Source organism: Flavobacterium taihuense (genome assembly GCF_019351435.1).
Lineage (GTDB): Bacteria > Bacteroidota > Bacteroidia > Flavobacteriales > Flavobacteriaceae > Flavobacterium > Flavobacterium taihuense.
In genome coordinates, this window is the sequence record NZ_JAHWYN010000010.1 from 57,672 (window position 1) to 115,342 (window position 57,671).

The following is a 57,671-nucleotide window of genomic DNA, read 5'->3' on the forward strand; positions in this document are numbered from 1 at the left end:
GAAGAGCTAGGCTGATAAACAGTATTGGCAAGCGGCAATGCTCCGGATACCATACTGGAGTAACTTTGTTGCTCATAATAAGCAACCCCAGCTATTTTTTGACCAAGTTCATTAATTTTGAAACCTGAACTTACTCCCCATTTTTTATTCAATTTATAATTGGTTTTTATACCGTAGCCACTAGATTGTTTGGATTCGACCGTATTTCCAAGTGCTTTTTGATTGTTATAATTTTGCGAACTCATAACACCAGCAAACACTTGAAGCGACCATTTATCATTTTGTTCTAAAACCACTTCCTTCTTCGTTTTATCTTTATCTCTTTGTGCCAAAGCCTTTTCCAACTGTTCAATTTCGGATTTTATTTTGCTAATTGAATCCTTTGAACTTGTTTTTTCTTTAATCCCTTTATTGCTCATGAATCCAGAAAGATCGTAACTTTGATTACTTACAATAGATTTATTATTGGCATTTGTTTGATTTACGAGAACTGATTTACTAATTATAATCTCTGATTTTGAAATCGTATTTTCTGCAATTCCTTTATGTTTATTTACTTCTGAAATATCCCCGTTTTTTTCACTAACTATTGCATTTTTATTTGAATTTGAATTACCGACTTGGGCAGATTTGTTATTTGGCAATACAGATGTAAGAATAGCTGAAGTAGAATTTTGATTTGAAACTATTGCATTCGATCGTGATCCACTCTTAGCAATTTGAATCTTTCCCTTCCTTCTCCACTGATCCAGATTAGTAATTTTTGCAGAATCATTTGCTTTAGACAAAATTTTCGAAACTGTTGTTGTCGCAACTTGATTGTTATTTAAGTCATTATTTTTAATTCCTATATCATTGAGATTATTATTCTCGTTTTGATCTTTATTCCCATCCTGAGTAGTCTTGCTATTCAAATTCGCATCCTTTTGCAAAACAACTTCATTCACATTATTTCCCACATTGATTTCAAGACCATTTCCTAGATTGGCATTAAAATACAAAATAGCTGGAACAGAAAGTCCAACTACTAAACTAGCAGCAATCGACCACCAAATAATGGCACGTTTTTTCTTTTTAGGTTGATCTAATTGCGCTTCAATTTTATCCCACAATTCGGGAGGTGGAACACTGGAGAAGTTTTCCAATGAAGAAAAAATAGATTTTGCTTTTTTATTTTTCATGCTTTATTACTATTAGCTTTTACGGAACATACTTTCATGCTATCTTACAATTTAAAACAACCAAAATTCTTTTTTTCAAAATACTCTTGGCTCTATTCAAATTCGATTTGGATGTACCTTCACTTATCTGAAGCAACTTTGCAATTTCCTTGTGTTTCATTTTTTCCAAAACAAACAAATTGAAAACCATTCGGTATTGATCAGGTAATTCTTGAATATATTCTAATAATTTTTCTTGGTCAATTGCAACCAATTCTAACTCTTCTTCCTCTATTATATCGGTATCAAAAACATCTAAGAACAATACATCTTTTTTTCTCTTTTTTAGAGTTTCCAATAATTTATTGATAAAAATACGCTTGATCCAACCTTCAAAACTTCCTTCAAATTTATATTGTTCCATTTTTTGAAAAGCAATTACAAAAGCCTCTTGAAAAACATCTTTGGCATCGTCTTCATTCCGCATGTATTTTAGGCATAATCCATATAATACAGGAGAAAACAGCTGATAAATCTTCAGCTGTGCTTCCCGGTCGTTTTCGACACACTTTTTTATATATAGATCTATGTTTTCTTTCAAGAAATAAGTTTTGAAATCGTTATTTTTTTCTTTTGGTTTCAGCAAAATTAGGATTCACTACTCGATCTTTAAATGCAACTTTTACATTGCTAAAAAGCAAAGTATCATCATTATTATAAATCCCAAAAGTATCTTCAACAAAAATAGGTTTAACTATTGCAACATCATCAAAATTCTTTTTGACAGTTTCACTTTGTCTGAACTCTCCTTCACATGTAAAAATAAAAATTCTCCAAGCCCAACTTTCCATTATTTTCATTTTAGAAATTGGGTAAAAACCAACATTACCGGAAGTGCAAGAGCAGAAACCAAGAACTATAAGAATTACAAAAACTAAATTTTTCATTTCATGAGTATTAATTATTGATGCTGCTTTATTCCAAATTGCTAACTACTGACTTCAAATCATAATAAAGCTTAATAGAAACAATCGTTTATGATTTCGTTTTCAGTTCGGTAATTTTGTCTTGAATTACTTTCTTGAAGAGCATAATATTTTGCGTTTGATCTGTTGAATTATCGGTATCCAAATATATTTTGGTCACAGTTCCAGCTTGACTCCATTCAAAATAAACACCTCCCTGATCATGAGAATCAGGTGCTCCAAATGTTTTGGTTTGTCCTTTTAAAGCTTTAATTTCAGTTGGAATTTTTAAAAGAAAAGCAGCAAAATCATCTTTAAAACCTAATGCTTTATAGCTGTACGGATTAAAATCATATGAATTATAATTTACATTTAAGTAATGCAATACTTTTTCATTATCCATTTTAAAGAATTGCTGGCAATCCGTACCTATACATTCGCCAAAATAAGTTCCCATAACTACATAATCATTTATTTCGTAGGCTTTCTTAAAAAAAATGGGCTTATTCGATTTTGGAAGCACAATATAATCTGCAGGATATGTTATTACTTGAGCTACAATATCCTCTTTTTTGGGTTCTTTCTCAAAATACTCCACTATTATTTGGCAATTGTCTTCGACCACCGATTGTATTTTTATGGTATAACCTCCAGTAGGTTTTGGCCCTGCCAAAAGTCCTAATATTCTTTTCTGGGTAAAATCAGGTAATGCAACATCAAAAGTTTGGCAACTTGTAAAAAGCTTTTGCATTTCTTCATTCGAATTTACAATAATAAAAGAAGGTTGTTTTGGATTTTCTTTCAGAACACCACAATAGCTGAAACTTTGATAAGCAACATTGGTAACATTACCACAATCTACTGTGTTAGTATCTGATAAATCGGTACACGAATAAAAGGATAAAGCGGCAAACAAGACTATAATTAAATTCTTCATATTTTATTTTGATTAGGTTTTATAGTCATAAGATGCTTCAGTTATAAAAAGGTTGCGCAACAATTATCAAAAAATAATTGAAATGTTTATTTACTATTAGATTTAGAATAATTCGTGAAATTTCATTTTTTAAAATTAAGTACTACGTATTAATGCGTACTTTTACTTTTTTTAAAAAGAAAATCTATGTTAACAATTCTTCCTTTATTATTGGTTTTTATTATCGCACTTGCAATAGGCATCTTTATTGGCAAACTCATTTTTTCGGCACGATTTCAGTCAGAAAAAGTAAGCCTGGAAGAGAAATTAATTGCACTGAATTCACAATTGAACCAACAAAAAGAGCAGTTTTTATTGGATAAAAACAGTTTCGAAAAGCAACTGGAATTATCCAATTCTGAAAAAGAGAACATCCGAAACGAGAAAGACAGCTTAGCAATTCAACTTTCTAAAAAAGAAGTTGATTTTGAAAATCTTTGGGAACGCAACAAGGAACAAAAAGAAGAAGTCGAAAAACTTCAAGAAAAATTCACCAAAGAATTTGAGAACCTTGCCAATAAAATATTAGAAGAAAAATCGAATAAATTTACCGAGCAAAACAAAGAAAACATGAAAAATATCTTGTCTCCGCTACAAGATAAAATTCAATTGTTCGAGAAAAAAGTCGAAGACACACACAAAGAAAGCATTGATTATCATGCTGCATTACGCCAACAAATATTGGGCTTACGCGAAATGAATATCCAAATGAGCAAGGAAACCATTAACTTAACCAAAGCTTTAAAAGGCGACAGCAAAATGCAAGGAAACTGGGGAGAACTTGTACTGGAACGTGTACTTGAAAAATCAGGTTTGGAAAAAGGACGCGAATACGAAGTGCAACAAAGCCATACCACCGAAGAAGGGAATCGCGTGTTTCCAGACGTTGTCATCAATTTGCCCGATGGCAAAAAAATGGTGGTTGATTCTAAAGTTTCGCTGACAGCTTACGAAAAATACATTAACGAAGATGATGACGAAGCTTCAAAAGCACGTTATTTAAAAGAACACGTCAATTCGATAAAACTTCATGTAGAACAGTTGGGAAACAAAAATTATCAGGATTTGTACCAAATAGAAAGTCCCGATTTTGTTTTGCTTTTTATTCCTATGGAACCAGCCTTTGCAATAGCGCTCAACGAAGACACTTCTTTATACAATAAGGCTTTCGAAAAAAACATAGTAATTGTAACTCCTTCCACCCTATTGGCTACTTTGCGAACAATTGACAGTATGTGGGCCAACCAAAAGCAACAGGAAAATGCATTTGAAATTGCGCGCCAAGCGGGTGCATTGTATGATAAATTCGAAGGTTTTGTTGCCGATTTAATAAAAATTGGCAAAAAAATAGACGAGAGTAAAGTCGAATATCAAGGTGCCATGAATAAATTGGTGGACGGAAAAGGAAACCTTATTACCAGTGTTGAAAAGCTCAAAAAAATGGGTGCCAAAGCCAAAAAAGCACTTCCGGATAGCATTTTAAAAAGAGCCGAAACCGATGAGACTTCGCTTTTAAATTAATCTACTTTTATTAAAACCAAACCAAAAGACCTCTTTAACCCAAAATAAATCTATGGAAAAAATATATAAAACAGTTGCTTCGTCTCATGTCAGTATCTCTGTATTGATGTTACCTTCCCATACCAATTTTAGCGGAAAAATTCATGGTGGTTATATCCTATCATTGCTGGATCAAATCGCCTTTGCCTGTGGTTCCAAATTTTCAGGAAATTATTGTGTAACAGCCTCGGTAGATACGGTAAACTTTTTGAAACCTATAGAAGTGGGTGAACTCGTAACTATGAAAGCTTCGGTAAATTATGTTGGAAAAAGTTCGATGATTGTGGGTATTAGGGTAGAAGCCGAAAACATCCAAACCGGTTATAAAAAACATTGCAACTCTTCTTATTTTACCATGGTTGCCAAAGACAATGAAGGCAATAGCGTAGCAGTTCCAGGATTAATTTTATCCAATTTTGAAGATATAAAACGTTTCTGCAATTCATTAAAACAAATAGCTCTGAAAAAAGAACGCGATCTACATGAAGAAGTTTTTAACTATTCCTCAAAAGAAACATTGGAAGGATTAAAAAAGTATAATGTCCAGATTAATTTAGATTAATTTTTTTAGATATTATTCCAATAACTTTCTTTCCTAAATTCCTAGATTATAATTTTAAAACTTTAAATATATAGAGGGGTTAAGTTTCTTAATTTGCCAATATGAAAAGTTCAAATCTTTTTATATTGGTTTTTTTGGCGCAATTTTAAGACAATCATCACGAAAAAAATTGTAACTTTAAATAGAACCGATTAATAGAAAAAATTATGAAAAAAATTACTCTATTAGCTTTGTTTTTTGTCTTATACCCCATAATTGCTCAAGAAAAATTAAGTACTTCAAAATGCACTATTTTTTTTGAAGCATCCGTGCCTTTATTTGAAGCAGTTGAAGCCAAAAACGACATGGTAAATTGTACTTTAATTCCAGAGAAAAGTCAAATAAACTTTATTGCTATTATCAAAAATTTCCAATTCAAAAGAGATTTGATGAAAGAACACTTCAATAGCAATTATATGGAGAGTGAACACTACCCTAAAGCTACTTTTAAAGGAATCATCGAAAAATTTGATTTGAAAATTATAACCGAAAAAGAAAAAGATTTTCTAATAAAAGGGAAACTAACAATACATGGGCAAACTAGAATGATTACCGTAAATGCAAAAATCAAAAAAATAGATGATGGCATACAAGTGACCTCTCATTTTACATTGAATACTGACGACTTCAATATCGAAATCCCAAACATTGTAATTGCCAAAATTTCAAAAAATGTGAATACACAAATCGATTGTATTTTAAAATAAAGTTTCAAAAAATCCAAATTCTGCATCCAAAATTCTGCAATCTAAAATCTACTTCAAACAGTCTTTCAATGCACTTTTAAGATTTCTAAATTGAAATCTAAATCCTAAACTTTTTATTTTATCCGAAGAAACTCTCCTTCCTGTCAAAACAATGGCAGCCATTTCTCCCATTCCTAATCGAATTAAAAAAGCAGGAACATTGGGTAACCAAATCGAATAACCCAGAGAACTTGCCAATGCCTTAGAAAAAATTAAGTTGGTAGTACTGTCATTGATAGTAGCATTATAAGCTCCTGTCATTTTTTCGTTTTCAATGGCTTCTATATACATCATGCACAAATCTTGTATATGAATCCAAGGCATATATTGTTTGCCTGATCCCAAAGCACTACCCAAGCGACGTTTGAAAATCGGAGTAAGTTTTTTTAATATACCTTCATCTTTACCCAAAACTAAACCGGTTCGAATTTTTACGGTTCGAATACCCAAACCTGCCATCAAATCTGCTGATTTTTCCCATTCTTGACAAGTTGTTCCAATAAAGTCATTCGCAGGCAAAGTATTCTCAGTACATATACCTTCACCATTAATCGCGCCGTAAAAACCTATTCCTGAAGCAGAAACAAAAGCTTCGATTCTTTTATTATACTTTTTCAAAACGCTATAAATCAATTGAGCCGATTGCGTCCTGCTTTCCCTGATTTCAGCTTTTCGCTTTGCAGTCCATTTTTTTTCGGCAATATTCTCTCCTGCCAAATGAATGATATAATCTGCCTTGGCTACAGCAGCTTCCTCAATATTTTGACTTGTTACATCCCAAATATAGTAGGTCACTCCCTCTGTATTTGGTTTACTATTTCGGGTAAGTATTGAAACAGAATAGCCTCTTTCCAACAATATTTTGGTCAATTTTTTACCAATAAATCCAGTACCTCCAGTTATTAAAACATTTTGCTTCATTACTTTATAAATTAGGGGCAATCAATTAAAACTATACAAATATAAGTTAATATTTTGTTTAATGATATTAATGATACGTTAAACATTATTACCTTTATACACAAATAAAACTTAAAAACATGGCAACTAAAAAAATATCATTATCTAAAGACCTCATTGTGTCAATGTATATGAACTATACTTTAGAACATAATGAAAAACCAAAATCTGTATTTCATTTTTCAAAAATAAATGGTTTTACAGAAGCCGAATTCTATACTTTTTTTGGTACACTGGAAAGTATCGAAAAAGAAATATTCGACATCTTTTTTGACAAAACAATTGAACTCTTGCAGAAAGACGATAATTACGAAAGTTACGACATGAAAACCAAACTCTTGAGTTTTTACTTTACTTTCTTCGAATTAATTACCGCCAACAGAAGTTACGTAGTAATGACTTTGAAACAGCATCAAAATCAATTGAAAAACCTAATGATCTTGTCCGAGTTTAGAAATAAATTTAAAGACTACATCTCTGAAATAATCACAGATGATTTCCGAATTAAAATTGAAAAATTACAGCAATACCAGGAAAAAGTATTGACCGAATCGTTTTGGATTCAATTTCTACTAACCTTAAAATTTTGGACGGAAGATTCCTCACCTTCGTTTGAAAAAACGGATATCTACATCGAAAAATCAGTAAAAGTTTCCTTCGAATTAATAGACGTAACACCAATAGACAGCTTAATTGATTTTGGAAAATTCATTTTCAAAGAAAAAATAAACAACAAATAATGAAAACGATAAACTACATACCAACTTCCAAAATCGAAAGAGCTTCAAAACTTGTACAAACCGGTGCCAAAGTGGGCGTAAACTATTTGAAGTATTATGGAGAAAAAATGGTCAATTCTGATTTGACTCGGGACAAACTCAACGAAAATAATGCCGAAGATATTTATGATGGCCTGAAGAGTTTAAAAGGAAGCGCGCTCAAAGTAGCTCAAATGCTGAGCATGGATAAAAGTTTCTTACCACAAGCGTATGTGGAGAAATTTTCGTTGTCTCAATTTTCAGTGCCTCCACTTTCGGCTCCATTGGTTTTAAAAACCTTTAAAAGCAACTTAGGAAAAACACCCTATGAAATTTTTGACGAATTCAATGCTAATTCGGTTAATGCGGCCAGTATTGGTCAAGTACATATTGCCATGAAAAACGGTAAAAAACTAGCCGTAAAAATTCAATATCCCGGCGTTGCCAACAGTATTTCTTCGGATTTGGCCTTGGTAAAACCCATTGCGATCCGAATGTTTAATCTGCAAGGAAAAGACTCCGATAAATATTTCAAGGAAGTCGAAGATAAATTGATTGAAGAAACCAATTATCTATTGGAGCTTGAACAAAGTCAAGAAGTGGTTGCTGCATGCAAAAAAATAGAACATTTAGTTTTTCCTGAATATTACCAAGAGTTCTCTTCCGAGAAAATCATCACTATGGATTGGATGACAGGAATTCATCTTTCTGAATTTACTGCCAAAAACGAAAATCAAGCATTGGGCAATCAACTGGGACAAGCATTATGGGATTTTTATATGTATCAAATTCATATTTTGAGAAAAGTCCATGCCGACCCACATCCCGGCAATTTTTTGGTGAATGATAATCATCAATTGGTCGCTTTGGATTTTGGTTGCATGAAAAAAATACCAAATGATTTTTACATTCCGTATTTTGAATTGGTTGACCCAAAAATACTCAACAACCCAAAATTGTTCAATAAAAAACTTTTTGAATTAGAAATCCTAAGAACGGATGATTCTGCAGAAGAAATTGTCTATTTCACTCAAATGTTTTATGATTTATTGTCTCTTTTCACCCAGCCTTTTCAGGGAGAAACCTTTGATTTTTCGGATCCGGAATTTTTTGGAAATATTGCACAACTCGGAGAACGATTTTCAAAAGACACCAACTTAAAAAAAATGAACGGTAATCGTGGTTCCAAACATTTTATCTATATGAACCGAACCTTTTTTGGCTTGTACAATTTGCTTTTTGATTTGAAAGCCAATATTGTAGTGAATCAATATAAAAAATACGAATAGCAATTTGAAAAAATCTGAGTTACCCTCTAAAATCTGTTTGATTTGTAAACGTCCTTTTAATTGGCGTAAAAAATGGACTGACATTTGGAATGATGTGAAATATTGCAGTGAAAAATGCAGAAGAAATAAAAACCATTAGCAAAAAAAATGAATACTACTAAAAGTCATATCAATATTGTTTGGTTCAAAAGAAATCTACGTTTGCAAGACAACGAAGCCATTTTCAATGCCATACAGTCCAATAAACCAACTTTGTTGTTATATGTTTTTGAGAATTCATTACAAAATGATGGCCATTACAGCGAGAGACATTGGAACTTTATCAAACAATCCATTCAAGACATCAACCAGCAACTTGTTCCTTTCAATACAAAAATTCTAAGCGTTACTGGTGAAGTGATTTCAATAATCAATTCCATTCAAGAAATTTACAAAATAGACACTGTATTTTCTCATCAGGAGACAGGTATCAGAATCACTTACGAAAGAGACAAATCCTTTAAACGCTTTTGCAAAAACAATGTCATCCAATGGAAAGAAAATATCAATAATGGCATCTTTAGAGGATTAGAAAACAGAAAAAATTGGGTGCGTCTTTGGGAAGATTACATGAATTCCAAACAATTTACTTTTGAGCCGACTCCCCAAAATTTCTTAGCTCTTGACAACATTCAACTTTTAGAAAATAGTTTCGAAACTGTTTCAATGGAAACTACCCCAAATGATGTTTTTCAAAAAGGAGGCAGTACAATGGCAAATAAATATTTAGAAAGTTTTTTTTCCAATCGGTATTTGGATTACAGCCGCAATATTTCAAAACCTTTATTAGCCAGAAAAAGTTGCAGCCGTTTATCTCCTTATATCGCTTGGGGGAATTTATCTTCGAGACAAGTATTGCAACAAGCCGCCAATTTTCGATTCATCAGTAATGACAAAAAACAAATTGACTCTTTTGTCTCCAGATTAACATGGCAAGCCCATTTCATTCAGAAATTTGAAATGGAAGAAATCATGGAATTTGAAAGCGTAAACAAAGGATACCATACTTTAAAAAAGAAAATAAACAATTCTTATATCCAAGCTTGGCAAACAGGACAAACAGGATTCCCAATAATAGACGCTTGTATGCGATGTCTGAATGAAACCGGCTATTTGAATTTTAGAATGCGTGCTATGGTCGTTTCCTTTTTTACCCATAATCTCTGGCAACCCTGGCAAGAAGCCACCCAACATCTATCCCAAATGTTTTTGGATTTTGAACCTGGGATTCATTTTCCGCAATTGCAAATGCAGGCAGGAGAAACAGGAATCAACATGTTGCGCATCTACAATCCATTAAAAAATAGTTTAGAACACGATCCCAATGCAGAATTTATAAAAAAATGGGTTCCGGAATTAAGGGATCTGCCTATTCCTTTTGCACACAATCCATCAAAAATGACTTTTTTAGATCAAAAGTTTTGCAATTTTGATTTAGGAGTTGATTATCCAAAACCCATCGTTAATATAGACAGAACTAGAAAACATGCGAGCGATTTTTTGTGGAATATGAAAAAAAATCCGCTGGTGAAAGAAGAAAACAACAGAATCTTAAAACTACACACTATGGCTGATGTTGGAGATAGTGATTGAAATTTATAATTATAATACAATGACATATAATAAATAGTTTTTTATCAAGTTGAGCGCAGTCGAGACTCGGCAGTTAATCTCGACTGCGCTCGATTTGACAACTTTAAATGATTTGGTTATATCGCAATTAAACTACAATAGTAAATTTTTTAATATGAATTCAAAAATCACTCTAACACCAATAGAAATTGACCGAATCATAGAAATGGCTTGGGAAGACCGAACCACTTTTGATGCAATTCATATCCAATTTGGATTAAAAGAACAAGAAGTAATCAACCTCATGCGTACCGAAATGAAACCCTCCAGTTTCAAAATGTGGCGCGAACGCGTGCAAGGCCGAAAAACAAAACACGAGAAATTAAGAAACTTCCAAGAAGGTCGCTTCAAATGTTCGAGACAAAGACAAATCAATAACAATAAAATAGCAAAAAGATAATTTAAGAAAAATATGCGAAACATAGTAATCATTGGCGGCAGCAAAGGAATTGGAAGTGCTATCCTATTGCAACAATTGGAGAACAACAAAGTGTACAACATCAGTCGGACTGCTCCTGACATCACACATCCCAACTTAATACATTATCCCCTTTCGATTCTTGAAGGCGATTTGCCTCAAATTGAAGAAGTAGATGTTCTTATCTATTGCCCAGGTTCGATTACGCTAAAACCTATTTTGAGTTTGAATCTGGACGATTTTCGAAATGATTTTGAAATCAACGTTATTGGTGCTGTAAAAGCGATTCAGAAATATTTACCTGCCTTAAAAAAAGGGAACAATCCTTCGATTGTATTGTTTAGCACCGTTGCCGCCAAACTAGGAATGCCTTTTCACGCCAGTATCGCTACCGCAAAAGCAGGAATAGAAGGCTTGGTAAAATCCCTTGGCGCCGAATTGGCTTCGGTGGTTCGTGTAAATGCCATTGCTCCTACCATTACCGAAACTTCGCTTTCGGCCAATATCCTCAGAAACGATCGCATGAAAGAAAACATGATGGAACGCCACCCAATGAAAAGTTATTTGAAACCCAATGAAGTAGCCGAAATGGCGAATTACTTAATCTCCGAAAATGCCAAATCCATTTCGGGTCAAGTTTTTGAAATGGATTATGGAATCACAAGTTTTAAATTGTAAGTACATGAAAATTCTTTTAACAGGAGCAACAGGATATGTAGGCAAACGACTATTGCCGATTTTGGTAGAACAAGGCCATGATGTTATTTGCTGTGTTCGAGACAAACAACGTTTTTTTTGTCCAAAAGAATTTGAAAAAAACGTGACAATAATCGAAGTTGATTTTTTAAAAAAAGAAACTTTAGAAAATATCCCCAAAGACATCGATGCCGCTTATTATTTAATCCATTCCATGTCCGGTTCGGCCAGTAATTATGATGAATTGGAACATCTTTCGGCTGAAAATTTTGTTGAGAGAGTCAATCAGACAAATGCCAAACAAGTCATCTATTTAAGCGGAATTGTTAACGACCAATCACTTTCCAAACATCTTTCGTCCCGAAAAGCGGTAGAAGAGGTTTTGAATAGGGGAACCTTTGCCACGACCACATTGAGGGCGGGAATTATAGTGGGTTCCGGCAGTGCTTCCTTTGAAATTATTCGGGATTTAGTTCAAAAATTACCGATAATGGTTACCCCAAAATGGCTCAATACCAAATGCCAACCCATAGCCATTGGTGATGTTTTGGATTTTTTGACAAAATCACTTTTGAATCCATTAACTTACAATCAAAGTTTTGATATTGGCGGTCCAGATATTCTCACTTATAAAGAAATGCTTTTGGGTTTTGCAAAAGCCATTCATCTCAAAAGATATATTTACACCATACCCGTAATGACACCCAAATTATCCTCCTATTGGCTGTACTTTGTAACCTCAACCTCTTATAAATTAGCATCTGCATTGGTGAGCAGTATGAAAGTCGAAGTCATTTGTCGAGACAACAGCATCAACACTATTTTGAATAGCACTCCCATGACATATGAAATAGCACTTTCAAAAGCTTTGGTAAAAATAGACAATGACACTATAATTTCGAGTTGGAAAGATTCCATGATAAGTGGTCAATTCATCGGAAATGTTGGAGATTATCTCAAAGTGCCCAAGAAAAACTGTTTTATCGACCGTAGAAAAATGGTTATTCAGAACCGAGCTTTTACCATCAACCAAATTTGGTCCATTGGTGGTGAAACCGGTTGGTATTACGGTGATTGGTTGTGGGATTTACGCGGATTCATCGATAAGCTTTTTGGAGGTGTCGGTTCACGTAGAGGGCGCACCAACAAACACGATATTCATGCTGGCGATGCACTAGATTTTTGGCGGGTTTTGTATGCCAACAAAGACGAAGGTAAACTCATTCTCTATGCCGAAATGAAACTACCCGGCGAAGCTTGGCTCGAGTTCAAAATCATCAACAACACTCTATACCAATCGGCAACATTTAGACCCGAAGGCATTTGGGGAAAATTATATTGGTATTCTGTTTTGCCTTTTCACGGATTTATTTTTAAGGGAATGCTCAATAAGTTGATTCGATAATTATTCATTTGATTCAAAATAAACATTCATCTCTAAAATAATTTGGTGGTGCCACCATCAGGAAAAGGGGCCAACTTATAGCAACGCTTACTTGCCCCCTTTCCCTAATGCTGTCGGGCTATCCATGCTACTTCGGTAGCTTATTTCTATCCCTCACCCAAAATAGCTTTAAGAAAAACGACACTATTATTTTTCATAAAAAATGAGTTGCAATTGTTCCAGTTTTAAATTGCCTCCAGCTTTAGCTGGAGAAATGAAATTGTAATGACAGACATGGCTTTAGCCAAAATATTTTGCTGTTTTGGCTAAAGCTTAATTCTATATTCATTTATTTTCCTCAAGCTAAAGCTGGAGGCAATTAAAAATGTATATAAAAATCACTTCAAAATTCCCGCTTTATAAGTAGCAATAGCTCTATCTCTAGCAAAGGCATGTTCAATCATTGGCTCCCCATAACCCAAATCAAATTCGGGAATCCATTTGCGGATGTACACTCCTTTTTCGTCAAATTTTTTGAGTTGGATATCGGGATTAAAAACCCGGAAATAAGGTGCGGCATCACAACCCGTTCCTGCTGCCCATTGCCAATTGCCAACGTTAGCTGACAAATCATAATCCAATAGTTTTTCGGCAAAATAAGCTTCGCCCCATTGCCAATTAATTAGTAAATGTTTGCATAGAAAACTCGCTACGACCATACGTACCCTATTGTGCATATACCCCGTTGCATTGAGCTGGCGCATTCCTGCATCGACCATAGGATAACCCGTGGTTCCTGAACACCAACGTTTGAAATCTTCCTCATTATTGCGCCACTGAATGCCATCATAAGCCGATTTAAAATTATGGCTGACAACCTTAGGAAAGCTAAACAGGATTTGCATAAAAAATTCCCTCCATATCAATTCGCTCAAAAAAACATCATTTTTCCGAACTGCCCAATTCACTAATTTACGTATGCTAACTGTTCCAAAACGCAAATGAGGTGACAAATACGAAGTACTGTCAACTGCAGGAAAATCTCTGGTTTCATGGTAATTCGCAATTTGTGTAAGGTTGTGCAATTGCACTTTTATGTTGCTTTCCTCAAAACCTATTTGCTCTAAAGTGGGAAAATCAAAATTGCTTTTGTGAAAATTAGAGAAATAACTTTGAGTATCATATTCCGGAAGCGGTGCGATCGATTTGTATTTTTCCAACCATTTATTCTTGTATGGCGTGTAAATAGTATAGGGTAAACCATCCGCTTTGGCAATTTCGAGTTCTTCAAAAATGACTTGGTCTTTGAAAGAAAAACACATCGAGTTGTTTTCTTTTGCTAATGCATTAATCGTCAAATCTCTCCTTATAGCGTAGGGTTCATAATCTTTATTGTAAAAAACTTCCGAAATGTCAAATTCATCTAAAAGAGATTCCCAAACCGCTTTTGTAGTTCCGTTTTTGATTAAAAGAGAACTGCCAATGGCATTGAGTTGTGCATTTATTTTTTGAAGCGAATCATGTATAAAGCCAACGCGAGCATCGTTTATGGGTAAACTATTCAAAATATCGATATCGAAAATAAACAAGGCAATGACAGGATATTTGGATTGTAAAGCATGATACAACGCTACATTATCCTCGAGACGCAAATCGCGTCGGAACCAAAAAATGGATACTTTTTGTTTTGACATTATTTTGAATTAAAAAGCTGATCCACTTTAATACAACGGTAATCAAAGATTTCTTTTAGTTTGTTTTTAACGATTAAGGCATTCATGAGTCGCCCCAGGAATCCTAAAGGCAAGGCATAATGTACGATATCGGTCATTTTGACTCCAGTTGGGGTTGCTTCAAAAAAATGTTTGTGGTGCCAAAAACTATAAGGACCAAAACGCTGTTCGTCTATAAAATAAGATTTGTCTTTTACTTGACTAATTTCAGTAGTCCAACTTATTTTTAGACCCAAAAGTGGAGATACTTTGTATTGAATTATTTGTCCCGCATACATGGATTGATTGTCAAAATCAGTAATTTGAAACCCCATGGTTTCTGGTGTTATCTTTTGCAAATTACTTGGACTGGAAAAAAAAGCCCAACATTCCTCAAGAGTAGCATTTACATGCTGAACAGTTTCTTTTTTATATACTTTCATTTTTTGTGTTAATTTATGGTGGGATGAATTGTACCAAAATATCTTCTTGAAATGCAGTCTGCCTTTTGCATGAGGGATAAAAGTGGAGCTCTTTTGGTATTGGGCATTTTTTTCGCCCAATACCAAAAAGCGGGAACGAATAGCCCGACCTTATTGAGTAAAGGGGCTTCTATGCGTAATTATCGTTTAGCCCCTTTACTCAAGGAGGTCATGCCCTAATTATTTTTATATTTTATAGTATTTAAAAGGCACGAATAGCATTCCGAAACATTCTCCATGTTCCTTTCCAAGGTGTTTATGGTGTACCTTATGGGCTTTTCGAAGGCCTATTAGATACTTATTTTTGGTGTTTTTAAACCATTTGAATCGTTGGTGAATCAATACGTCGTGTATCATAAAATAGGAAAAACCATAGGCCGTGATGCCGAGGGCGATGAAAAACAAATAATTCATTCCGCCCTGCACCCCAAAATAGAACAGAACGATGCTAGGAAGGGCAAAAATCACAAAAAATATGTCGTTACGCTCGAAGGTGTGCGCGTATTTGGGTTGGTGATGATCGGCGTGAAAATACCACATAAGCCCGTGCATGATGTACTTATGTGTGAGCCAAGTAACACATTCCATGACTAAAAAAACGCCTAAAAATATCAAAAAGGAAATCATATTGTTTTTATTAAATTAAAATCATTCTGCTTTTTATACTAATTTTAACTTGTAGGATACAAATGACTGCGCCAATAATCCTGCTTTTGAATAATTGGAAACTCTAATTCGAGTATTTCCTATTTCATGACAAGGGGTATGAGCCAGTTTTTTGAGCAGTTTTTTGTAATACACATAGGCAGTGTACACTCCGAACTTGGCCTCCAAAGGCAGTTTTATTATTCCTTGATAGGCTTCATTAAAATCTTCCTCGATTTCCTCGATGATTATTTTTTTGGATTTTTCATCGAAAGATTTTAAATCAACACCAGGGAAATAGTTACGGTTTAGTACTAAATTATCATCTTTTAAATCCCTCAAGAAATTTACTTTTTGAAAAGCAGAACCCAATCGCATGGCCTGGTCTTTTAACTGATTGTATTTTACATCATCACCTTTGACAAAAACTTTGAGACACATTAATCCCACTACATCGGCGGATCCGTAAATATACTCGTTGTATTCCTCTTTGCTGTGATAATCGGATTTGAATAAATCTAGTTTCATGCTTTTGAGAAATGATTGCACCATGTCATCAGTAATATTGTATTCTTTAACCGTTTGCTGAAAGGAGTTCAGAATCGGATTCAAACTGATGCCTGATTTCATGGCTTTGTAATACTCGGTTTCAAAGTCATTGATTAGATTTTCTTTGTCGTAGCCGTGAAACGAGTCAACAATTTCATCTGCAAAACGTACAAATCCATAGATGCTGTAAATGGCATCGCGTATGCTAGGCGCCAACATATAAACCGCCATAGAAAACGAAGTACTGTAATTTTTGGTGACTAATTTACTGCACTTGAAGGATACATCATCAAATAATTGCTTCATATCTATTGATTTAAAAGTTGTTTATCTATTAACTCCGACACTAATTTCCCCGAAATTAATGCAGGAGGAACTCCAGGTCCAGGAACGGTTAATTGCCCCGTAAAATATAAGTTTTCCACTTTGGAGCTTTTGAGTTTTGGCCTCAAAAAAGCGGTTTGCAAAAGTGTATTCGCCATTCCATAAGCATTCCCTTTGTATGAATTGTATTCAGATACGAAATCATTTTTACAAAATGATTGCTTAAATATAATACTATTTTTAATTTTTTGTTGAGTTAGAAGTTCGAAACGCTCCATTATCTTATCGAAATATTCATTTCTTAAATCCTCTGTATCAACAATTCCAGGAGCAAGTGGCACCAGAAAAAAACCGGATTCCATCCCTTCTGGAGCGGCAGTTTTATCAGTCAACGATGGAAAATTTGCATAAAACAAAGGTTCCTTTGGCCATTGCGGATCATCATAAATATCCTTGGCATGCTGTTCAAAATCGACATCAAAAAACAAAGCATGATGCGAAATATTTTTAATTTTTTTATTGAAACCTACATAAAACAATAAAGAGGAAGGTGCAAAAACCCGACTATCCCAATACGCTTCCGAATACGCTCTGTGCGCTAAATCCAACAAAGTTTCGGTATGATGATAATCGGCACCGCTCAAAATGATATTCGACGGAATCGTTTTTCCATTGACTACAATAGAACGTGCTGTTTTATTCTCAACATTGATTTTTTCAATATTAGCATTGGTTACAAAAGTTACTCCTAGGTCTCTGGCTAAACTCTCCATTGCGCGAACGACATCAAACATTCCTGTTTTCGGATGCCAAGTTCCCAAACCAAAATCGGCATAATTCATGAAACTATAAAACGATGGCGTATCAGATGGTTTTGCTCCGAGAAACAAAACAGGAAATTCTAAAATATGAATTAATCGGTCGTTTTTGAATTTCTTTCTAATGTCTTTACTAATATTACTAAAAAACTGACCTACTTTTTTTGCGGTCTCTAAAGTTACCAATTCTAGAGGAGAAATACCTGGACGATACACCAATTCTTTGATCGCAATATCATAATTGCTTTTGGCCTCAGCCATAAATTCATTTAAGACTTTACCGCTACCTTTTTCGATAGCTTCAAAATCAGCAACGATTTGAGGCAAATTATCTGCTATTGCAATGAAATCATCAATACCGTAATAGACCCGATATGCTGGTGAGAGCTTTATCAGCTCATAATAATCACTAGTTTTTTTGTCAAAATCGGCAAAGAAGCGTTCAAAAACATCAGGCATCCAATACCAACTTGGGCCCATATCAAAAGTAAAACCTTCGGCTTTTAATTGTCGGGCTCTTCCCCCTATAGAAGCATTTTTTTCAAAGACAGTTACTTCATGACCACTTTTTGCCAAATAGCAGGCGGCAGCCATTGCCGAAAACCCAGAACCTATTATTGAGATTGTTTTTTTCATTTGTTTAGCAAATATACAAAAAGATTAAACAAAAAATTAAATCTTTTCGACTAATTGTGAAATTGAATTAAAAACTTTAACATCTGCAGGAATTACATTTTGATCAATGTACTCCGTCATCTTACCAAGCAACCAAATTTCGCTTGTATCACCCAATAGTTCGGAACACATTTCTGCAACATAATCATTTACCAAACTCATTTCTGGCTGTATTGTAAAGTATGAAACATAAACTATGGAATTGCAATGCTTCTTTAATTCTTTCAAATTCTCAATAGGCATACTCTCACCCAAATAAATAACTCGATATCCTTTGGAAACAATTTCGTAATGCAAATACATCAATCCCAATTCATGGATTTCATTCAGCGGAAGTGATAACACATAAACCTTATCAGTATGTATTGGTTTATTAGTCTCCAATTTTTCAATATTCACCAATATTTTCTTTACAATCAAACAACTAATAAAATGCTCGTGAGCAGGAGTAATCGTATCAGTTTGCCACAACAGCCCTACCTCTTCCATCAATGAAATAAAAACCTGATGAAATATTTCTTTAAACGATTTTTCTTCACTTAACCAATTATAAGTGTTTGAAAAAAGTTCCTGGTCAAAATTCATCATAGCCATTTTAAATGCATTAACAGCATGGTTTTTGGCATTTTTACTTGAAATGATACCACGTACCATTTCAGGAATTTTTTCTTCAGGGAATGTTGAAATTTTAGATATTTTATATCCGTAATCATGCAGCAATGTAATATTCAATAATTTTTGAAGACTCGCCAATGAGTACAACCGTATATTAGTATCTGTTCGCATAGGCTGCAAAACATTGTACCTCTTTTCCCAAATTCGAATCGTGTGAGCTTTTATGCCTGAGAGATTTTCAAGATCTTTGATACTGAAAATACTTTTTACATTGTTCATCTATTTTCTATATTTATTAAACAAATGTACATTTTTTTTACATTTTAGATATAAAAATTCGATTTTAATTTTTCAAAAAAACTCAAAAATATTTTCTTCCCATAAAATTTATTAAAATTAACGATTTAAACCCTTTAATATCACTAATTTCTTTATCAAACCTTAAATTTCTTATACCCAAATTCCTAAATTCTCTTTATATTTGTGCCTTTCGAAAAAACAACAAAAAAATGACTACTCTAAACGAATTGAATGCTATATCACCAATCGATGGTCGTTATAGAAACAAGACAATGTCCCTGGCTCCTTTTTTCTCTGAAGAAGCATTAATCAAATACCGCGTATTAATTGAAATCGAATATTTCATTGCTTTATGCGAAATACCTCTACCACAATTAAAAAATGTAAACCCTAATTTATTTGAAAGTTTACGTGCTATTTATAAAAACTTCTCTACCGAAGATGCGCTTTGGATAAAAGAGACTGAAAAAGTAACCAACCACGACGTAAAAGCCGTTGAGTATTTCATCAAAGATGCTTTTGAAAAACTAGGTTTATCCGAATATAAGGAGTTTATTCACTTTGGATTAACTTCTCAAGACATTAACAATACTGCGATTCCGCTTTCTACAAAAGACGCTTTTGAGAAAGTGTACATGCCATCGTTAATCACATTGACATCCAAATTAAAAGAATTAAGCCAAGAATGGAAGGACATTCCAATGCTTGCCCGCACTCACGGACAGCCTGCTTCGCCTACACGTTTGGGTAAAGAGCTTGCTGTTTTTGTAGAGCGTTTGGAAGAGCAAATGCGTTTTTTGTTCAACATTCCGTTTGCAGCCAAATTTGGTGGAGCAACAGGAAATTATAATGCACATCATGTGGCTTATCCGCAAATTGACTGGAAACAATTTGGAAGCAAATTCGTTGAAGAAAATTTAGGATTACACCATTCATTTCCAACAACACAAATTGAACATTACGATCATTTTGCAGCCTTTTTTGATGCTTTAAAAAGAATCAACACTATTGTGATTGATTTAGATCGAGACATTTGGACGTATGTTTCCATGGAATATTTCAAACAAAAAATAAAAGCAGGAGAGATTGGTTCATCGGCTATGCCACACAAGGTAAACCCGATTGATTTTGAAAATTCTGAAGGAAACTTAGGAATAGCCAATGCAATTTTCGAACATTTATCGGCTAAATTACCGGTTTCTAGATTGCAACGTGATTTAACAGACAGTACTGTTTTGAGAAACATCGGTGTGCCTATCGGCCATACTTTAATCGCTTTTGAAGCGACATTAAAAGGATTGAACAAATTATTATTGAATGAATCCAAGTTTCACGAAGATTTAGAGAAAAACTGGGCAGTTGTAGCCGAAGCAATTCAAACTATTTTAAGACGTGAAGCCTATCCAAATCCATACGAAGCTTTGAAAGGATTGACTAGAACCAACGAAGCTATTGACAAAAAAGCCATTCACGGTTTTATCGCAACATTGGATGTCTCAGAAGCAATTAAAGCCGAATTGATGCAAATCACACCAAGCAATTTCTTGGGTATCTAAATAAAATAAAACTCTTAAAAAGTACAAAGCCAATTATGAATAAAAGAAACTTTACATTCATATTGCTTTGTACTTTTTTTATATTGCTCTGTAAAAGCGTAGATACTAACGCAAAAACCAAATATCCTAATTCCGGAGTAGTAATCACATTTGACGACACTAGCGTTAACGAATGGTTTGAAGCTGACAAAACCCTAAGTCAATATTCTTGGAAAGCTACCTTTTGCGTTTCTAAAATAAACACTTTAAGCTTTTCTGAAATAACCAAACTATTGAAATTGCAGAAAGAAGGACATGAAATTGCAGGACATGGCTTCCATCATTTTGATGCTCCCAAATTTGTTTCAAAAAATGGAATTAACAAATACATTAATCAGGAAATAAATCCAATGCTAGCTTTAATGAATTTTTATTCCTTTAAAGTAACTTCTTTTGCCTATCCTTTTGGCTTTAGAAATGCAGAAATCGATGCAGCGCTTTTAAAAAAATTTAAAATTGTGAGAGGGACTACCTATGGAGCGGAAGACCCTTTTTTTCAAAATTGCTATTATAACAACTCAAAATCAGTTTTAGCAATAGGAATTGATACTGACCATCCTAATTTCAGTATTCCATATCTTTTAAAATTATTGGAATACACCAAACGAAAACATCAAATTCTGATATTATTTGGACACAAACCATTACAAAAAATAACTGCAAATTATCAAACCCAAATAGCAACTTTACAACTGATTTGCAATTATGTCAAACAACACCATATGACATTTTATCGTTTGTCTGATTTGGATCACTTAAATTAAAAACAACTTTTGATTTCTTTTCAAACCTGAAATGTGTTATTTTTATAAAATACAACTTCTTGTGGTCATTTAACCCAAACGGTAGTGGAAAGCCTCGAGAGAAAAAGTTATTTTTTTACCGACAGAGCGAACGAAGAATCCCGATAGCTATCGAGACTGAAAGGATATCAGAAAAAACAGTTTTCTTTCGAGCTTTATGCGAATGACTGGAATAGTTCCCAAAAATAATAATCTATGAGTACAGTAACTGAGACAACACAGCATCTTGAACCATTAATAACCGATTTAGGATTAATCTTGATGACGGCGGGAATAGCTGTTTTGATATTTAGAAAACTCAAGCAACCCTTGGTTCTCGGTTATTTGATTGCTGGTTTTTTGGCAGGAAACCATTTTGATTTTTTCCCTTCGGTCAAAGAAATGAAAAGCGTAGAAGTCTGGGCTGAAATTGGCGTTATCTTTTTATTATTTAGTTTGGGATTGGAATTTAGTTTCAAAAAATTAATGAAAGTGGGCGGAACAGCTTCAATCACTGCGGGAATACAAATTGTCAGTATGTGCATTCTGGGTTATGGCGTTGGTCAGTGGTTGGGTTGGCCTAAAATGGACAGTATCTTTTTGGGTGTAATTCTCTCCATATCATCAACCACAATTATATTAAAATCATTTGACGAATTGGGCGTTAAAACGCAGAAATTTGCAGGAATCGTTATTGGTTCTTTGATTGTCCAAGATATTCTTGCCATATTAATGATGGTTTTACTGTCAACAGTTGCGGTGAGCAATCAATTTTCGGGAGGTGCTCTTCTAATGTCAGTATTAAAATTGGTCTTTTTCCTTGTCATTTGGTTTCTGGGAGGGATTTTTATCATTCCTACAATACTCAAAAAAACCAAACATTTACTCACGGATGAAATGTTGCTCATAATTTCGCTTGCACTGTGCCTGATGATGGTTGTTTTAGCTGCAAATGCTGGTTTTTCACCTGCACTTGGTGCTTTTATAATGGGGTCCATCATTGCCGAAACGACACAAGCCGAACATATTGAACATTTGGTAAAACCTGTAAAAGACTTATTTGGCGCCGTATTTTTTGTATCGGTTGGTATGTTAATTAACCCGGATGCTTTGTATCAACATGCCATTCCTGTCATTATTCTTTCTTTTGCAGTAATTTTTGGCCAATCAATCAGCTCTACAGTTGGTGCCATATTATCAGGGCAACCACTTAAAGATTCAATCAGAACAGGGATGAGTTTGTCACAAATTGGGGAGTTCTCTTTTATCATTGCAACTTTAGGAGTGACGCTGAAAGCTACTAATTCTTTTTTATACCCAATAGTTGTTGCAGTTTCGGCGGTAACTGTTTTTACGACTCCGTTTATGATTAAATATTCACTTCCATTTTCAGAATATTTGGCACATAACCTGCCCCGAAAATGGACCAAAAGAATCGAACGCTATTCGGCCAGCACGCAAGCAATTAAGACAGTCAGCTTATGGCAAACAGTCATTAATGCTTTTTTAATTCAGGTGATTGTGCTTGTCGTAATCATCCTCGCCATCATTTTACTTTCTTCTCGTTTTATACTGCCGTTAGTTGAAGATTATCATTTAGGAAATATTATGGGGGCCTTAATCACATTGGGAATCGTATCTCCTTTTTTATGGGCACTTGCTTTCCGAAGAGTCGCGACCAATGAAGTGGAACAATTAATGACAGACCGCAAATCCCGTGGCCCTCTGACAATGCTGTTTTTTATTCGCATTGTGCTGTCTATTTTCTTTATTGGTTTATTGTTAAACATATTCTTCTCGCCAAAAATTGCTTTGATTGCATTCATAATTGCAGTGGTAATTTATTTGATTTTTCAAAGAAAACTCCACACACAATATCATAAAATTGAAAATCATTTCTTGGCCAATTTAAATGGTAGGGAAATTGATAGGGCCAAAAGAAGCCGTAGCGATTTGTCTCCTTGGGATGGTCACATGGCCATATTTGATATTGCGGCAGAATCCAACATAGCGGGAGAATCTCTGAAAAAACTGCAAATCAGAGAAAAATTGGGAGTTAATATCGTTTCCATAAAAAGGGGTGACATAACGATACATATTCCGAATAGGAACGAACGTATTTTTCCAGGAGATGAAATTTGTGTTATTGGAACTGATGCTCAAGTGCAGCAATTTAAAAAATATTTAGACCAACACGAAATGGATGTTTCTCCAGAAATAGTGGAGCCGGATATTGTTTTGCGCCAAATCGAATTGAAAAATCATACATTTATAGGAAAAAGCATCAAAGAATCCAAACTACGCGAGAAAACTCAAGGCTTGATTGTGGGTATCGAAAAAAGGGGAAAACGAGCTCTAAATCCAGAGTCGAATGTGATTCTCGAAAAGGATGATATTCTATGGATAGTTGGGGATAAAAAATTATTGGGAGATTTAGTTCATGATTAAATTTTGCTTTTACAGTTAATGCAAAAACCTAACTCCTGGCTCCCCGCTAGCGCAAGCGGAGAAACGACGGTTTTTTCACAGACAGTCGTTGGCATCAATTATAACAAACATAGCAGTAACAATAAAAATCTTCCAAAATTTATACAGCAATGCAAACCGACAATTTATTAAAACAAGTAAGTTTCATAAAAGAAATTGACAAATTGAAATACATTCAACGTAAAACTAAATTATTCAACAGCGACAGATGTGAAAATGACGCAGAACATAGTTGGCATTTAGCAATGATGACAATTGTATTGGCAGAACATTCGGATAAACCAATTGACGTTCTTAAAGTTTTGAAAATGGTTTTGATTCACGACATCGTAGAAATCGATGCAGGCGATGTTTTTCTTTATGACACTACAAAAAGTCACACAAACACGGACGAAGAACTTATTGCAGCAGAACAAATTTTTGGACTTTTACCAACAGAACAGGCGGAAGAATTCATTGCAATTTGGAAAGAATTTGAGGATGGAATTACCGATGAAGCTAAATTTGCAAAATCGATGGACCGGTTTGAACCTTTGTTGCAAAACACATCCAACAATGGAGGAACGTGGGCAGAATATAATGTACCGCATCAAACAGTTTACGATAAGAAAAAGGTAATTAAAGAGGGTTCGTCAACCATTTGGAACTATGCAGAAAATTTGATTAACGAAAGTGTTGAGAAAGGAATTCTAAAAAAATAATTGATTTATTGGTTCAAAGCTGTTCTGCGTGAGGGATTACTTCACTTAATTTTTATTTCCATAGGAGTTCAGTGAACTTCGTTTGAAGTGGAGCTCTTTTTTTTTCCTTTTTTTAAGGGATAAAAAAAAGCGGGAACGGAAAGCCCGACCCGAAGTTTTTCACGAAGGGTCACGCCCGAAAACATCAATCGTTATAAAAACAAAAAAGGTGCAAGAACTAAATCCTGCACCTTTTCTCTTTTAGACTTACATCCTATTTTATCTCGAATAATTCGGAGCTTCTTTGGTAATGGTCACGTTATGTGGGTGACTTTCGTTGATACCACTTGCGGTAATGCGAACAAAACGACCTGTTTCCTGTAAAGTGGCAATGTCTTTTGAACCGCAATATCCCATTCCGGCACGAAGACCACCAATGAATTGTTGCATACTTTCATTCAACTCTCCTTTATATGGTACACGACCCACGATTCCTTCCGGAACCAGTTTCTTAACATCATCTTCCACGTCTTGGAAATAACGGTCTTTTGAACCTTCTTGCATAGCCTCAACAGAACCCATTCCCCTGTAGGATTTGAATTTTCTTCCTTCAAAAATAATAGTTTCTCCGGGAGATTCCATTGTTCCGGCTAATAATGAACCTAACATTACACAATCAGCTCCTGCAGCAATCGCTTTAGGAATATCACCAGTGTAACGAATTCCACCATCTGCAATCACTGGAACTCCAGTGCCTTTTATAGCAGCAGCTACTTCAAGAACTGCAGAAAACTGAGGAAAACCAACACCTGCAACAATTCTGGTTGTACAAATAGAACCAGGTCCTATTCCAACTTTTACACCATCGGCACCATTTTCAACCAAATACAAAGCTGCTTCTGGAGTGGCAATATTTCCAACAATTACATCGAGTTGTGGGAATTTAGCTTTTACTGCTTTCAATACATCAACCACGCCTTTTGTATGCCCGTGAGCGGTATCGATAATTACGGCATCTACTCCTGCGTTTACCAAAGCAGTTGCTCGTTCAACAGCATCGGCAGTAACACCCAAAGCGGCTGCTACTCGCAAACGACCATATTTATCTTTATTGGCGTTTGGTTTTTGAGTCAATTTGGTAATATCTCTAAATGTGATTAAACCAACCAACTCATTTTTATCATTTACTACAGGTAATTTTTCAATTTTGTGTCCTTGCAATACTACCTCAGCTTGTTCTAATGAAGTTCCTTCGGCAACGGTTACCAAATTTTGACTTGTCATTACCTCAACAATAGGTCTTGAACCATTTTTTTCAAAACGCAAATCCCTATTGGTAACAATTCCTTTTAATATTTTGTTTTCATCCACAATTGGGATACCACCAATACCATATTCTCTCATGGCACTTTTAGCATCGGCAACAGTAGCAGTCATTAATAAAGTAACTGGATCGATAATCATACCAGACTCAGCACGCTTTACTTTACGTACTTTGGCTGCTTGTTGCTCGATTGTCATGTTTTTATGCAAAACACCAATTCCCCCTTCTTGAGCCATAGCGATTGCCATAGAACTTTCGGTTACGGTATCCATAGCCGCGGATACAATAGGAACATTTAGTGTAATATTTCTTGAAAATTTGGATTGGATACTCACTTCGCGCGGAAGAATATTTGAGTAATTGGGAACTAATAATACATCATCGTAGGTTAAACCCTCGCCGACAATCTTAGAGATATGTGCTTTCATGTTGCAATTTGTAGTTGAATTGCGTGCAAATATAGACAATCTTAAGCTAAAAAACACTTTACTCCCCCATTTTATTTTTAAATTGCAGGATAAACAAAAATGATATTTAATTTTTTCTTTGATTTTTTTTCTTCCAAAGAAAAACTACTCTTTACATTTCATGACAACAGCAAACCACTCCATATTAGGCCTTAGCAAAGTTGAAGTTGAACAATCCAGAATCCAAAACGGGTTGAATTCGACTGAACATCAAAAGAAAAACAACTTGCTTTCTTCCATAATTGAGATGATAAAAGAACCTATGTTCTTATTATTACTTACTGCTACCAGTATATATTTTATAACTGCCGATTATGGTAACGGAATATTTATGGCAGTAGCTATTTTATTAGTTTCTACCATTTCACTTTATCAGGAATCCAAAAGCAGGAATGCTATCGAGGCCCTGCATAAATTAACGCAACCCAAAAGTAAAGTCATTCGAGATGGCGAACTGATAGAAATACCTTCTGAAGAAATTGTTTTGGGTGATTGTATGCAATGTGAAGAAGGCACCTTTATTCCAGCCGATGGTAGCATCATCCAATCGAACGATTTTTCGGCAAACGAATCGATAATTACCGGCGAATCGCTAGCTGTTTTCAAAAACGAAAAAAGCGAAAACAATCAGGTTTTTCAGGGAACAATTGTCGCATCTGGATTGGCAATTTGTAAAGTAACCTCAATTGGAAATCAAACGCAATTAGGAAAAATAGGAAAAAGCTTGGATGAAATAGTAGAAGAAAAAACGCCTCTACAAATTCAGGTTGGAAATTTTGTAACCAAAATGTCTCTAATTGGTTTAGTCGTATTTATTCTAGTTTGGGGAATCAATTTTTATAATTCCCGAATTATTTTGGATAGTTTATTAAAAGCATTAACCCTGGCAATGAGTATTATCCCAGAAGAAATTCCGGTAGCATTTGCCACATTTATGGCTTTAGGCGCGTGGCGATTATTGAAGATGGGGATTATTGTCAAACAAACAAAAACTGTAGAAACATTAGGAAGTGCTACTGTAATTTGCACCGACAAAACAGGAACCATTACCGAAAACAAAATGAGTTTGGCGCAATGGTACTTATTAGGAGAAGATTCATTAAAGGATAATTTCAATAGCAATGAGAATAACAATGACAATGGTAATGACAATATCAATAAAAATTGCTTATCTACTAAAGAAGAAGAATTACTCAGCCTTTCCATGTGGTCGAGCGAACCCATTCCTTTTGATGCTATGGAAATTGCTTTGCACGATGCTTATACAAAAACAGGGATTAAAGATGAACGCCCTAATTATAAAATGGTGCACGAATACCCTTTAAGCGGAAAACCACCAATGATGACACATCTTTTTGAAAATAAAAAAGGGGACCGAATCATCGCCAGCAAAGGCGCTCCCGAAGCCCTAATCGCTTGTTCTAATTTATCCGAAAAAGAAACCAATCAAATCCTAAAAGCAATTCAATCAATGTCCGAGAAAGGATATCGCGTTTTGGGAGTTGGAGTTGCTAATTTTTCAGGAAACGACTATCCGAAAACACAACAAGAATTTAAATTTGATTTTAAGGGACTTGTTGCCTTTTATGACCCACCAAAAGCCAATATAAAAGAAGTTTTCGAAACTTTTTACAAAGCGGGAATTCAAGTAAAAATTGTAACAGGTGATAATGCATTGACAACAGCAACCATTGCCAATCAAATTGGCTTTAGAAACTCAGAAAAAATACTAAATGGAGATGAACTCATGACTATGGACGACGCTACTTTGAGAGATAAAGTTATGGAAACCAGTATTTTTACGAGAATGTTTCCGGAGGCCAAATTAAAAATCATCAAAGCTTTAAAAGAAAATAACCAAATTGTTGCGATGACTGGTGATGGTGTAAATGATGGACCAGCATTAAAATCAGCTCATATAGGTATTGCAATGGGAGAAAAAGGAACCGAAATTGCCAAACAAGCGGCCAACTTAATCTTGATAGATGATGATTTCTCCAAAATGACGGATGCCATAGCCATGGGACGAAAAATCTACATCAACCTAAAAAAAGCCATTCAGTACATTATATCCATTCATATCCCCATTATCCTGATTGTGTTTATTCCATTGGTGTTAGGATGGATTTATCCTAACATTTTTTCACCTGTTCACATCATTTTTCTAGAAATTATCATGGGACCAACCTGCTCCATAATCTACGAAAATGAGCCTATGGAACCCAACCTGATGAAACAGAAGCCTCGTCCTTTTACCAATACTTTTTTCAACCTTAAAGAAATTACAATTAGTATTATTCAAGGGCTTGTAATAACGCTTGGTCTTTTATTTATTTATCAATACAGTACACGAAATGGTTTTTCGGAACAACTTACCAGAACGATGATTTTTCTAACATTGATATCAGCCAATATCTTTCTAACACTTTCTAATCGATCTTTCTATTATTCAATATTCGCCACTTTAAAATATAAAAATAATTTGGTTCCACTCATTATAGGATTAACTGTATTGATAACTGGCTCTTTGTTAATCATACCAGTCTTTAGAACATTCTTTCTTTTCGAAAGCATTACTTTTTCACAAATAGGTTTTAGTTGCCTAATTGGATTTGTTTCGGTCTTTTGGATTGAATTTTTTAAATTTTTTAGAAGGAGAAAAGAGAAATCACTATAGCCTATTTTGATTATTTTTTTTTGGAGCAGAAAGATTAGGTATTTTCAGGAGACATAGATCCCGCTATCCGTTGCAATATTGCAAGCCGAACCCCAGCTTACAATGATTTTTACTACTATCGGGGCTAAAGGGAAATATTTTGCTTTTTTGCCATCATCCAAAAAAGATCTAAAAGCCAATAATCAAATTCAAATCTTTATTTACTGCTTCCTCTCGAGATTATATTAAATCCTATTTGAAACGTGAGGGCATTTGCCTTGGAGAGATCGCTATAAGCCAAAAGGTTATTGGCCATTGCATAAAAATTAACTACCCCAATCTTGGTTGTCAATCCTAAACCTATGTTTGAATAGGAATAGGAATCGATTGTGTAAGTAGCTTTCATTTGCAATCCCTGAAGAAGTCTTCTCCTATAATAGGCCGTCAAGGCAAGCATAGGTGCTCTAGGAGTAGACATTGCAAAAAGCTGCGCCCCAACCGCACTTCTATACCAAGAATCTTCATCGGTTGCACAATCACATTCCGTTTGCCTTTCTTCTTCAAATGAATATTGGAATGAAGAATAAAATTTCAAAGGGCGTTGTGTGGTGTACTTATTATATATAGTATCAAAAGGAATTGCATCTTTAAAATCCTGATAGGCATCATCTACCGTTCCTTCTTCATTAAAATTGGTAATAACTCCCTTGAAAGCGTAATCCCCTTTAAATGTATAATCGACGACATCTTTCGTGTGGTTTATAAACCCAATATCAACTAAACTTGCTGTTATCTGAATGTTTTTTTCAGGATAATATGTAAGTCCTAAATCTAAACCCAAACCTAAATTCCCTCCTAAAAAAGCTTTTTTAGGAATATCATCCCTTAAATCAGTTGCTAAATCATCTTCATAATTTTCGTCCAAATACTTGGCAGCTCCTGAAGTATTAAGCTGTAAATTGGATTTTATGACTTGATCATAAATTAAATTAGAACCTTGTACAGTATAAAAATATCCTGAATTATGGGTTGAAGTTGCATTAAAAATACTCGAATAAATTTTCCCCCGAATTCCCAGTATAAGTTTCTCATTAAGCTGTTTATTAAAACCTACATGAAAGACAGAGAGCACTTCAGCTTTTGCGCTCAAATCGCCCAAATCAAAAGACTTACCCATATAATCTTTATTACCGTACAAAGACAAAATCGCCAGATCTTTTGGAACATAAATAAAAGAATCCAATTCTTGATACATTCCAAAAGAAACATACGACTTACTTTCTTCACCCCTTACCCTAAAACCGGCTGTAAATATTTCAAGTTGTTGATTGGCGGTCACATAATCATTTCTGCTGGTTGAGGCCAAAACATTTTTTACTTTGGTAGTAAAGTCCACTCCATCATTTGCAAATAATTTATAAGCGTCAAATCCTGTTGAACCCACATTTGCCGATATTCCAGATAACAATGGAACTCCAACAAACCATTTGTATTTTACATCGGCTCCAGGATTAACCAATAAGCTTTGGGGTTGAGGAGTGAAATTATATAAAACTTCTTTATTTTGGGAAAAACAATAAAAAGTAACTGACAGACATAAAAGGATTGTTATTTTTCTCATTTTACGTCAAAATAAGCAGTTATACTTGAACTCAATTCTATTCTGCCTAGACTATCAGCTGTTAATGGCGGACCCGAAAGCATCGCAATTGAAAAAACCATTTTGGTTGTTCTCTTTAAAATATCCACATTTGCAGCGGTAAATGTTTCTGTTTTCTCTACTAGCACTTCCGTGCCATTGTAAGCAGGCACATTCATAGTTATAGTATAAATAGGTATATTATTTTGATCTAGGAAAGTGACATTATAAAAATAGGCTCTAGCTATTGTATTTTTAATTCTAAAATACAATTCGGTTTTTACCAAATTCTCTTCCACAAAGGAAGTATTCAAAAAATCCACATTAGACACATAAGAAAACAAAGGCTGTTCGGTACCATTTACAACAAAATCTAGAGCTTTTACTTCAAAATAGGCAAGATTTGTAGTAAACACAGGTTGAGAATTAAAGTCATTGACCTGTTCGAAATCCAAATCACTACTGCACGAAAAAAGACAACACCCTAGTGTAGCAATTAAAATATTTTTTTTGAAAAAAGTAAATTTCATATCTCGTTATTTTAATTTTAGAAAGCAATTTTCAAAAGTCTTTGGAACTACACTAAAGTAACAAAAAAACTCAGACGATCTAACTATAAACAACTTAAATACAAAAACAAACAAGTATTAATGAAATTCACCAAATATTTTTGAAGCTTCATTATAGGCACTTTCAAAACTCATTGGACTGCAATTAGTTTTTTCTTTTTGAACGGTAAAATAAGAGAGTAACTTCTCGGTAGGCATATTCCCTGTCAATTTATCTGTAGCCATGGGACAGCCTCCAAAACCTTGAATTGCACCATCAAAACGACGACAACCTCCCTTATAGGCTGCATCAATTTTCTCCAACCATTTATCAGGTGTGGTATGAAGATGGGCCCCAAATTCAATTTCAGGATATTGAGGAATTAAATTAGAAAACAAATAATCAATTACTTGAGGAGTAGAACTTCCTACAGTGTCAGAAAGTGATAAAATTTTTACTCCCATTGCAGCCAATTTTTCGGTCCATTGCGCCACAATTTCGACACTCCAGGGATCTCCATACGGATTTCCAAAACCCATTGAAAGATAAGCAACTACTTCTTTATTGGTTCTATCTGCAAGAGTTAAAATTTCATCTAATGTTACCAAAGATTCAGCTATTGTTTTATGCGTATTTCGCATTTGAAAGTTTTCAGAAATCGAAAAAGGAAAACCTAAATATTGAATAGCTGCATGTTCAGAAGCGAGTGTTGCACCTTGATAATTGGCAACAATAGCCAATAATTTACTCGTTGTTTTGGATAAATCAAGTTGATCTAAAACTTCGGCAGTATCTTGCATTTGAGGAATGGCTTTCGCTGAAACAAAACTCCCAAAATCAATGGTATCAAAACCTACACGCAATAAAGCTTGTAAATAAGCTACCTTTCTTTCGGTAGGAATAAAAGCTTTTATGCCCTGCATAGCGTCTCGTGGACACTCGATAATTTTTATTGACTTCATAACCTTCAAATATATAAAAAAGGTTTTGAGTTACAAAGAAAGAAAAATCGTTATTCTACTATTTTTTTGACAAAATCGCCTTGTTTATTTCTTTTATCAATGCCGGTCCTTCATAGATAAAGCCTGTATATAATTGAATTAGACTGGCGCCAGCTTCTAATTTCTCTAAAGCATCGGCTGCAGAATGTATTCCCCCTACTCCAATAATTGGAAATGCTTTATTGCTTTTTTGAGACAGAAAACGAATCACTTCAGTAGATCGTGATGTCAATGGCTTACCAGACAATCCACCAGTTTCAGTTTGATCACAAGAACGCAATCCGCTTCGGGAAATAGTAGTATTGGTCGCGATTACACCAGCAATTTTAGTTTCTTTTACAATATCAATAATATCCAACAATTGTTCATCAGTAAGATCTGGTGCAATTTTAAGCAACACTGGTTTTTGCTTTGGCTTGGACAAGTTCTTATTCTGTAACGTTTGCAACAATTGAGTAAGCGGCTCTTTTTCTTGCAATGCACGAAGATTGGGTGTGTTTGGCGAACTCACATTCACAACAAAATAATCAACATAATCGTATAAAGCGTCAAAACAAATCTCATAATCCGAGGTAGCATCTTCGTTCAGTGTTACTTTATTCTTTCCGATATTTCCTCCTATCAGAACACCATTATTTTTTTTCAAACGCTCAACAGCTTCCAGAACACCTCCATTGTTAAAACCCATTCTATTGATAATCGCCGAATCTTCTTTTAGACGAAACAAACGCTTTTTTTCATTTCCAGGTTGCGCTTTTGGAGTAAGTGTCCCGATTTCGATAAAACCAAAACCCAAATTTGAAAGTTCATTATACAATGTGGCATCTTTATCAAAACCAGCAGCTAAACCCACAGGATTTTTAAACTTCAAACCAAAGACTTCTGTTTCTAATCTTTTGTCATTTACTTGATATAAAAACCTAAAAAGGGAAGGAAATCCAGGTATTTTTGATACTATTCGAATTAATGAAAAAGTAAAATAATGCACTTTTTCAGGATCAAAACAAAAAAGAATAGGGCGTATAAAAATCTTGTACATAGTTCAAATATTGGTTGGCACAAAAGTAAAGAAATGTTTTTAGTTTTAAGGCATAGAAATGAGTTTAAAGCTGTTCATCTGTTAAATTTCAAATCAAAAAAAACACTTTAAAAAGTAAATATCAATTAGAAACAAAAAACGACACGTAAGCGTCATTTTTTACTTTTACTAACCTATAAACAATTAAATTTTACTTTGGCATAGCTGCGTTTATAACTGATTTATCGATATATTGAACAACTCTATCCACTTTATCATGGGAGTCAAAATGATAATCGGTATGTATCCACTGGATCATTTGTTTTCCTCCTTTATACTTAGCCGTTGTTTTGTACCAAGCCAGCAGCCAAACTCCTTTCGCCTCAACGCTTTGAGGTTTATTCACCATAATAGGCAAAAATATGGCATCATCAAATTTAATAGTTTCAATAACATTGGCTCTTCTTTGTTTCCAATAAGAAGCTATTGCAGGTTTACCTACCAAACTGTCTCCACTGTTCCAAACATAAACTGCACTATCGGCATAGATCTCCATCCAGCTGTCCATGTCGCCTTTTTCCATAGCATCTAGTGTTTTCTTGCCTATTTCAGCATATTTAGGATCGGCAAATTCAGCAGGTTTAGCAACCGTATCATCACCAACAACAGTCTTATCCATTTCTTTGAATTCTTCTTTTTTACAACTCACAATTAGGAAAAAACAACAAACAATCAATAGATTTTTTTTCATAGCTTAAATATTTAAAGTCTCAAAATATTTAGATTAAGCTATCTCTAGAAAGGGTCCGTAAATTTAATTAAAAAACTAATAGGTCTGATTAAAATTTAAAAATAAATTAACTGATTTTCAGTTTTTTACGTTAAAAAATTTAACACTAATAGAAATTATCATTATTCGTATTTTAAAACAAAAATTGAAACTTTTTTTTCAAAAAACTCACAATTTAAAACAGAACAACTTTGATGTGTTTTTGATGGGATTTTTCAAATGTGAAGTGAAGCAGTGTTAAACTATATTTGGAATTCATAGTTTGAACCAAATAAAAAACCCTTTTATGTTTAAAATAATAACCTTTATCATTTTGTGGATTAGCTCCTTGTTTTACAGTTGCATTTTTGCACAAGTAAGTCCCAAAAGAGGAGTTGCTTATGGAAATCATTCCGTATTAGATTTAAACACCTTAAAACCGGGAATTTCCTGGTGGTATAATTGGTCTGCCGAACCCGAATCTGCCGTAAATGCCAGCTACGAGAGTTTGGGAGTAGAATTTGTACCGATGGCTTGGGGAAAAGTCAACAATCCCGATGCTTTTATTGCAACCATAAAACCTGGAGCTAAATATTTATTAGCATTTAACGAACCTAACTTTAATGACGGCTCACGGTTAACGCCACAAGAAGCAGTTAATGCTTGGCCAAATATCGAAAAAATTGCTGCTGCAAAAGGGTTGGAAATCGTGAGTGCATCCCCAGCCTACAATGGTCCTTCAAATTATGGAGGATACCAAAGTCCCATTGCTTGGCACGATGAATTCTTCCGTCTTTGCCCAACTTGCAAAGTAGACTATATTGCTTTTCATACTTACGATGCTACATCTAGTTCGGTAATTGGAGTTACTGATGGATTAAAGAAATACAATATCCCAATTTGGGTGACCGAATTTGCCAACAGAGTAGTACAATCAGCTACAGAGAAAACCAATTTCATGAAAGAGATTGTGACCTCTTTTGAAAATGACCCTGACATTTATCGTTATTCATGGTTTACCTGTAGAGTTCCTTCGGACTGGACGGATATGCTGGAAGGTCAGTTGCTTGCTGCCAATAGTGGAGAAATCAGACCAATAGGAACTGCCTATCTGAATGTTCCTTATACTTCCAAAAAAATGAATGTACCAGGCAGAGTTACAGCCAAAAAGCATTACCGACGTAGAGGAACTGGTTTGCAAAACACCACTGATGGAGGCACGACCCAAAATGTATGCTTTACTGATGCTGGAGACTGGGGAGAATACATGATAAATGTTGCCCAAAGCAGTTCATACAAAATGACTTTTCGAGTAGCTTCTTTAATTCAGGGTAAATTTGACATTAGCGTGAATGGTGTTGTTGTAAAAACGGACGAAACTTTTGAACCTACCGGTGGATTACAAACCTACACAGACAAAATAGTTTCTGGAATCAACTTGCCACAGGGAGAAAATTACATCAAGATTCTCTATAAATCAAAATTCAACTTTAATTATATTGATGTAGTTGACGAAAATAATCTTGGAATTAATGATGAAACCTTAGAGAACAACTCGGATGTTTTTTATCCAAATCCTTTCACAAACGAAGCCACATTCCAAATTAAAAATAAAACTACCGAACCACTTTTTCTTAAGATAATTGACATGAAAGGCACCGTTTGTTTTTCCAGCAATGATTTTCATACCAATCAAAAAATAACAATTGGTAACCATTTAGCAAATGGAATTTACACCGTTATTGCTATTTATGGAGATGCACAAAAAACATTCAAAGTGATTAAGAATTAAAAACAATTCATCATAATTTGGGCATGACCACAAGGGTCAGGCTGTCCATTATATCTTTTCTTTTCCTAAAGAAGGAAAAGAAAAGGATGTCATTTCCATCCTTCATGCGAACCCGTTCCAAAACAATATTTTTCTTTTAAAAACATAATAACCCTATAAAACAGTAAGTAAAACCAGATTACCCTCTTAACGGTATTTAATAGCGTACATTAGCCAAAAAACAATGTCTATAGAACATAAAGTTCAATTGGTTGAAGAATTATTTGACCGCCTGGAGAATGAAATAACTAATTTCAAATCAGAAACAAATTTACATTGTCTTACAGGTTGTGGTCAGTGCTGTTCAAAACCAAATATAGATGCTTCCCCTTTAGAATTTTTACCATGGGCCTTTTATTTATTTTTAAATGGAAAAGCCGAAGCTGTTTTAGAAGAACTGAATACCAAAACCAGTACTTTTTGTCATTTATACCAATCGCTTTCAACTACAGACAACAAAAATGGCAGATGCACGGACTATAAATACCGTGGATTAATTTGTAGACTTTTTGGCTATGCCGCCAGTAGAGATAAATATGGCGAGCTACGATTAAACACCTGTAAAATAATAAAAGAGAACCAACAGGAAAACTACAACAATACCGAAGAATCTATTAGCAAAGGATTGTATGTTCCTATTTTTTCGGACTATTATATGCGGTTAACACAAATTGATCAGAGACTTGGAATTACTTTACTTCCCATCAATGAAGCCTTAAAAATGGCTATTGAAGAGGTCTTGCATTATTACGCCTATAGACCTTTTCCAGGCGGACTTGAAAATATTGCTTAGAATTAAAAATTCACTTATGCGCAATAATCAATATTGCAAAAACAATCGCTTTTTTTTCTAAATTAGTTGGGTCAAATAAAAACCCATGAAAAAACTAACCAAGGAAGATATCAGTCAGGAAATTTTTGATCTATATGATGACTATGCCCATAATAAAATTGAGAGAAGGCAATTTATCGAAAAACTGTCCCTGTTTGCAATAGGGAGCCTAACCGTGCCGTCACTCCTTAGTTTTATGACTCCTAATTATGTGGATTCTATCACAATAAAACCCGATGATCCTAGAATAAAATCGGAATACATAACCTATCAATCTCCAAAAGGCGGTGGAGCAATCAAAGGGCTTTTATCACAACCAACGGAAACCAAAAAAAAATTACCAGGAATCATTGTCGTACACGAGAATCGAGGATTGAATCCCTATATTGAAGATGTAGGAAGAAGAGCCGCTGTGGAAGGTTTCATTACTTTGGCTCCCGATGCATTATCTCCACTGGGAGGCTATCCCGGAAATGATGATGCGGGAAGGGAACTTCAAAAGAAACGCACCCGAGAAGAAATGCTCGAAGACTTTATAGCAGCCTATGAATATCTAAAATCCCATAAAGACTGTAATGGTTATGTTGGCGTTGTTGGATTTTGTTTTGGAGGCTGGATTGCCAATATGATGGCGGTCAAAATCCCAACTTTATCTGCGGCAGTTCCTTATTATGGAGGGCAACCCACAGCGGAAGAAGCCGAAAAAATAACAGCTCCAATTATTCTGCATTATGCTGGTTTAGACACCCGTGTCAATGAAGGTTGGCCTGCTTATGAAGCCATTTTCAAAAAGAACAAAGTCGAAAATACCGCTTATTTCTATCCAGGAGTAAATCACGGTTTTCACAACAATACAACTCCTCGGTATGATGAAGCCGCCGCTACTTTATCTTGGACCCGAACCATTGCTTTTTTTAAGGAGAAACTCAAAAAGAAATAATTACAAAATTTTAATTTTATGCAACTGATAGCCAAAGCAACGATACAGATTCAAAAACCGATTGAAGAAGTTTTTGAAGGAATTGTAAATCCCGAAAAAATGACAAATTATTTCATATCCGAAAGTAATGGACGACTGGAAACCGGAAAAGAATTAATTTGGAAATTTCCCGAATTCCCTATACAAGTTCCCATAAAAGACATCAAGACTGAAATCAATCGTTCGGTTTCATTTGTTTGGGACAAAGAAACTGTCGTGAAAATTATACTAGAAGAACAACCCGACAAAAGCACCGTTATAAAAGTGACTGAAGACGGAAAACTATATAATGAAGCCAACCTGAGATGGGCTCTAGGAAACACAGAAGGTTGGGCAAATTTTCTCGCCTGCATGAAAGCCTATATCGAATACGGAATACAACTTCGCAAGGGAGCATTTGACTTTATGCGTGAAAATTAAAGAAAACAAATTATTTTAAATCCTAATTCCATTAAAAAGTTCCATTTGAAGAGCCTCAAAAAGTTAAATCCTATTTTAAGACTTTTTTCACAACACTACACGAAAGATTATACTTAATAATTTATTGCATTTTATTTTAATAAGATGTTAATTTATTTATTTTTGTATCATAACAATAAGATCATATCAATAAAAATTAAAACGCAATCATTGAAAAAAGCATTAAAAATTACTCTTAAAATATTTTTGACCTTCTTTGGATTTATATTAATATACATAATAGCTGTATTTTCTCTTTCTAAAATTACAGTAAATCAAGAGCCAAACACAAAACCTGAAGTAGAAGTTTACATTTTAACAAATGGTGTTCATACCGATATTGTAATGCCTATAAAAAATGAACAAATTGACTGGAGTAAACAAATAAAATTTGAAAACACAAAAATAGCAGATTCTACATACAAATATTTGGCAATGGGCTGGGGCGACAAAGGTTTTTATTTAGAAACTCCCGAATGGTCAGACTTAAAAGCTTCGGTTGCATTAAAAGCCGCCACCGGTTTAAGCACTACTGCAATTCATGCAACATATTACAAAAAAATGACTGAAGGTGATGATTGCAAAAAAATGATGATAAGCAAGGAGCAATATTATCGTTTAATAAAATACATCGAAGAAAGTTTCCAAAAGGACCCCTCTGGTAATTTCTTAAACATAAAAACAAATGCAAATTACGGAAAAACAGATGCCTTCTATGAAGCTAATGGAAGCTATAGTTTATTTCATACTTGCAATACCTGGGCAAATAGTGGACTAAAGGCCAGTGGTCAAAAATGTTGTTTTTGGACAGCTTTAGATTCAGGGATTTTTTCAAAATATAAATAAAAACAAATTAAACATGGTACAAAAAACATCTAATGCTTTTATAGCGGCATCTTGGGTAGCTCTTGGAGCTGGAACGGTTGGATATATAGCCGGGCTAGCCAGAGCTGAAATGCTTTTAAATGAAAAAGGGTATTATTTTACAGTTTTAATGTTTGGTCTTTTTGCTGTGGTTTCATTGCAAAAAAGCGTTAGAGACAGACTTGAAAATCTTCCAGTAACCGATATTTATTATGGTATTTGTTGGTTTGGAACTATTCTATCAATTGTATTATTAACAGTTGGACTTTGGAATGCGACAATTTTACCAAGTGAAAAAGGCTTTTATGCTTTTGCTTTTTTATTAGCGCTATTTGGTGCTATTTCTGTTCAGAAAAATACCAGAGATAATATGTCATTCACAAATGAGTAATATTTTGAAATTCACGAAATAACTTCCAAATTATCAAACTAAAAAGCTCTAATTATGGAGCTTTTTTTATGATTTTAATAATTATTTATTTTCATTATTTTAAAAGAAATTAACAACTATTTATTTACATTTACCGCTTAATTAAAAACCCAAATAATGAAAACCCCAAAAATCCTTTTCCTTTTTTTACTTCTGGTTTTAAACAGCTGTTCAAGCGACAATGACACTCCAAATGATTCTGAAACACCTACATCGAAATTTGCAATGACTGCAAAAGTTGACGGAACTTTATGGGAAATGCAGAATCCGTTTGGTTCAAATTATGCTACAAAGACATTATTTACTTACTATCCCGAAACAGAATATATTCAGTTGCAAGGCAGAAAAACTAATTTCATAGATGAAATTAGACTTTACATCAAAAGAAGTGATTTAAAAATTGGAACTTATCCAATAACAGCAACAACATTCGATGCATCTAAAACACAAATTGAAATGTCATTTAACAGTAAGACAAATGTTCAATATCCGATTGAAGGCTCATTATCAATAATATCGATAGATTTAAATACTAAAACAGTAGCAGGAACGTTTTCGTTTAATTGTGTTGAAGATGATGAAAAACCAATCAGTACTTCTAATCCTGTTACGACAAAAGTAACTGAAGGTACTTTTAATTACAGATATGATGTCGAAAAATAATCTGTTTTAATTTTACACAAAAAAAGCTCCATAATTATGGAGCTTTTTTATTATCCGGATTTGAAGTTTTACTTACTCAAATACATTTTTCTTCTAGAGTACAATTCGTAGAATTGATCGTCTTTTAAATCATCAATAAACAAGATGCTTTCTCCTGTTGATTTCATCTCTGGCCCTAATGCTTTGTTCACATTTTGGAATTTGCTGAAAGAGAAAACCGGTTGTTTGATAGCATATCCTTTTAATTGTGGATTGAAATCAAAATCAGTTACTTTATTGTGTCCTAACATTACTTTTGTAGCGTAGTTTACATAAGGCTCACCATAAGCTTTTGCAATAAACGGAACTGTTCTCGATGCTCTAGGATTTGCCTCAATAATGTAAACAGTATCGTCTTTTATCGCAAACTGAATATTAATTAAACCTACAGTTTTTAACGCTTTAGCGATTTTAAAAGTATGGTCTTTTATCTGTTGCATTACAAATTCACCCAAGTTGAACGGTGGCAAAGTCGCATTACTATCCCCAGAGTGTACTCCGCAAGGTTCTATATGCTCCATTATACCTATAATATAAACATTACCATCAGCATCACAAATCGCATCCGCTTCGGCTTCGATTGCTCCAGCCAAATAATGGTCTAAAAGCAATTTATTTCCAGGAATTGTTTTTAATAAATTGATCACATGCTCCTCTAACTCTTGCTTGTTAATTACAATTTTCATTCCTTGACCTCCTAAAACATAAGAAGGACGAATCAATAATGGAAAATCTAAAGTATCTGCTAATGCCGAAGCCTCGTCTGCAGTTTCTGCAATTCCAAATTGCGGGAAAGGAATTTTTAATTCGGTCAACAATTCAGAGAAACGTCCTCTATCTTCTGCTAAATCTAAGGCATCAAAACTGGTTCCTATAATTTTTACTCCGTATTTAGACAATTTTTCAGCCAATTTCAAAGCAGTTTGACCTCCTAACTGCACGATAACACCTTCTGGCTTTTCGTGTTGGATGATATCGTAAATATGCTCCCAGAATACCGGTTCGAAATACAATTTATCAGCAGTATCAAAATCTGTAGAAACCGTTTCAGGATTACAGTTGATCATGATGGTTTCATAACCACATTCTTTGGCTGCCAAAACTCCGTGCACACAAGAGTAATCAAACTCAATTCCTTGTCCAATTCGGTTTGGCCCTGAACCCAAAACAATGATTTTCTTTTTATCAGTAACAATACTTTCATTATCTACATAACGTTCTCCGCTAGCTTTTTCAATTTCAGCTTCAAAAGTAGAGTAATAATAAGGTGTTTTAGCTTGAAACTCTGCGGCACAAGTATCAACCAGTTTAAATACACGGTTAATATTCATTGTCATACGCAGAGAATGCACTTCGCTCTCCTTAGCTCCCATCATGTGTGCAATCTGTCTGTCTGCAAAACCTTTTTGTTTCGCTTCAAGCAATAATTCTTTTGGTAAAGATTGTACTGTATAATTAGAAATTTCTTTTTCTAAAACATAAAGCTCTTCGTATTGTTTCAAGAACCACATATCGATTTTGGTGATTTCATGAATACGGCTCAATGGAATTCCCATTGCAATAGCATCATAAATTACGAAAACACGATCCCAGCTTGCAAAAGTCAGTTTCTCGATAATTTGCTCATAGTTTGTATATCCTTTTCCGTCGGCACCAAGACCATTTCTTTTGATTTCTAATGATTGAGTGGCTTTGTGCAAAGCTTCTTGGAACGAACGTCCAATTCCCATTACCTCACCTACCGATTTCATTTGAAGTCCCAATGTTCTGTCAGCTCCTTCAAATTTATCAAAATTCCAACGTGGTATTTTTACAATTACATAATCCAAAGTCGGTTCAAACAGAGCCGAAGTAGATTTTGTAATTTGATTTTGCAATTCATCCAAGTTATATCCTAAAGCCAGTTTAGAAGCAATTTTTGCAATTGGGTAACCTGTCGCTTTAGAAGCCAAAGCAGATGAACGAGATACACGAGGATTGATTTCAATCGCAACGATATCCTCTTTATCATCTGGCGAAACAGCAAACTGCACGTTACATCCTCCCGCAAAGTTTCCAATACTACGCATCATCAAGATAGCGTAATCACGTAATTTTTGGAATGTTGTATCCGATAAAGTCATCGCTGGTGCTACAGTAATCGAATCTCCAGTATGAATTCCCATTGGATCCATATTTTCGATAGAACAGATAATCACAACATTATCGTTTTTATCTCTCAATAACTCCAATTCGTATTCTTTCCATCCTATCAAAGCTTTATCAATCAAAACTTCGTGAATAGGAGACATTTCTAATCCGTAAGTAAGTTTTTCGTCAAATTCTTCTTTAGTATGCACAAATGCTGCTCCAGTTCCTCCAAGAGTAAAAGAAGGACGAATTACCAATGGAAAACCAAATTCCTGTGCAATTTCTTTTCCTTCCAGAAAAGAAGTAGCAGTTTTTGCCGGTGCAGTAGGGACATTTATTTTTTGAAGCAATTGTTTGAACTGCTCTCTATCTTCAGTAATATTGATGGCATTTACATCTACACCAATCATTCGAACTCCGAAATCCTGCCAAATCCCTTTCTCGTCAGCTTCCAAACATAAATTCAAAGCAGTCTGCCCTCCCATTGTTGGCAAAACTGCATCAATTTGAGGGTGAGCTTTTAGAATTTCAATAATCGATTTTGTCGTTAAGGGTTTCAAATAAACATGATCCGCCATTGAAGGATCTGTCATAATTGTAGCTGGATTTGAATTAATTAAAATTACTTCAATTCCTTCTTCACGGATCGAACGGGCAGATTGAGATCCAGCATAATCAAATTCGCATGCTTGACCAATAACTATCGGACCTGAACCTATTATTAAAACTGATTTTATAGATGTATCTTTTGGCATTTTATTTATTATTGTAGTTATATTTTAATCACTGAAAGCCTGAAATTTGTTAGAAAAAACCCTTGTTTCAAACTTAAAAATAGCAGTACCGCTTGGGTATAAAAAAAGGCGATACTAAAAAAAAGTAACGCCTTATTTATGTTTATACAAACATTATTTTTTGTGTCTTGGTTCACAAGAAACAGTCAATTTATGTCTTCCTTTAGCTCTTCTACGCGCTAGAACTTTTCTTCCATTAGCAGAAGCCATTCTATCCATAAATCCGTGCTTATTTCTTCTTTTTCTTTTCGATGGTTGAAACGTTCTTTTGCTCATTGCTTTGTATGTTTAAAAATCTTAATTAAGTATCTATTTATTTTTGAATAACTGTTATTCTAAAACCGAGTGCAAATATACAAAGACTTTTTTTTCTGGCAAGTAGTTTTTAAAAAATATTTTTAAATCCTTTTACTATCTTTGCTACCTTAAATCTTTATACATTATGTTTCATAAAAATATTAAACTTATTATCGCCGGACTTATTATAATTACTGGCATCTGGCAATTCACTGAAAGCAATATTGGTAACGGTATATTCCTTATTATATTGTCTGGAATCCCTGTTTTTTTATATTTCAAAAACGAACTTATCTTACTTGCCTTCTTAAAATTAAGAAAACAAGACTTTGAAGGCGCAAAAAAATGGTTAGCATACATCAAAAATCCCGAAACAGCGCTAGTTAGAAAACAGCAAGGATATTTTAATTACCTACATGGAATTATGCTTTCGCAAACCAATATCAATCAAGCAGAAAAATATTTCAAAAAAGCTATCGAACTAGGTTTGTCCATGGATATGGATTTGGCTGTTGCCAAATTAAACTTGGCTGGTGTTGCAATGACAAGAAGAAGAAAACTAGAAGCAACTGCTTTATTAAATGAAGCAAAAAAATTAGACAAGCAAAACATGCTTAAGGATCAAATTGCCATGATGAAAGAACAGATGAAAAAAATATAATCATAGTAATTTAAAACCCTTATTTTTATCATATTAAAAAGTCATCCTAATTTTAGGATGACTTTTTTTACATTATAAGTATTACATCGGATTAATGTGTTGTTCAACGTTATTATTACGTTATTAAATATAAAGAATTTATTTTTGCTAATAGCTTAAAAACTAATGATTTATGAATAAACTTTTACTTACATTAATTTTATCTTTTTTCTTTACAGCTTCGTACTGTCAAGACACAATTACTTACCTATCTGACGCTATAAAAGAAAACTTAAATACTTATAAAAAAGCAAGTAATAGCGCTTACGAAAAAAGAAATATTGAAGAAGGTAAAAATCTTTTTGACTCCTTAGTCAAAAAAAAACTTATAGGAACAAAATTTGATGATTTCAATTTAAAAGTTTACAAAGAAAAAAACGTAAAAACCAACCGAATCAATAAACCCATTTTTATCATTACATACGCATCTTGGCTTGTTATTCCAAAGGGAGAAATACCTGCATTAAATATTTTAGCAAAAGAGCATCGAGATGATATGCAATTTATTGTGATATTTTGGGACAAAAAAAGTGACTTGAAAAATATCGCCTACAAATTCAGTGATGCCATCAAAGTATGTTATGCTAATGAAAATTACGAAAAAGACGCACATATTGTTGCCTCGATTAAGCATACTTTAGGTTTTCCAACTTCAATATTTATTGATGAAAATAAAAATGTGGTCAATATTAAACATTTTGACAGTAAAGTAAAACTGAGAACCCCAATAAAAGAAGCCATCATTACCAGTTACAATTATTTCAGTAAAGATATTAACGAAAATCTTGTAAACGCAGTATCAAAAAACAAGGGCTTTACCATTAATTAATTATTTTTCACTCCCCTAAATAAAAAAAGCTTACTCTCTTAATCATGAGTCTTTCCGTCGTATTGGTCTAGAATAATAAGAGGCAAATTAGCATTAAGCCATTTGTATTTATTAAGAATCATAATGTGAGTTCCTCCTTTTACAACAATACAATTTTTAATATATTTTATCGGAAAAATATCATCCTCATCTCCATGAATGTGTATCACATTTTGATCCGCAACGGTTCTATCCCACAAAATAATATGTTCAATTGCCCAATCCAAATAGCGCTTATCCCGAACAGAAAGGAATTTCTCATATAGTTTCAGCCTTTCATTCACTTTTTTCCCAAAAGAAAACTTTGCTAAACTTTCTAAATTTTGAACCAAACTTAACGGAATTAATTTATAAGCCTTGGTGTTTTTGGCAATGATTATTCTTCGGGGAAATTCACGATTGCTTTTCACACTCGAAATGATAATCACTTTTCGAACGGCAATAAATCTCGACATTTCCTGAACCAAAATCCCACCAAAAGAAACCCCAATAAGCACCGGTTTTTCATGTTTAATCTTTTCAGTCATCCGTTTTGCATATTCCTGCAAAGTTTCTTTTCCCAATGGTATTTCCCATTCAAGATACATGACATCAAAATCAAGTTCTGAAAGTTTTATTCTTTCAAAAATAGCAACACTAGCCGCTAAACCAGGCATAAAATAAACTGGAATTTTACTCATAATCAAAATCATTAATCATTGTAGGTATTTGATAACATACAATTTTTAAAATTAACCATTTTATTCTTAACAACAGATCACTTAACCCTATATTTCATCAAATGATCCCTTTATTAACAAATATTAAAAACCAAATTACAACCTACGCTATTCGCTTTTTTTTAATTTAGTTTAACAAGTTAACTTTAAAAATACTTATTACTGAATATCAAATGATTACCTTTGTACTTTATAGTGTTTTTTACACCTAAAACCTGTTTCTAATACAAATTAAAAGGTTTCAATTTACAATACAAAGCTCAAACAAAACATACAATTCTGTTACTTTATACACCACACAACAAACAAATATGCTCATCATTTGCATCAATACTACTAAAAATGGAAACCATAATAAACCTAGAAATTAAAGACAATGCTTTTGCACGACAATTTGAAACAAAAGTAGAAACAGGAACAGTTTCTGTTGAATATTCTTTTCAAGAGAAAAAAATATTCCTAACTAAAATTAATGTTCCCGAAAATTTCAATGATGAAGAATTCATTTCTAATTTTCTGAAAAACATCATGGAAATTGCTATTGAAAAAAAATTAAAAGTAGTACCCATTCTTCCTAAAATAGTTGTTTTCTTCAAAAAAAATCCAACTTACAAAGAACTACTACCTCCTGGCATTCGAATTTAAAAAGACTGCTAGATAGCAAAAAAAGTATTCTCTTTCTATTACTTTTTCACTCTTCATCCAAACAGCATTTATGTAAAAAATAAAGCTCATTCTTATCAAAAATTTAAGTTAAAATCTTACCTTTACTACAACTCTTCTCACAGAAGACGCAATGAATTGAAAAGAATTTGATTTTAATTCAAAACTTACACTAAGATGGCAAAATATTCTTTACTTTCAATTTTACTCATTTTTTCTATTACCAATTGCTATTCACAATTAGAAACATCACCCACCTTAAATGATGCTATCTATAAAGCGATCGAAAAAAATGCCGCCATAAAAAACAAAACAATTGAAATTGAAAAATTAAATCTTCAAGAAAAGAGTGTTCGCAATAAATACATTCCAACAGTAGAAGCTAATGCACTCTATTCTTATTTTGGAGACAACTTAACCCTTGATCTTCCCACAGCAACAATACCAATAGTAAACTTACCTGTACTTAGCGACAAAGCAACTTATAACAATTCTGGAAACTTTTTTATAGGAAGTGTGATGGCTAAAACTGTATTATTCAGCGGCATGCAAATACCTAACGGTGCCAATGCCATTAAACAAAAAGCCGTCGGTACAGCTTATTTGAAGGATTCCGAAAAAGACGCAATTATTAAAGATGTAATCAATACATTCGATCAATTAAAACTAATAAATGAGACCGAAAAACTCATTAACGACAGTGATAAAAGATTACAAAATGAAACCAAACGAGTTACAAGAGCAATTGAACAAGGACTAGCCATTCCTTACGATAGAGACAAAATAAAACTGGCTTTACTAGAACTTGAGTCAAAAAAAATTGAAATTACAGGAAAGCGCTCTTTAATTTATAAAAAACTACAATATCTTACGGGCTATTCTGATACAGAAATTAATTCGGTAGATTACGATTTGAATCCTTATTTAATTGACGAAAGTAATTTGAGCACTGAAAATAAGCAAGAAATTAAAGCCTTAGAATCCTTTAAATTAGCAAATGAATATCTCTTAAAAAAAGAAAAAGGAACGTACTTACCAACTGTAGGTGCTTTTGGTGGAATTGTTTATTCCAGTTTATTCAATGTTAATGGAACCACATCAACTATCCCCGTTATAAACCAATCGCTAAATTTAGGACTAAATGAATTTTCATTAAGCCCTCTATGGATGGTTGGCGCCGCAATGAAATGGGAAATATTTGCAAGCTTTGAAAGAGAACACAAGGTTCACGAAGCTAAATTAAATATTGAGCAAATTCAAAACCAAATTGATGACACCAAACAAAAACTACAATTACTTCTTGAAAATAATCTGGTAAACTATACTGTTTTATTAAAAAAAATTGAAATAGCTTCTCAACAAGAAAAAGTAGCCAGCAACAATCTCAACTTAGCTTCAAAACAATACAAGGAAGGACTTATCAATGTGTCAGGCCTATTGGAAGCCGAAAATGACTTATTCAAAGTAAGTGTCAGCAAACTTAACACACTTATAGAGGAGCGACTTGCGACTATAGAAACCATTATTGCCACAGGAGAACTATCAAATAAATTATCAAAATAAATCAATACTATGAAAAGAGCATTCACCATATTGTTCCTGACAATTATAAGTATTAGCTGTAATAAACCAAAGAATGGAAATGTTATTCAGGGAAAAGTAGAAAACGAACAGATTGCAATCGTTAGCAAAATTCCTGGAAAATTAATAAAAATACTAGTAAAGGAAGGAGATCTAGTCCATAAAGGAGATACACTTGCCATACTTGACATTCCTGAAGTGGACGCAAAAAAAAGTCAAGCTGAAGGCGCTGTTATCAGTGCAAAAGCACAATATTCAATGGCGGTAAAAGGAGCTACTGAAAACCAGTTAAAACAATTGGAAGCCAAAAAAATGGGATTAAAAGAACAACTTGAATTTGCAAAAAAATCTATAAATAGATTAAGCAATATGCTCAAAGATTCTTTGATATCCCAGCAAACTTTTGATGAAACTTTTGCAAAATACCAAGGTGCACAAGCACAATATAATGCGGTATTAGCCGAAATAGACGATGCAAAAAAAGGAGGCAGAATGGAACAACAAACAATGGCACTAGGACAACAAGAAAGAGCCTATGGCGCCCTAAAAGAAGTGGAGACAGCTGATCAAGAACGCTATATAATAGCTCCGCAGGACATGAGCGTCGAAACCATCACTCTCAATCTCGGAGAACTTGCTTTACCTGGATACACTTTATTTAATGGTTTTATAAGTAACAGCACTTATTTTAGGTTTACAATTCAAGAAAGCAAACTAAGCAATATAAAAAAAGGCCAGGAAATAACTATTTCTATTCCTTATAAAAATAAAACTATAAAAGGAGTTATTACAACTATTAAGCAATTAAGTGCTTATGGTAACATAGCGACCGCATATCCCGATTATGATATGCAAGAGAGTTTATTTGAAGTAAAAATTACCCCAAAAAATATATCTGAATCTAAAGACTTAATTACCAAAACAACCGTAACTATATCCTTATAACTCATGCGAAATTTCTTTTCACTCTTAAAAAGAGAATTCCAATTATTTTGGAAAAATGAAGTCTTGAGAATGCTTTTTATAGGAGCCCCTTTATTGTATGCAATTTTATTAGGCTACGTGTACAGTAAAGGAAAAGTAACCGATTTACCTATTATTGTAGTCGATCTAGATCAAACTGAAATGAGCGCCAAAACAATTGAAATGTTTAATGACAATGAAGTCATTACTGTTGCAACTGTTTTATTTGACCAAAACAATCTTTCCAAAATTATAATAGACAAAGAAGCCAATAGTGTAGTAATAATCCCAAAAGGATTTGAAAAAAACGTTCTAACCAAACGATGTCCTGAAATTACAACCATCGTTAACACTGCCAATATTTTGACCGCAAATTATGCCGCAACTGCCATTCAGGTTTGCTTAGGCACCTTAAAAGCCGGCATACAAATAGAAACGTTGCGCAAACAAGGCATCCCTGAAAAATTGTTAGCAGAACAATATGAACCTTTCAAAACTACCTTCATAAAAAAAAATAATCGAAGCAGTAATTATATGTACTATCTATGGCCTGGGGTTTTGGCAGCCGTGTTACAACAGGTTATGCTCTTAGCATTAGCTTTGTCCTTTGCTTCTGAATTTGAAAACGGAACTTTTAAAATTTTAGTAAACCAATCGCCATCCATTTTAAAAATGATGAGTATAAAAATCATTCCCTATCTCATTATGAGTTTTGGGATTTGGCTAATTTACTGGATGTTTACCTTTTATTTCCGAATACCATTTTTCGAAAATTTACTCCAACTCACATTTGTAGCTGGCATATTCGTATTGTCAGTTTCATTTATTGGAATACTCGTTAGCATCCTAATCCCAAATCAGCTTAAGGCAACAGAAATTTTAATGGTTATTGCCACGCCAAGCTTTATATTAAGCGGATTCAGTTGGCCTTTGAGTCAAATGCCTAATTGGGTTCAGGGTGTTGCTAATGTTATTCCACTTACCCATTTTTTGAAAGCTTTCAGAATATTAATTATTGAAAATGGCACACTTTTACAAACCTGGGATTCGATTCAAAACATGATTATTATAGGAAGCATTTGTGCCGCTTGGGCTTATATCGCTTTGTATTTTAAGAAAAAATCGGTTCTAAAAAGTGACCTATAAAAAACAAAGGCAAGAGAAATAAAACTCTTGCCTTTTGTTTTTCTTTTAAAGAAATAAAAACTATTTTTCGATTTCTTTCATGCTGTCCATTTTCTTGTGAGCTAAGAAACCGGCTATATCTTCAAAATGCTCTACAACACGTTTGTTTCCAAATTCAAAAACCTTAGTTGCTAATCCATCAAGAAAATCACGATCGTGAGAAACCAGAATTAAGGTCCCATCAAAATCACGCAAAGCATCCTTGATAATATCTTTGGTTTTCATATCCAAGTGATTCGAAGGCTCATCCAGAATCAATAAATTTACTGGCTCCAATAATAATTTGATCATAGCCAAACGTGTTTTTTCACCACCCGAAAGCACTTTTACTTTCTTAGTAACATCATCACCATGAAACATAAAAGCCCCCAAAATATCTTTAATCTTTGTTCTCACATCACCCACGGCAATATCATCAATAGTTTCAAAAATAGTAGCATTTTCATCTAATAAAGCTGCTTGATTTTGAGCAAAATAACCAATTTGAGAATTATGTCCAATTTCAACAGAACCACTATCAACACCAATTTCTTTCATTATGGCTTTGATCATTGTCGATTTTCCTTCTCCATTCTTCCCAACAAAAGCAACCTTTTGACCTCTTTCAATGACAATATTCGCATCTTTAAAAACCACATGATCTCCATAGGACTTAGACATGTCTTTTACAATAACCGGATATTGTCCTGAGCGAACAGCTGGTGGGAATTTTAATTTTAATGCCGAAGTATCCACTTCATCAACCTGAACGATAACTAATTTTTCAAGCATTTTTACTCTCGACTGAACGGCATCTGTTTTAGAAAATGTCCCTTTAAATCGATCAATAAAAGCTCGGTTGTCAGCAATCATACGTTGTTGTTCATCGTATGCCTTTTGCTGGTGCATACGACGGTCTTTTCTTAGTTCTAAATAATGAGAATATTTAGCTTTATAATCATAAATACGTCCCATTGTCACTTCAATGGTGCGATTGGTAATATTATCCACAAAAGCTCTATCGTGCGAAATCACTACAACAGCTTTGGCCGAATTGATTAAGAAATCTTCCAACCATTGAATACTTTCGATATCCATGTGATTGGTTGGCTCATCAAGCAAAATTAAATCTGGCTTTTGCAAAAGGATTTTAGCCAACTCGATTCGCATTCTCCAACCTCCAGAAAATTCAGAAGTCTGACGTGTAAAATCTTCTCTTTCAAAACCTAAACCAATTAGAATTTTCTCTACTTCAGCCTCATAATTTACTTCTTCAATTGCGTAGAATTTCTCGCTTAAGTCCGAAACTCTTTCAATCAATTTCATATACGCATCACTTTCATAATCGGTACGAATCGTCAATTGTTCATTGATTTCGTCGATTTCGGCTTTCATACTAAAAATTTCGCCAAACGCTTTTGAAGTTTCCTCCATTACCGTGGCACCATCTGTAGTCAATAAATGCTGCGGCAAATAAGCCACAACAGCATCTTTCGGCGCAGACACATTTCCTGTTGAAGGTTTGCTTTGTCCAGCAATAATTTTCAATAGTGTAGATTTACCCGCTCCATTTTTACCCATAAGGGCAATTTTATCATTTTCATTTATAGCAAAAGAAACATCACTAAAAAGGGACGTGCCTCCAAATTGAACCGAAATATCGTTTATTGTAATCATTATAAAAAGTTAGAAGTTAGAGGCTAGAAATTTAAAGTTCCATCCTCAATAAATTAAAAGGTGCAAAGATAGATTAAATAAAGAATTGGACAACACAATTAGATTTTTAGGGGTCCTAGATTTTGTATTAAAAATAAATTCGATAATTCACATAATACTCTATGCGAATTATCGAATTAAAAATTGGGAACAATCTAAAAAATTCAATCCAATTATTCTTTTCTCCATTTTTTTGATTCCTCAAAAATATGCTCCAAGATTGCAGCTTCTTTTTCATTAAAATCTACATTTCTTCGGCTCATTACCAACCTTGCTGTTTCAAAAGCTTTTTTGGTCACATAAGTAGTAAATCCCGCAGCACCTCCCCAAGAAAAACTTGGTACAAAATTGCGAGGAAAACCGCTTCCAAAAATATTGGCACTCACTCCTACTACGGTCCCTGTGTTAAACATAGTATTGATCCCGCATTTACTATGATCTCCCATCATCAATCCACAAAACTGAAGACCGGTTTTGGCAAATCCTTCGGTTTCATAACTCCACAGTTTTACTTCCTCGTAATTATTTTTTAGATTCGAATTATTACTGTCAGCTCCAATGTTACACCATTCTCCTAATACAGAATCACCTAGAAACCCGTCGTGACCTTTATTGGAATACGCAAAAAGCACAGCATTTTTTACCTCTCCACCAATTCTCGAATAAGGCCCTACAGTTGTTGCTCCATAAACTTTGGCGCCCATTTTTACTTGTGCGTTTTCGCATAAAGCAAAAGGCCCACGAATGATAGATCCTTCCATTATTTCCGAATCTTTACCTATATATATGGGGCCTTCGGAAGCATTCAAGGTTACAAACTCCAATTTGGCTCCTTCTTCTATAAAAACATTTTCTGGCGCAATTACATTGACACTTTTTGGGATTGGTTGTGATTTTCTATCTTCGGTTAAAAATTCGAAATCTTCACGGATAGCAATATCATTTTTGGAAAAAATATCCCAAGTATGCTCAATTGTGATGCAATCTTCATTGTATTCCAGAATTTCGTAGGCATCAAAATCAACGGATTCTTGTTCATTATTTGTATAAAAAGCAATAACATCATCCCCTTTGAAAATCGCTTGATTAGGTCCAAGATTACTAACCATTTCGACCAAAACAGCATTTGGCAGAAAAGAGGCATTAATCATAACATTTTCTTCCAATTCAACCATCGGAAATTTCTCTGACAAATATTCCTCGGTTACTGTTGTTGTGGTAGATCCCAAATGCATCTCCCATTTTTGACGAATCGTCATAATACCAACAAGAATATCGGCAACAGGACGAGTAAAAGTAAAGGGTAACAAGGCATTTCGAGCGGGACCGTCAAAAAGTATGTAGTTCATAAATTAAATTGTAAAGTGTTAAAATGTGATTTGGTTATCACCGCAAAGTTACAACTATTTTTAAATGTATATAGAAGTAAGGAATCCCACACGAAAAGAATCTAAAACAAAATTCCATAAAAAAAGCCCCGCAAATTGCGAGGCTTTAATGTATTTGAAAACAGTTAAAATTATTTAACGTGTTTAGCGTATTTAGTTTTGAATTTATCAATACGTCCTGCAGTATCGATAAGTTTAGATTTACCTGTGTAAAAAGGGTGAGAAGTTCTAGAAATCTCCATTTTTACAACTGGATATTCAACACCATCAACAATAATCGTTTCTCTAGTATCAGCAGTAGATTTAGTAATAAAAACATCTTCGTTTGACATGTCTTTAAAAGCAACTAATCTGTAATTTTCTGGGTGTACACCTTTTTTCATCTTAAATCTTTTTTATTTGTTAATTATAACTTGTCTTGAAGCTTTTCTTCTAACAGAAAAGGTATAAACGTGCTATAACTTTTTGTTTTACAATATTATTTTGAGTTTGCAAATTTACACTTATTTTTCAATATACAAACCTTTGTGCAACTTTTTTTATATGGGCGTAAAAATCATTTTTTACACTTCATTATATTGGGAATTGCTATATTTGTAAATTAATAAAAACAGTCTCTATGGAAAATAATGTATCACCAGCAAAATCTGGTGTTTTGTATGGTGTTTTATTCGGTATTATAATGGTATTGGAATTCGTGATTATGTATCTAGTCGGAATGAAATCATTAATCAATACTAGTGTAGGTACAATTGTAAACATTTCGAATTACATGATATTACCTCTCTTATTTATTTTTATAGGCTGTACAAATTACAAGAAAAAAATCAATAACGGTTTTATCACCCTTACCGAGAGTCTCAAAACAGGAATTTCTATAACTTTTATCGCCGCGCTTATATATGCCATTTTTAATGTTATTTTTAATTTCATTTTTCCCGAATTCATAGATGAAATGATAGCTATTACTAAAGAAGGTATGCTAGCAAAAAATCCAAACATGACAAGTGAACAAATTGAAATGGGACTTTCAATGGTAAAAAAGTTTATGAATCCTTTAATTGTTTTACCTGTAACATTAGCCATGTATTCTTTCTTTGGTTTAATTTACTCCCTCATTGTAGGCGTAATAGTGAAAAATAAAAAACCACAAAGCTTCTAATTAATGAATTTATCAATACTCATACCGCTTCTTAACGAAGAGGAATCACTACAAGAATTGTACACTTGGATTATTTCGATAATGAATTCGCACAATTACAGTTATGAAATCATTTTTCTGGATGACGGAAGTACTGATGAATCTTGGAACATCATAGAAGGTTTTGCAACAGAAAATCCAAATGTTAAAGGGATTCGATTCATGAAAAACTTTGGAAAATCTCAAGCTTTGCATGCTGGTTTCGCTAAGGCAAAAGGCGATGTAATTATCACGATGGATGCCGATTTACAGGACAGTCCTGACGAGATACCGGGTTTGTATGAAATGATTACCACTCAAAAATACGATTTGGTTTCGGGTTGGAAAAAGAAACGTTACGACTCTGTTGTTGCCAAAAATCTTCCATCGAAATTATTCAATTGGGCGGCCAGAAAAACATCTGGAGTGGAATTGAATGATTTTAACTGCGGACTGAAAGCATATAAAAACGTAGTGGTTAAAAATATTGAAGTATCTGGTGAAATGCACCGATACATTCCAGTTTTGGCGAAAAATGCTGGTTTTGGAAAAATTGGCGAGAAAGTAGTGCAGCACCAAGCTAGAAAATATGGTGAGACCAAATTTGGGATGGAACGTTTCATCAATGGTTTCTTGGATTTAATCACGATTTGGTTTCTTTCTCGATTTGGAAAAAGACCTATGCATTTATTTGGTGCGATTGGTTCCCTAATGTTTATCATTGGCTTTTTATTGGCTGGATACATTGGAGTTTCGAAACTGTATCATATGTATATGGGAATGCGTTACAATTTAGTAACCAGCAATCCTTGGTTTTTCATTGCATTGACAACAATGGTTTTGGGAACACAATTGTTTTTGGCAGGATTTCTGGGAGAAATTATTTTGAGAACCAAAAACAACGAGGAACGTTACAAGGTTTCAACTGAAGTGAATTTTTAAATTCTTACTCAGAAACTTTCTTCGGATATAAAATAAAAAAATTAGGTTTTAAAAACTAAATTTCTCGCTTTACGGGTCTAGCCCTGATAGGAGCGGCATCCCACGCTTTTGGGCGTGGATATAGCGGATAGCAGGAATAGCTCCTAATAAAACTGATATTTTTGCTTTAACAAAATAGATTAACAACTTAAACTAAATATAAAATGCATATACCTCAAAACATTTTAGACGCAGTAAACGAATGGTTGACCCCAACGTTTGATAACGAAACACAAGTGGCCGTTAAAGAATTGATGACGACTTCGCCAAAAGAACTGGAAGAGAGTTTTTATAAGAATTTGGAATTTGGAACCGGTGGTATGCGAGGTGTAATGGGAGTTGGAAACAACCGCATCAACAAATATACGCTTGGAAAAAACACTCAAGGGCTTTCTAATTATTTACACACTGTTTTTCCAGGACAGGCCTTGAAGGTTGTAATTGCTTATGATTGCCGTCATAACAGTCAATCTTTAGCTAAAGTGGTTGCTGATGTTTTCTCTGCGAATGGAATTCAAGTGTATTTGTTTTCGGATTTGAGACCGACACCAGAATTGTCTTTTGCGCTAAAACATTTAGGTTGTCAGTGCGGTATCGTACTTACGGCATCACACAATCCGCCAGAATACAATGGGTACAAAGTGTACTGGCAAGATGGCGGACAAATTGTTCCTCCACAAGACGCAGCTATCATTGATGTTATTGAAAATTTGAATTACAACGAAATCAAATTTTCGGCAAATGAAAATTTGATTAAATACATAGACACAGAAATTGACGAAGCTTTTGTAAAATCGTCTGTAGAGAATGCAAGTTTCAACACTCCAAAAGAAGCCAAAGACAACTTGAACATTGTATTTACTTCTTTGCACGGAACTTCAATCATGTCTGTTCCTGCAACTTTGGAAAAAGCGGGTTATACTAATGTGAACATTGTTCCGGAACAAGCCAAACCAGATGGAAATTTCCCAACAGTTAAATCTCCAAATCCAGAAGAGCCCGAAGCATTGACGATGGCACTTGCCTTGGCAGACAAATTGAATGCGGATATCGTTGTTGGTACAGATCCAGATTGTGACCGTTTAGGAGTTGCCGTTCGAAATAACGAAGGCAAAATGATTTTGTTGAACGGAAATCAAACGATGATCTTGATGACGGCATTTCTATTGGAACAATGGAAAAAAGCGGGTAAGATAAACGGAAAACAATTTGTGGGTTCTACTATTGTTTCCACTCCAATGATTATGGAATTAGCAACAGCCTATGGTGTAGAATGCAAAGTGGGATTAACAGGTTTTAAATGGATAGCCAAAATGATTAAAGATTTTCCAGAACTGCAATTCATTGGCGGTGGAGAAGAAAGTTTTGGATACATGGTTGGAGATGCTGTTCGTGATAAAGATGCCGTTGCAGCTACTTTATTGATCTGCGAAGTTGCGGCTCAAGCCAAAGCCAAAGGAAGTTCTGTTTACAATGCCTTACTGCAACATTACGTAGATTTTGGTTTCTACAAAGAGCATTTAGTTTCCCTTACCAAAAAAGGCATGGAAGGATTGGCCGAAATCAATCAAATGATGGTTGACTTACGCGAAAATCCTCTGAAAGAAATTAATGGTCAAAGAGTGGTGATGGTAGAAGATTATAAAGCATCTATCGCCAAAAACTTGTTTACCGGTGAAGAAGAAACTATAGACATGCCTAAATCTGACGTATTAATCTATTATACAGAAGACGGTTCTAAAATATGTGCTAGACCAAGCGGAACAGAGCCTAAAATCAAATTTTACATCAGCGTAAAAACCGAATTAGACAGTATTGCCAATTTTACTAAAGTAGAAGAAGTGTTAAACGAAAAGATTAAAAATATAATTATTGCAATGCAATTGAGCTAATTCACTTGTACTAAAAAAATTGATTTAATTAACTAAAATTGAGTTAATCAAATTAATCTCAATACAATCAAAAAAATGATAGATTCTAATTTACTTAAATTAATTCCATACACAAGAGCCTACAAAAGCCACATTGTTTGGAATGTAATTTACAACATATTGTATGCTTTATTTAGCACAATTTCGATGCTATCGCTACTTCCAATGCTAGAAGTCCTTTTTAGCAAAACAAAGTCTATTCCAAAAGAACCTATTTTTTCAGGAATA

55 protein-coding genes (2 of these 55 cut by a window edge) are annotated in these 57,671 nt (G+C 34.1%); 32 read left to right on the forward strand and 23 right to left on the reverse strand.

Going from position 1 to position 57,671, the window contains the following annotated elements:
* The 4 genes from KZH69_RS12335 to KZH69_RS12350 all read right to left on the reverse strand — a co-directional run.
* Positions 1-1,181: the 5' portion of a hypothetical protein gene (locus KZH69_RS12335; protein ID WP_219317782.1), read on the reverse strand. Its footprint begins 430 nt before the window's first position; the window shows 1,181 of its 1,611 coding nt (coding positions 1-1,181); it begins with the start codon at positions 1,179-1,181; its stop codon lies beyond the left edge, outside the window.
* A gap of 34 nt (positions 1,182-1,215) precedes the next feature.
* Complete coding sequence (locus tag KZH69_RS12340; RefSeq protein WP_219317783.1) at positions 1,216-1,761, reverse strand: RNA polymerase sigma factor; 546 nt, start codon at positions 1,759-1,761, stop codon at positions 1,216-1,218.
* Positions 1,762-1,780: 19 nt separating this feature from the next.
* Positions 1,781-2,107 (reverse strand): hypothetical protein, encoded by a 327-nt coding sequence (locus tag KZH69_RS12345; RefSeq protein WP_219317784.1) that lies wholly within the window; start codon positions 2,105-2,107, stop codon positions 1,781-1,783.
* An 88-nt stretch (positions 2,108-2,195) separates the two neighbouring features.
* Complete coding sequence (locus tag KZH69_RS12350) at positions 2,196-3,062, reverse strand: protease complex subunit PrcB family protein (RefSeq protein WP_219317785.1); 867 nt, start codon at positions 3,060-3,062, stop codon at positions 2,196-2,198.
* Between the two features lie 186 nt (positions 3,063-3,248).
* On the opposite strand from KZH69_RS12350, the gene KZH69_RS12355 reads away from it, so the two are divergent.
* From KZH69_RS12355 to KZH69_RS12365, 3 genes are all read left to right on the forward strand, one after another.
* On the forward strand, positions 3,249-4,622 hold the full coding sequence (locus tag KZH69_RS12355; RefSeq protein ID WP_219317786.1) for a DNA recombination protein RmuC: 1,374 nt from the start codon (positions 3,249-3,251) through the stop codon (positions 4,620-4,622).
* A gap of 52 nt (positions 4,623-4,674) precedes the next feature.
* Positions 4,675-5,223: an acyl-CoA thioesterase gene (locus KZH69_RS12360; RefSeq protein WP_219317787.1), complete on the forward strand. Its 549-nt coding sequence runs from the start codon at positions 4,675-4,677 to the stop codon at positions 5,221-5,223.
* Positions 5,224-5,429: 206 nt separating this feature from the next.
* Complete coding sequence (locus KZH69_RS12365) at positions 5,430-5,969, forward strand: YceI family protein (protein WP_219317788.1); 540 nt, start codon at positions 5,430-5,432, stop codon at positions 5,967-5,969.
* 48 nt (positions 5,970-6,017) lie between these two features.
* Here the strand turns inward: KZH69_RS12365 and KZH69_RS12370 are convergent, their stop codons facing one another.
* Positions 6,018-6,929, reverse strand: coding sequence for a TIGR01777 family oxidoreductase (locus KZH69_RS12370; protein ID WP_219317789.1), 912 nt, complete (start codon positions 6,927-6,929; stop codon positions 6,018-6,020).
* Positions 6,930-7,048: 119 nt separating this feature from the next.
* On the opposite strand from KZH69_RS12370, the gene KZH69_RS12375 reads away from it, so the two are divergent.
* The 7 genes from KZH69_RS12375 to KZH69_RS12405 all read left to right on the forward strand — a co-directional run bounded on the left by KZH69_RS12375 (position 7,049) and on the right by KZH69_RS12405 (position 13,205).
* Complete coding sequence (locus KZH69_RS12375) at positions 7,049-7,708, forward strand: TetR family transcriptional regulator C-terminal domain-containing protein (RefSeq protein WP_219317790.1); 660 nt, start codon at positions 7,049-7,051, stop codon at positions 7,706-7,708.
* A complete protein-coding gene (locus tag KZH69_RS12380; RefSeq protein ID WP_219317791.1) occupies positions 7,708-9,015 on the forward strand; it encodes an ABC1 kinase family protein in 1,308 nt (435 codons plus the stop codon). Before KZH69_RS12375 ends, KZH69_RS12380 begins: the two co-directional genes overlap by 1 nt.
* A gap of 4 nt (positions 9,016-9,019) precedes the next feature.
* The gene (locus KZH69_RS12385; RefSeq protein ID WP_219317792.1) at positions 9,020-9,154 is read left to right on the forward strand and encodes a DUF2256 domain-containing protein; all 135 of its coding nucleotides are present in this window, start codon (positions 9,020-9,022) and stop codon (positions 9,152-9,154) included.
* An 8-nt stretch (positions 9,155-9,162) separates the two neighbouring features.
* Positions 9,163-10,647, forward strand: coding sequence for a cryptochrome/deoxyribodipyrimidine photo-lyase family protein (locus tag KZH69_RS12390; RefSeq protein ID WP_219317793.1), 1,485 nt, complete (start codon positions 9,163-9,165; stop codon positions 10,645-10,647).
* A gap of 154 nt (positions 10,648-10,801) precedes the next feature.
* Positions 10,802-11,086: a TIGR03643 family protein gene (locus KZH69_RS12395; protein WP_219317794.1), complete on the forward strand. Its 285-nt coding sequence runs from the start codon at positions 10,802-10,804 to the stop codon at positions 11,084-11,086.
* 12 nt (positions 11,087-11,098) lie between these two features.
* Positions 11,099-11,782, forward strand: coding sequence for an SDR family NAD(P)-dependent oxidoreductase (locus KZH69_RS12400; protein ID WP_219317795.1), 684 nt, complete (start codon positions 11,099-11,101; stop codon positions 11,780-11,782).
* 4 nt (positions 11,783-11,786) lie between these two features.
* Entirely contained in the window at positions 11,787-13,205 is a 1,419-nt protein-coding gene (locus KZH69_RS12405; protein WP_219317796.1) for an SDR family oxidoreductase, read from the forward strand.
* A gap of 377 nt (positions 13,206-13,582) precedes the next feature.
* Here KZH69_RS12405 and KZH69_RS12410 read toward each other — a convergent pair whose 3' ends face one another.
* The 6 genes from KZH69_RS12410 to KZH69_RS12435 form a co-directional block, all read right to left on the reverse strand.
* The gene (locus KZH69_RS12410) at positions 13,583-14,878 is read right to left on the reverse strand and encodes a cryptochrome/photolyase family protein (RefSeq protein ID WP_219317797.1); all 1,296 of its coding nucleotides are present in this window, start codon (positions 14,876-14,878) and stop codon (positions 13,583-13,585) included.
* The gene (locus tag KZH69_RS12415) at positions 14,878-15,339 is read right to left on the reverse strand and encodes an SRPBCC family protein (protein ID WP_219317798.1); all 462 of its coding nucleotides are present in this window, start codon (positions 15,337-15,339) and stop codon (positions 14,878-14,880) included. The genes KZH69_RS12410 and KZH69_RS12415 overlap by 1 nt, the downstream gene beginning before the upstream one ends.
* A gap of 225 nt (positions 15,340-15,564) precedes the next feature.
* Positions 15,565-16,005 carry a sterol desaturase family protein gene (locus tag KZH69_RS12420; protein WP_219317799.1) on the reverse strand — a complete coding sequence of 147 codons (441 nt, stop codon included), beginning with the start codon at positions 16,003-16,005 and terminating at the stop codon, positions 15,565-15,567.
* Between the two features lie 33 nt (positions 16,006-16,038).
* Entirely contained in the window at positions 16,039-16,878 is an 840-nt protein-coding gene (locus KZH69_RS12425; RefSeq protein ID WP_219317800.1) for a phytoene/squalene synthase family protein, read from the reverse strand.
* Between the two features lie 2 nt (positions 16,879-16,880).
* Positions 16,881-18,350, reverse strand: coding sequence for a bifunctional phytoene desaturase/3,4-desaturase (gene crtID / locus KZH69_RS12430; RefSeq protein WP_219317801.1), 1,470 nt, complete (start codon positions 18,348-18,350; stop codon positions 16,881-16,883).
* Between the two features lie 36 nt (positions 18,351-18,386).
* The gene (locus tag KZH69_RS12435; RefSeq protein ID WP_219317802.1) at positions 18,387-19,283 is read right to left on the reverse strand and encodes a MerR family transcriptional regulator; all 897 of its coding nucleotides are present in this window, start codon (positions 19,281-19,283) and stop codon (positions 18,387-18,389) included.
* 230 nt (positions 19,284-19,513) lie between these two features.
* Between KZH69_RS12435 and purB the strand changes: the two genes are divergently transcribed.
* The 4 genes from purB (at position 19,514) to KZH69_RS12455 (ending at position 24,869) form a co-directional block, all read left to right on the forward strand.
* The gene (gene purB, locus KZH69_RS12440) at positions 19,514-20,860 is read left to right on the forward strand and encodes an adenylosuccinate lyase (RefSeq protein WP_219317803.1); all 1,347 of its coding nucleotides are present in this window, start codon (positions 19,514-19,516) and stop codon (positions 20,858-20,860) included.
* 35 nt (positions 20,861-20,895) lie between these two features.
* Positions 20,896-21,663, forward strand: coding sequence for a polysaccharide deacetylase family protein (locus KZH69_RS12445; RefSeq protein ID WP_219317804.1), 768 nt, complete (start codon positions 20,896-20,898; stop codon positions 21,661-21,663).
* Between the two features lie 234 nt (positions 21,664-21,897).
* Positions 21,898-24,129: a cation:proton antiporter domain-containing protein gene (locus tag KZH69_RS12450; RefSeq protein WP_219317805.1), complete on the forward strand. Its 2,232-nt coding sequence runs from the start codon at positions 21,898-21,900 to the stop codon at positions 24,127-24,129.
* 149 nt (positions 24,130-24,278) lie between these two features.
* Positions 24,279-24,869, forward strand: a complete 591-nt coding sequence (locus tag KZH69_RS12455) for an HD domain-containing protein (RefSeq protein ID WP_219317806.1) — start codon at positions 24,279-24,281, stop codon at positions 24,867-24,869.
* 258 nt (positions 24,870-25,127) lie between these two features.
* Here the strand turns inward: KZH69_RS12455 and guaB are convergent, their stop codons facing one another.
* Positions 25,128-26,600, reverse strand: a complete 1,473-nt coding sequence (gene guaB, locus KZH69_RS12460) for an IMP dehydrogenase (RefSeq protein ID WP_219317807.1) — start codon at positions 26,598-26,600, stop codon at positions 25,128-25,130.
* Positions 26,601-26,760: 160 nt separating this feature from the next.
* Here guaB and KZH69_RS12465 point away from each other — a divergent pair, with 160 nt between their 5' ends.
* A complete protein-coding gene (locus KZH69_RS12465; RefSeq protein ID WP_219317808.1) occupies positions 26,761-29,316 on the forward strand; it encodes a cation-translocating P-type ATPase in 2,556 nt (851 codons plus the stop codon).
* Between the two features lie 196 nt (positions 29,317-29,512).
* Here KZH69_RS12465 and KZH69_RS12470 read toward each other — a convergent pair whose 3' ends face one another.
* The 5 genes from KZH69_RS12470 to KZH69_RS12490 form a co-directional block, all read right to left on the reverse strand.
* Positions 29,513-30,916, reverse strand: coding sequence for a DUF5723 family protein (locus KZH69_RS12470; RefSeq protein ID WP_219317809.1), 1,404 nt, complete (start codon positions 30,914-30,916; stop codon positions 29,513-29,515).
* A complete protein-coding gene (locus tag KZH69_RS12475) occupies positions 30,913-31,464 on the reverse strand; it encodes a hypothetical protein (RefSeq protein WP_219317810.1) in 552 nt (183 codons plus the stop codon). Before KZH69_RS12475 ends, KZH69_RS12470 begins: the two co-directional genes overlap by 4 nt.
* A gap of 117 nt (positions 31,465-31,581) precedes the next feature.
* Positions 31,582-32,445 carry a hydroxymethylglutaryl-CoA lyase gene (locus tag KZH69_RS12480; protein ID WP_219317811.1) on the reverse strand — a complete coding sequence of 288 codons (864 nt, stop codon included), beginning with the start codon at positions 32,443-32,445 and terminating at the stop codon, positions 31,582-31,584.
* A gap of 58 nt (positions 32,446-32,503) precedes the next feature.
* Entirely contained in the window at positions 32,504-33,523 is a 1,020-nt protein-coding gene (locus KZH69_RS12485) for a quinone-dependent dihydroorotate dehydrogenase (RefSeq protein ID WP_219317812.1), read from the reverse strand.
* 190 nt (positions 33,524-33,713) lie between these two features.
* On the reverse strand, positions 33,714-34,253 hold the full coding sequence (locus tag KZH69_RS12490; protein ID WP_219317813.1) for a nuclear transport factor 2 family protein: 540 nt from the start codon (positions 34,251-34,253) through the stop codon (positions 33,714-33,716).
* Positions 34,254-34,578: 325 nt separating this feature from the next.
* Between KZH69_RS12490 and KZH69_RS12495 the strand changes: the two genes are divergently transcribed.
* The 7 genes from KZH69_RS12495 (at position 34,579) to KZH69_RS12525 (ending at position 40,329) form a co-directional block, all read left to right on the forward strand.
* Positions 34,579-36,063, forward strand: a complete 1,485-nt coding sequence (locus KZH69_RS12495; protein ID WP_219317814.1) for a glycosyl hydrolase — start codon at positions 34,579-34,581, stop codon at positions 36,061-36,063.
* Between the two features lie 223 nt (positions 36,064-36,286).
* Positions 36,287-36,895 carry a YkgJ family cysteine cluster protein gene (locus tag KZH69_RS12500; protein WP_219317815.1) on the forward strand — a complete coding sequence of 203 codons (609 nt, stop codon included), beginning with the start codon at positions 36,287-36,289 and terminating at the stop codon, positions 36,893-36,895.
* A gap of 85 nt (positions 36,896-36,980) precedes the next feature.
* On the forward strand, positions 36,981-37,874 hold the full coding sequence (locus KZH69_RS12505) for a dienelactone hydrolase family protein (protein WP_219317816.1): 894 nt from the start codon (positions 36,981-36,983) through the stop codon (positions 37,872-37,874).
* Positions 37,875-37,892: 18 nt separating this feature from the next.
* Positions 37,893-38,333: an SRPBCC domain-containing protein gene (locus KZH69_RS12510; protein WP_219317817.1), complete on the forward strand. Its 441-nt coding sequence runs from the start codon at positions 37,893-37,895 to the stop codon at positions 38,331-38,333.
* Between the two features lie 210 nt (positions 38,334-38,543).
* On the forward strand, positions 38,544-39,218 hold the full coding sequence (locus tag KZH69_RS12515) for a TIGR02117 family protein (protein ID WP_255557907.1): 675 nt from the start codon (positions 38,544-38,546) through the stop codon (positions 39,216-39,218).
* Between the two features lie 13 nt (positions 39,219-39,231).
* The gene (yiaA, locus tag KZH69_RS12520; protein ID WP_219317819.1) at positions 39,232-39,627 is read left to right on the forward strand and encodes an inner membrane protein YiaA; all 396 of its coding nucleotides are present in this window, start codon (positions 39,232-39,234) and stop codon (positions 39,625-39,627) included.
* A gap of 156 nt (positions 39,628-39,783) precedes the next feature.
* Entirely contained in the window at positions 39,784-40,329 is a 546-nt protein-coding gene (locus KZH69_RS12525; RefSeq protein ID WP_219317820.1) for a Riean_0653 family protein, read from the forward strand.
* 68 nt (positions 40,330-40,397) lie between these two features.
* Here KZH69_RS12525 and carB read toward each other — a convergent pair whose 3' ends face one another.
* Positions 40,398-43,253: a carbamoyl-phosphate synthase large subunit gene (gene carB / locus KZH69_RS12530; protein WP_219317821.1), complete on the reverse strand. Its 2,856-nt coding sequence runs from the start codon at positions 43,251-43,253 to the stop codon at positions 40,398-40,400.
* A gap of 153 nt (positions 43,254-43,406) precedes the next feature.
* Positions 43,407-43,568 (reverse strand): 50S ribosomal protein L34, encoded by a 162-nt coding sequence (gene rpmH, locus KZH69_RS12535; protein WP_007136275.1) that lies wholly within the window; start codon positions 43,566-43,568, stop codon positions 43,407-43,409.
* A 166-nt stretch (positions 43,569-43,734) separates the two neighbouring features.
* On the opposite strand from rpmH, the gene KZH69_RS12540 reads away from it, so the two are divergent.
* Together KZH69_RS12540 and KZH69_RS12545 are read left to right on the forward strand one after the other, a co-directional pair.
* Positions 43,735-44,250, forward strand: coding sequence for a DUF2892 domain-containing protein (locus KZH69_RS12540; protein WP_219317822.1), 516 nt, complete (start codon positions 43,735-43,737; stop codon positions 44,248-44,250).
* Between the two features lie 172 nt (positions 44,251-44,422).
* Positions 44,423-45,118, forward strand: coding sequence for a TlpA family protein disulfide reductase (locus KZH69_RS12545; RefSeq protein ID WP_219317823.1), 696 nt, complete (start codon positions 44,423-44,425; stop codon positions 45,116-45,118).
* 38 nt (positions 45,119-45,156) lie between these two features.
* On the opposite strand, the gene KZH69_RS12550 is transcribed toward KZH69_RS12545, so the two are convergent.
* Positions 45,157-45,837, reverse strand: coding sequence for an alpha/beta hydrolase (locus KZH69_RS12550; RefSeq protein ID WP_219317824.1), 681 nt, complete (start codon positions 45,835-45,837; stop codon positions 45,157-45,159).
* A 381-nt stretch (positions 45,838-46,218) separates the two neighbouring features.
* Here KZH69_RS12550 and KZH69_RS12555 point away from each other — a divergent pair, with 381 nt between their 5' ends.
* From KZH69_RS12555 to KZH69_RS12570, 4 genes are all read left to right on the forward strand, one after another.
* Positions 46,219-46,521 carry a GNAT family N-acetyltransferase gene (locus KZH69_RS12555; protein WP_219317825.1) on the forward strand — a complete coding sequence of 101 codons (303 nt, stop codon included), beginning with the start codon at positions 46,219-46,221 and terminating at the stop codon, positions 46,519-46,521.
* 195 nt (positions 46,522-46,716) lie between these two features.
* Positions 46,717-48,102 carry a TolC family protein gene (locus KZH69_RS12560; RefSeq protein ID WP_219317826.1) on the forward strand — a complete coding sequence of 462 codons (1,386 nt, stop codon included), beginning with the start codon at positions 46,717-46,719 and terminating at the stop codon, positions 48,100-48,102.
* A gap of 9 nt (positions 48,103-48,111) precedes the next feature.
* Positions 48,112-49,065, forward strand: a complete 954-nt coding sequence (locus KZH69_RS12565) for an HlyD family secretion protein (RefSeq protein ID WP_219317827.1) — start codon at positions 48,112-48,114, stop codon at positions 49,063-49,065.
* 3 nt (positions 49,066-49,068) lie between these two features.
* Positions 49,069-50,229, forward strand: a complete 1,161-nt coding sequence (locus KZH69_RS12570; RefSeq protein WP_219317828.1) for an ABC transporter permease — start codon at positions 49,069-49,071, stop codon at positions 50,227-50,229.
* 60 nt (positions 50,230-50,289) lie between these two features.
* Here the strand turns inward: KZH69_RS12570 and KZH69_RS12575 are convergent, their stop codons facing one another.
* The 3 genes from KZH69_RS12575 to KZH69_RS12585 form a co-directional block, all read right to left on the reverse strand.
* Positions 50,290-51,924: an ABC-F family ATP-binding cassette domain-containing protein gene (locus tag KZH69_RS12575; RefSeq protein WP_219317829.1), complete on the reverse strand. Its 1,635-nt coding sequence runs from the start codon at positions 51,922-51,924 to the stop codon at positions 50,290-50,292.
* Between the two features lie 212 nt (positions 51,925-52,136).
* Complete coding sequence (locus KZH69_RS12580) at positions 52,137-53,312, reverse strand: GlmU family protein (RefSeq protein WP_219317830.1); 1,176 nt, start codon at positions 53,310-53,312, stop codon at positions 52,137-52,139.
* Between the two features lie 170 nt (positions 53,313-53,482).
* A complete protein-coding gene (locus KZH69_RS12585; protein WP_111410657.1) occupies positions 53,483-53,734 on the reverse strand; it encodes a type B 50S ribosomal protein L31 in 252 nt (83 codons plus the stop codon).
* 236 nt (positions 53,735-53,970) lie between these two features.
* Here KZH69_RS12585 and KZH69_RS12590 point away from each other — a divergent pair, with 236 nt between their 5' ends.
* The 4 genes from KZH69_RS12590 to KZH69_RS12605 all read left to right on the forward strand — a co-directional run.
* Complete coding sequence (locus KZH69_RS12590; RefSeq protein WP_219317831.1) at positions 53,971-54,513, forward strand: DUF4199 domain-containing protein; 543 nt, start codon at positions 53,971-53,973, stop codon at positions 54,511-54,513.
* A 3-nt stretch (positions 54,514-54,516) separates the two neighbouring features.
* Positions 54,517-55,473, forward strand: a complete 957-nt coding sequence (locus tag KZH69_RS12595) for a glycosyltransferase family 2 protein (protein WP_219317832.1) — start codon at positions 54,517-54,519, stop codon at positions 55,471-55,473.
* A 203-nt stretch (positions 55,474-55,676) separates the two neighbouring features.
* Positions 55,677-57,404 (forward strand): phospho-sugar mutase, encoded by a 1,728-nt coding sequence (locus KZH69_RS12600; protein WP_219317833.1) that lies wholly within the window; start codon positions 55,677-55,679, stop codon positions 57,402-57,404.
* Between the two features lie 78 nt (positions 57,405-57,482).
* Positions 57,483-57,671 carry the 5' portion of an ABC transporter ATP-binding protein gene (locus KZH69_RS12605; protein WP_439649446.1) on the forward strand. It continues 1,644 nt past the right edge of the window, so only the first 189 of its 1,833 coding nucleotides appear in the window; it begins with the start codon at positions 57,483-57,485; its stop codon lies beyond the right edge, outside the window.

Coding starts and splice junctions, on each gene's coding strand:
- KZH69_RS12590 (WP_219317831.1), top strand. CDS start 53,971: ATGGAAAATAATGTATCACCAGCAAAATCTGGTGTTTTGTATGGTGTT.
- KZH69_RS12465 (WP_219317808.1), top strand. CDS start 26,761: ATGACAACAGCAAACCACTCCATATTAGGCCTTAGCAAAGTTGAAGTT.
- KZH69_RS12470 (WP_219317809.1), bottom strand. CDS start 30,916: ATGAGAAAAATAACAATCCTTTTATGTCTGTCAGTTACTTTTTATTGT.
- KZH69_RS12350 (WP_219317785.1), bottom strand. CDS start 3,062: ATGAAGAATTTAATTATAGTCTTGTTTGCCGCTTTATCCTTTTATTCG.
- KZH69_RS12600 (WP_219317833.1), top strand. CDS start 55,677: ATGCATATACCTCAAAACATTTTAGACGCAGTAAACGAATGGTTGACC.
- KZH69_RS12415 (WP_219317798.1), bottom strand. CDS start 15,339: ATGAAAGTATATAAAAAAGAAACTGTTCAGCATGTAAATGCTACTCTT.
- KZH69_RS12495 (WP_219317814.1), top strand. CDS start 34,579: ATGTTTAAAATAATAACCTTTATCATTTTGTGGATTAGCTCCTTGTTT.
- KZH69_RS12565 (WP_219317827.1), top strand. CDS start 48,112: ATGAAAAGAGCATTCACCATATTGTTCCTGACAATTATAAGTATTAGC.
- KZH69_RS12390 (WP_219317793.1), top strand. CDS start 9,163: ATGAATACTACTAAAAGTCATATCAATATTGTTTGGTTCAAAAGAAAT.
- KZH69_RS12405 (WP_219317796.1), top strand. CDS start 11,787: ATGAAAATTCTTTTAACAGGAGCAACAGGATATGTAGGCAAACGACTA.
- KZH69_RS12510 (WP_219317817.1), top strand. CDS start 37,893: ATGCAACTGATAGCCAAAGCAACGATACAGATTCAAAAACCGATTGAA.
- KZH69_RS12545 (WP_219317823.1), top strand. CDS start 44,423: ATGAATAAACTTTTACTTACATTAATTTTATCTTTTTTCTTTACAGCT.
- KZH69_RS12505 (WP_219317816.1), top strand. CDS start 36,981: ATGAAAAAACTAACCAAGGAAGATATCAGTCAGGAAATTTTTGATCTA.
- KZH69_RS12570 (WP_219317828.1), top strand. CDS start 49,069: ATGCGAAATTTCTTTTCACTCTTAAAAAGAGAATTCCAATTATTTTGG.
- KZH69_RS12560 (WP_219317826.1), top strand. CDS start 46,717: ATGGCAAAATATTCTTTACTTTCAATTTTACTCATTTTTTCTATTACC.
- KZH69_RS12485 (WP_219317812.1), bottom strand. CDS start 33,523: ATGTACAAGATTTTTATACGCCCTATTCTTTTTTGTTTTGATCCTGAA.
- KZH69_RS12365 (WP_219317788.1), top strand. CDS start 5,430: ATGAAAAAAATTACTCTATTAGCTTTGTTTTTTGTCTTATACCCCATA.
- KZH69_RS12555 (WP_219317825.1), top strand. CDS start 46,219: ATGGAAACCATAATAAACCTAGAAATTAAAGACAATGCTTTTGCACGA.
- rpmH (WP_007136275.1), bottom strand. CDS start 43,568: ATGAGCAAAAGAACGTTTCAACCATCGAAAAGAAAAAGAAGAAATAAG.
- KZH69_RS12455 (WP_219317806.1), top strand. CDS start 24,279: ATGCAAACCGACAATTTATTAAAACAAGTAAGTTTCATAAAAGAAATT.
- KZH69_RS12575 (WP_219317829.1), bottom strand. CDS start 51,924: ATGATTACAATAAACGATATTTCGGTTCAATTTGGAGGCACGTCCCTT.
- KZH69_RS12380 (WP_219317791.1), top strand. CDS start 7,708: ATGAAAACGATAAACTACATACCAACTTCCAAAATCGAAAGAGCTTCA.
- KZH69_RS12445 (WP_219317804.1), top strand. CDS start 20,896: ATGAATAAAAGAAACTTTACATTCATATTGCTTTGTACTTTTTTTATA.
- KZH69_RS12525 (WP_219317820.1), top strand. CDS start 39,784: ATGAAAACCCCAAAAATCCTTTTCCTTTTTTTACTTCTGGTTTTAAAC.
- KZH69_RS12410 (WP_219317797.1), bottom strand. CDS start 14,878: ATGTCAAAACAAAAAGTATCCATTTTTTGGTTCCGACGCGATTTGCGT.
- KZH69_RS12580 (WP_219317830.1), bottom strand. CDS start 53,312: ATGAACTACATACTTTTTGACGGTCCCGCTCGAAATGCCTTGTTACCC.
- KZH69_RS12585 (WP_111410657.1), bottom strand. CDS start 53,734: ATGAAAAAAGGTGTACACCCAGAAAATTACAGATTAGTTGCTTTTAAA.
- KZH69_RS12425 (WP_219317800.1), bottom strand. CDS start 16,878: ATGAAGCAATTATTTGATGATGTATCCTTCAAGTGCAGTAAATTAGTC.
- KZH69_RS12540 (WP_219317822.1), top strand. CDS start 43,735: ATGTTTCATAAAAATATTAAACTTATTATCGCCGGACTTATTATAATT.
- KZH69_RS12595 (WP_219317832.1), top strand. CDS start 54,517: ATGAATTTATCAATACTCATACCGCTTCTTAACGAAGAGGAATCACTA.
- KZH69_RS12400 (WP_219317795.1), top strand. CDS start 11,099: ATGCGAAACATAGTAATCATTGGCGGCAGCAAAGGAATTGGAAGTGCT.
- carB (WP_219317821.1), bottom strand. CDS start 43,253: ATGCCAAAAGATACATCTATAAAATCAGTTTTAATAATAGGTTCAGGT.
- yiaA (WP_219317819.1), top strand. CDS start 39,232: ATGGTACAAAAAACATCTAATGCTTTTATAGCGGCATCTTGGGTAGCT.
- KZH69_RS12435 (WP_219317802.1), bottom strand. CDS start 19,283: ATGAACAATGTAAAAAGTATTTTCAGTATCAAAGATCTTGAAAATCTC.
- KZH69_RS12550 (WP_219317824.1), bottom strand. CDS start 45,837: ATGAGTAAAATTCCAGTTTATTTTATGCCTGGTTTAGCGGCTAGTGTT.
- KZH69_RS12500 (WP_219317815.1), top strand. CDS start 36,287: ATGTCTATAGAACATAAAGTTCAATTGGTTGAAGAATTATTTGACCGC.
- KZH69_RS12420 (WP_219317799.1), bottom strand. CDS start 16,005: ATGATTTCCTTTTTGATATTTTTAGGCGTTTTTTTAGTCATGGAATGT.
- KZH69_RS12475 (WP_219317810.1), bottom strand. CDS start 31,464: ATGAAATTTACTTTTTTCAAAAAAAATATTTTAATTGCTACACTAGGG.
- KZH69_RS12480 (WP_219317811.1), bottom strand. CDS start 32,445: ATGAAGTCAATAAAAATTATCGAGTGTCCACGAGACGCTATGCAGGGC.
- KZH69_RS12490 (WP_219317813.1), bottom strand. CDS start 34,253: ATGAAAAAAAATCTATTGATTGTTTGTTGTTTTTTCCTAATTGTGAGT.
- KZH69_RS12450 (WP_219317805.1), top strand. CDS start 21,898: ATGAGTACAGTAACTGAGACAACACAGCATCTTGAACCATTAATAACC.
- KZH69_RS12355 (WP_219317786.1), top strand. CDS start 3,249: ATGTTAACAATTCTTCCTTTATTATTGGTTTTTATTATCGCACTTGCA.
- purB (WP_219317803.1), top strand. CDS start 19,514: ATGACTACTCTAAACGAATTGAATGCTATATCACCAATCGATGGTCGT.
- crtID (WP_219317801.1), bottom strand. CDS start 18,350: ATGAAAAAAACAATCTCAATAATAGGTTCTGGGTTTTCGGCAATGGCT.
- KZH69_RS12375 (WP_219317790.1), top strand. CDS start 7,049: ATGGCAACTAAAAAAATATCATTATCTAAAGACCTCATTGTGTCAATG.
- KZH69_RS12395 (WP_219317794.1), top strand. CDS start 10,802: ATGAATTCAAAAATCACTCTAACACCAATAGAAATTGACCGAATCATA.
- KZH69_RS12360 (WP_219317787.1), top strand. CDS start 4,675: ATGGAAAAAATATATAAAACAGTTGCTTCGTCTCATGTCAGTATCTCT.
- guaB (WP_219317807.1), bottom strand. CDS start 26,600: ATGAAAGCACATATCTCTAAGATTGTCGGCGAGGGTTTAACCTACGAT.
- KZH69_RS12370 (WP_219317789.1), bottom strand. CDS start 6,929: ATGAAGCAAAATGTTTTAATAACTGGAGGTACTGGATTTATTGGTAAA.
- KZH69_RS12345 (WP_219317784.1), bottom strand. CDS start 2,107: ATGAAAAATTTAGTTTTTGTAATTCTTATAGTTCTTGGTTTCTGCTCT.